General features: G+C 72.8%; 54 protein-coding genes, 1 tRNA gene and 1 pseudogene (2 of these 56 running past the window's edge). 23 read left to right on the top strand and 33 right to left on the bottom strand.

The window, feature by feature from the left end; genetic code table 11:
- The 7 genes from ER308_RS17010 to ER308_RS16980 all read right to left on the bottom strand — a co-directional run.
- Positions 1-123, bottom strand: the 5' end (the start) of a protein-coding gene (locus tag ER308_RS17010; RefSeq protein WP_131156097.1) for a TatD family hydrolase. Its footprint begins 660 nt before the window's first position; only the first 123 of its 783 coding nucleotides appear in the window; it begins with the start codon at positions 121-123; its stop codon lies beyond the left edge, outside the window.
- 262 nt (positions 124-385) lie between these two features.
- Positions 386-2,251: a hypothetical protein gene (locus ER308_RS17005; protein WP_131156096.1), complete on the bottom strand. Its 1,866-nt coding sequence runs from the start codon at positions 2,249-2,251 to the stop codon at positions 386-388.
- Positions 2,251-2,799 (bottom strand): SigE family RNA polymerase sigma factor, encoded by a 549-nt coding sequence (locus ER308_RS17000; RefSeq protein WP_165492196.1) that lies wholly within the window; start codon positions 2,797-2,799, stop codon positions 2,251-2,253. Before ER308_RS17000 ends, ER308_RS17005 begins: the two co-directional genes overlap by 1 nt.
- Before the next feature lie 136 nt (positions 2,800-2,935).
- Positions 2,936-4,489 carry a methionine--tRNA ligase gene (metG, locus tag ER308_RS16995; RefSeq protein WP_131156094.1) on the bottom strand — a complete coding sequence of 518 codons (1,554 nt, stop codon included), beginning with the start codon at positions 4,487-4,489 and terminating at the stop codon, positions 2,936-2,938.
- A 120-nt stretch (positions 4,490-4,609) separates the two neighbouring features.
- On the bottom strand, positions 4,610-5,329 hold the full coding sequence (locus tag ER308_RS16990; RefSeq protein ID WP_131156093.1) for a GOLPH3/VPS74 family protein: 720 nt from the start codon (positions 5,327-5,329) through the stop codon (positions 4,610-4,612).
- 128 nt (positions 5,330-5,457) lie between these two features.
- Entirely contained in the window at positions 5,458-6,306 is an 849-nt protein-coding gene (gene rsmI / locus ER308_RS16985) for a 16S rRNA (cytidine(1402)-2'-O)-methyltransferase (RefSeq protein ID WP_205745690.1), read from the bottom strand.
- A gap of 22 nt (positions 6,307-6,328) precedes the next feature.
- The gene (locus tag ER308_RS16980; RefSeq protein WP_131156092.1) at positions 6,329-7,276 is read right to left on the bottom strand and encodes a ribose-phosphate diphosphokinase; all 948 of its coding nucleotides are present in this window, start codon (positions 7,274-7,276) and stop codon (positions 6,329-6,331) included.
- A gap of 189 nt (positions 7,277-7,465) precedes the next feature.
- Here ER308_RS16980 and ER308_RS16975 point away from each other — a divergent pair, with 189 nt between their 5' ends.
- Positions 7,466-7,816, top strand: a complete 351-nt coding sequence (locus tag ER308_RS16975) for a PGPGW domain-containing protein (protein WP_131156091.1) — start codon at positions 7,466-7,468, stop codon at positions 7,814-7,816.
- 320 nt (positions 7,817-8,136) lie between these two features.
- Here the strand turns inward: ER308_RS16975 and ER308_RS16970 are convergent, their stop codons facing one another.
- Positions 8,137-8,514 (bottom strand): VOC family protein, encoded by a 378-nt coding sequence (locus ER308_RS16970; protein WP_131156090.1) that lies wholly within the window; start codon positions 8,512-8,514, stop codon positions 8,137-8,139.
- 124 nt (positions 8,515-8,638) lie between these two features.
- On the opposite strand from ER308_RS16970, the gene ER308_RS16965 reads away from it, so the two are divergent.
- The 3 genes from ER308_RS16965 to ER308_RS16955 all read left to right on the top strand — a co-directional run bounded on the left by ER308_RS16965 (position 8,639) and on the right by ER308_RS16955 (position 9,969).
- The gene (locus ER308_RS16965; protein WP_205745689.1) at positions 8,639-9,187 is read left to right on the top strand and encodes a TetR/AcrR family transcriptional regulator; all 549 of its coding nucleotides are present in this window, start codon (positions 8,639-8,641) and stop codon (positions 9,185-9,187) included.
- Positions 9,188-9,256: 69 nt separating this feature from the next.
- Positions 9,257-9,499, top strand: a complete 243-nt coding sequence (locus ER308_RS16960; protein ID WP_131156088.1) for a type II toxin-antitoxin system Phd/YefM family antitoxin — start codon at positions 9,257-9,259, stop codon at positions 9,497-9,499.
- Positions 9,442-9,969, top strand: coding sequence for a PIN domain-containing protein (locus ER308_RS16955; protein WP_205746041.1), 528 nt, complete (start codon positions 9,442-9,444; stop codon positions 9,967-9,969). The genes ER308_RS16960 and ER308_RS16955 overlap by 58 nt, the downstream gene beginning before the upstream one ends.
- 54 nt (positions 9,970-10,023) lie before the next feature.
- Here ER308_RS16955 and ER308_RS16950 read toward each other — a convergent pair.
- The 7 genes from ER308_RS16950 to galU form a co-directional block, all read right to left on the bottom strand.
- A tRNA-Ala gene (locus ER308_RS16950) sits at positions 10,024-10,096 on the bottom strand.
- Between the two features lie 88 nt (positions 10,097-10,184).
- Positions 10,185-10,892 (bottom strand): translin family protein, encoded by a 708-nt coding sequence (locus ER308_RS16945; protein ID WP_205745688.1) that lies wholly within the window; start codon positions 10,890-10,892, stop codon positions 10,185-10,187.
- Complete coding sequence (locus tag ER308_RS16940; RefSeq protein WP_131156086.1) at positions 10,889-11,680, bottom strand: hypothetical protein; 792 nt, start codon at positions 11,678-11,680, stop codon at positions 10,889-10,891. Before ER308_RS16940 ends, ER308_RS16945 begins: the two co-directional genes overlap by 4 nt.
- Positions 11,681-11,748: 68 nt before the next feature.
- Entirely contained in the window at positions 11,749-12,312 is a 564-nt protein-coding gene (locus ER308_RS16935; RefSeq protein WP_131156085.1) for a MogA/MoaB family molybdenum cofactor biosynthesis protein, read from the bottom strand.
- Positions 12,299-12,817: a cyclic pyranopterin monophosphate synthase MoaC gene (moaC, locus tag ER308_RS16930; RefSeq protein WP_131156084.1), complete on the bottom strand. Its 519-nt coding sequence runs from the start codon at positions 12,815-12,817 to the stop codon at positions 12,299-12,301. The genes ER308_RS16935 and moaC overlap by 14 nt, the downstream gene beginning before the upstream one ends.
- Before the next feature lie 12 nt (positions 12,818-12,829).
- Positions 12,830-14,062, bottom strand: coding sequence for a molybdopterin molybdotransferase MoeA (locus ER308_RS16925; protein ID WP_131156083.1), 1,233 nt, complete (start codon positions 14,060-14,062; stop codon positions 12,830-12,832).
- Positions 14,059-14,979 carry a UTP--glucose-1-phosphate uridylyltransferase GalU gene (galU, locus tag ER308_RS16920; protein WP_131156082.1) on the bottom strand — a complete coding sequence of 307 codons (921 nt, stop codon included), beginning with the start codon at positions 14,977-14,979 and terminating at the stop codon, positions 14,059-14,061. Before galU ends, ER308_RS16925 begins: the two co-directional genes overlap by 4 nt.
- A gap of 224 nt (positions 14,980-15,203) precedes the next feature.
- On the opposite strand from galU, the gene ER308_RS16915 reads away from it, so the two are divergent.
- From ER308_RS16915 to ER308_RS16905, 3 genes are all read left to right on the top strand, one after another.
- Positions 15,204-15,779 (top strand): 5-formyltetrahydrofolate cyclo-ligase, encoded by a 576-nt coding sequence (locus ER308_RS16915; RefSeq protein WP_165492195.1) that lies wholly within the window; start codon positions 15,204-15,206, stop codon positions 15,777-15,779.
- A gap of 120 nt (positions 15,780-15,899) precedes the next feature.
- Complete coding sequence (locus ER308_RS16910) at positions 15,900-16,301, top strand: FmdB family zinc ribbon protein (RefSeq protein WP_131156080.1); 402 nt, start codon at positions 15,900-15,902, stop codon at positions 16,299-16,301.
- Positions 16,302-16,417: 116 nt separating this feature from the next.
- A complete protein-coding gene (locus ER308_RS16905; RefSeq protein WP_131156079.1) occupies positions 16,418-17,089 on the top strand; it encodes a CpaB family protein in 672 nt (223 codons plus the stop codon).
- An 88-nt stretch (positions 17,090-17,177) separates the two neighbouring features.
- On the opposite strand, the gene ER308_RS16900 is transcribed toward ER308_RS16905, so the two are convergent.
- On the bottom strand, positions 17,178-17,396 hold the full coding sequence (locus ER308_RS16900) for a CDGSH iron-sulfur domain-containing protein (RefSeq protein WP_131156078.1): 219 nt from the start codon (positions 17,394-17,396) through the stop codon (positions 17,178-17,180).
- Positions 17,397-17,580: 184 nt separating this feature from the next.
- Here ER308_RS16900 and ER308_RS16895 point away from each other — a divergent pair, with 184 nt between their 5' ends.
- Positions 17,581-18,828, top strand: coding sequence for a 5-(carboxyamino)imidazole ribonucleotide synthase (locus tag ER308_RS16895; RefSeq protein ID WP_131156077.1), 1,248 nt, complete (start codon positions 17,581-17,583; stop codon positions 18,826-18,828).
- 44 nt (positions 18,829-18,872) lie between these two features.
- A complete protein-coding gene (gene purE, locus ER308_RS16890) occupies positions 18,873-19,364 on the top strand; it encodes a 5-(carboxyamino)imidazole ribonucleotide mutase (protein ID WP_131157071.1) in 492 nt (163 codons plus the stop codon).
- A gap of 7 nt (positions 19,365-19,371) precedes the next feature.
- On the opposite strand, the gene ER308_RS16885 is transcribed toward purE, so the two are convergent.
- The 5 genes from ER308_RS16885 to ER308_RS16865 form a co-directional block, all read right to left on the bottom strand.
- Positions 19,372-20,154: a hypothetical protein gene (locus ER308_RS16885; RefSeq protein WP_131156076.1), complete on the bottom strand. Its 783-nt coding sequence runs from the start codon at positions 20,152-20,154 to the stop codon at positions 19,372-19,374.
- Positions 20,155-20,170: 16 nt separating this feature from the next.
- Complete coding sequence (locus tag ER308_RS16880; protein ID WP_131156075.1) at positions 20,171-21,319, bottom strand: zf-HC2 domain-containing protein; 1,149 nt, start codon at positions 21,317-21,319, stop codon at positions 20,171-20,173.
- On the bottom strand, positions 21,312-21,773 hold the full coding sequence (locus tag ER308_RS16875; protein WP_131156074.1) for an RNA polymerase sigma factor: 462 nt from the start codon (positions 21,771-21,773) through the stop codon (positions 21,312-21,314). The genes ER308_RS16880 and ER308_RS16875 overlap by 8 nt, the downstream gene beginning before the upstream one ends.
- A gap of 427 nt (positions 21,774-22,200) precedes the next feature.
- Positions 22,201-22,881, bottom strand: a complete 681-nt coding sequence (locus tag ER308_RS16870) for a response regulator (protein WP_276319853.1) — start codon at positions 22,879-22,881, stop codon at positions 22,201-22,203.
- A 2-nt stretch (positions 22,882-22,883) separates the two neighbouring features.
- On the bottom strand, positions 22,884-24,140 hold the full coding sequence (locus ER308_RS16865) for an ATP-binding protein (RefSeq protein WP_165492193.1): 1,257 nt from the start codon (positions 24,138-24,140) through the stop codon (positions 22,884-22,886).
- 261 nt (positions 24,141-24,401) lie between these two features.
- Between ER308_RS16865 and ER308_RS16860 the strand changes: the two genes are divergently transcribed.
- From ER308_RS16860 to ER308_RS16835, 6 genes are all read left to right on the top strand, one after another.
- Positions 24,402-26,081 (top strand): PspC domain-containing protein, encoded by a 1,680-nt coding sequence (locus tag ER308_RS16860; RefSeq protein WP_131156071.1) that lies wholly within the window; start codon positions 24,402-24,404, stop codon positions 26,079-26,081.
- Entirely contained in the window at positions 26,078-26,539 is a 462-nt protein-coding gene (locus ER308_RS16855) for a hypothetical protein (protein ID WP_131156070.1), read from the top strand. The genes ER308_RS16860 and ER308_RS16855 overlap by 4 nt, the downstream gene beginning before the upstream one ends.
- Positions 26,540-26,744: 205 nt before the next feature.
- A complete protein-coding gene (locus tag ER308_RS16850; RefSeq protein ID WP_205745687.1) occupies positions 26,745-27,884 on the top strand; it encodes an ATP-binding cassette domain-containing protein in 1,140 nt (379 codons plus the stop codon).
- Positions 27,881-28,615: a hypothetical protein gene (locus ER308_RS16845; protein ID WP_131156069.1), complete on the top strand. Its 735-nt coding sequence runs from the start codon at positions 27,881-27,883 to the stop codon at positions 28,613-28,615. Before ER308_RS16850 ends, ER308_RS16845 begins: the two co-directional genes overlap by 4 nt.
- 190 nt (positions 28,616-28,805) lie before the next feature.
- A complete protein-coding gene (locus tag ER308_RS16840; RefSeq protein ID WP_131156068.1) occupies positions 28,806-29,726 on the top strand; it encodes a formyltransferase family protein in 921 nt (306 codons plus the stop codon).
- Positions 29,727-29,907: 181 nt separating this feature from the next.
- Complete coding sequence (locus ER308_RS16835; RefSeq protein ID WP_131156067.1) at positions 29,908-31,611, top strand: cell wall-binding repeat-containing protein; 1,704 nt, start codon at positions 29,908-29,910, stop codon at positions 31,609-31,611.
- Between the two features lie 61 nt (positions 31,612-31,672).
- On the opposite strand, the gene ER308_RS16830 is transcribed toward ER308_RS16835, so the two are convergent.
- From ER308_RS16830 to ER308_RS16810, 6 genes and pseudogenes are all read right to left on the bottom strand, one after another.
- Positions 31,673-32,626: a L,D-transpeptidase family protein gene (locus ER308_RS16830; RefSeq protein ID WP_338029798.1), complete on the bottom strand. Its 954-nt coding sequence runs from the start codon at positions 32,624-32,626 to the stop codon at positions 31,673-31,675.
- 9 nt (positions 32,627-32,635) lie between these two features.
- Positions 32,636-33,025, bottom strand: a pseudogene (locus ER308_RS22950) (cell wall-binding repeat-containing protein); the annotation flags it as partial.
- Positions 32,947-33,714 carry a cell wall-binding repeat-containing protein gene (locus ER308_RS22590; RefSeq protein ID WP_338029797.1) on the bottom strand — a complete coding sequence of 256 codons (768 nt, stop codon included), beginning with the start codon at positions 33,712-33,714 and terminating at the stop codon, positions 32,947-32,949. The pseudogene ER308_RS22950 and the gene ER308_RS22590, both read right to left, overlap by 79 nt.
- A gap of 312 nt (positions 33,715-34,026) precedes the next feature.
- A complete protein-coding gene (locus ER308_RS16820; RefSeq protein ID WP_165492191.1) occupies positions 34,027-35,439 on the bottom strand; it encodes an acyltransferase family protein in 1,413 nt (470 codons plus the stop codon).
- 198 nt (positions 35,440-35,637) lie between these two features.
- Complete coding sequence (locus tag ER308_RS16815; protein ID WP_131156063.1) at positions 35,638-37,167, bottom strand: multicopper oxidase domain-containing protein; 1,530 nt, start codon at positions 37,165-37,167, stop codon at positions 35,638-35,640.
- 141 nt (positions 37,168-37,308) lie between these two features.
- Positions 37,309-39,525, bottom strand: coding sequence for a putative bifunctional diguanylate cyclase/phosphodiesterase (locus ER308_RS16810; RefSeq protein ID WP_131156062.1), 2,217 nt, complete (start codon positions 39,523-39,525; stop codon positions 37,309-37,311).
- A gap of 155 nt (positions 39,526-39,680) precedes the next feature.
- Here ER308_RS16810 and ER308_RS16805 point away from each other — a divergent pair, with 155 nt between their 5' ends.
- The 3 genes from ER308_RS16805 to ER308_RS16795 all read left to right on the top strand — a co-directional run bounded on the left by ER308_RS16805 (position 39,681) and on the right by ER308_RS16795 (position 43,898).
- Positions 39,681-40,460: a GntR family transcriptional regulator gene (locus ER308_RS16805; RefSeq protein WP_205745686.1), complete on the top strand. Its 780-nt coding sequence runs from the start codon at positions 39,681-39,683 to the stop codon at positions 40,458-40,460.
- Between the two features lie 180 nt (positions 40,461-40,640).
- Positions 40,641-42,626, top strand: coding sequence for a cell wall-binding repeat-containing protein (locus ER308_RS16800; RefSeq protein ID WP_165492190.1), 1,986 nt, complete (start codon positions 40,641-40,643; stop codon positions 42,624-42,626).
- A 21-nt stretch (positions 42,627-42,647) separates the two neighbouring features.
- Positions 42,648-43,898, top strand: coding sequence for an alpha/beta fold hydrolase (locus ER308_RS16795; protein ID WP_131156060.1), 1,251 nt, complete (start codon positions 42,648-42,650; stop codon positions 43,896-43,898).
- 126 nt (positions 43,899-44,024) lie between these two features.
- Here the strand turns inward: ER308_RS16795 and ER308_RS16790 are convergent, their stop codons facing one another.
- The 3 genes from ER308_RS16790 to ER308_RS16780 all read right to left on the bottom strand — a co-directional run bounded on the left by ER308_RS16790 (position 44,025) and on the right by ER308_RS16780 (position 47,373).
- Positions 44,025-45,479 carry a catalase gene (locus tag ER308_RS16790; RefSeq protein WP_131156059.1) on the bottom strand — a complete coding sequence of 485 codons (1,455 nt, stop codon included), beginning with the start codon at positions 45,477-45,479 and terminating at the stop codon, positions 44,025-44,027.
- 71 nt (positions 45,480-45,550) lie between these two features.
- On the bottom strand, positions 45,551-46,012 hold the full coding sequence (locus tag ER308_RS16785; protein WP_205745685.1) for a Fur family transcriptional regulator: 462 nt from the start codon (positions 46,010-46,012) through the stop codon (positions 45,551-45,553).
- A gap of 113 nt (positions 46,013-46,125) precedes the next feature.
- Entirely contained in the window at positions 46,126-47,373 is a 1,248-nt protein-coding gene (locus ER308_RS16780) for an MFS transporter (RefSeq protein WP_131156058.1), read from the bottom strand.
- A 227-nt stretch (positions 47,374-47,600) separates the two neighbouring features.
- On the opposite strand from ER308_RS16780, the gene metE reads away from it, so the two are divergent.
- Together metE and ER308_RS16770 are read left to right on the top strand one after the other, a co-directional pair.
- Entirely contained in the window at positions 47,601-49,877 is a 2,277-nt protein-coding gene (metE, locus tag ER308_RS16775) for a 5-methyltetrahydropteroyltriglutamate--homocysteine S-methyltransferase (protein ID WP_131156057.1), read from the top strand.
- Positions 49,878-49,938: 61 nt separating this feature from the next.
- Complete coding sequence (locus ER308_RS16770) at positions 49,939-50,901, top strand: prolyl oligopeptidase family serine peptidase (RefSeq protein WP_131156056.1); 963 nt, start codon at positions 49,939-49,941, stop codon at positions 50,899-50,901.
- 155 nt (positions 50,902-51,056) lie between these two features.
- Here the strand turns inward: ER308_RS16770 and ER308_RS16765 are convergent, their stop codons facing one another.
- Positions 51,057-51,770: a copper resistance CopC family protein gene (locus ER308_RS16765; protein ID WP_165492189.1), complete on the bottom strand. Its 714-nt coding sequence runs from the start codon at positions 51,768-51,770 to the stop codon at positions 51,057-51,059.
- 129 nt (positions 51,771-51,899) lie between these two features.
- Positions 51,900-53,027, bottom strand: coding sequence for a CopD family protein (locus ER308_RS16760; protein WP_131156054.1), 1,128 nt, complete (start codon positions 53,025-53,027; stop codon positions 51,900-51,902).
- Between the two features lie 194 nt (positions 53,028-53,221).
- On the opposite strand from ER308_RS16760, the gene ER308_RS16755 reads away from it, so the two are divergent.
- The 3 genes from ER308_RS16755 to ER308_RS16745 are packed head-to-tail and all read left to right on the top strand — an operon-like array spanning position 53,222 to position 56,165.
- Positions 53,222-53,449, top strand: a complete 228-nt coding sequence (locus ER308_RS16755) for a heavy-metal-associated domain-containing protein (protein ID WP_131156053.1) — start codon at positions 53,222-53,224, stop codon at positions 53,447-53,449.
- 2 nt (positions 53,450-53,451) lie between these two features.
- A complete protein-coding gene (locus ER308_RS16750) occupies positions 53,452-55,419 on the top strand; it encodes a heavy metal translocating P-type ATPase (protein ID WP_205745684.1) in 1,968 nt (655 codons plus the stop codon).
- Entirely contained in the window at positions 55,416-56,165 is a 750-nt protein-coding gene (locus ER308_RS16745) for a Crp/Fnr family transcriptional regulator (protein WP_131156052.1), read from the top strand. The genes ER308_RS16750 and ER308_RS16745 overlap by 4 nt, the downstream gene beginning before the upstream one ends.
- Positions 56,166-56,185: 20 nt before the next feature.
- Here the strand turns inward: ER308_RS16745 and ER308_RS16740 are convergent, their stop codons facing one another.
- Positions 56,186-57,237 carry the 3' portion of a cell wall-binding repeat-containing protein gene (locus ER308_RS16740; protein ID WP_165492188.1) on the bottom strand. It continues 511 nt past the right edge of the window, so the window shows 1,052 of its 1,563 coding nt (coding positions 512-1,563); its start codon lies beyond the right edge, outside the window; the stop codon is at positions 56,186-56,188.

Below are 57,237 nucleotides of genomic sequence, written 5' to 3'. Positions count from 1 at the left end.
CGACGAGGCGAGATCGATGCCGACCGTGACGAGGGTGTCGACCCCGTCGGCGCGCGCTCGATCAACCGCCTCACCGGGCGGGATGTCGAGCATCTCCAGGTGGCAGTGGGTATCGGTGTACACGGGTGTCCTTCCCCCGGGCACGGTGGCGCTGACCGCAGCCCGTGCTCCGGCAGCGGGTCAGCGTACCCGCCGGGTCGGGTATCCGCCCAGGGTCGTAGGGCGCCGATTCCGGGCCGACCCATCCCCGGACGGGACGCGGGTCCCCGGCAGGGTGCTCGGCGCCCGGGCCGGGAATGGGGGGTGCTGGGCCGCTCGGTGTCGGCGCGCGGCGGGAAACGCGCCGATACCCGGGCCCGAGGAGCAGGTCTGTTGGCCCACGGCTTCAGTCGATGACCGCGCCGGGCTCGAGAGCGGCATCCGGGTCCGCGTCATCGGCCGCGTCGGCCTCGCCGACCAGTGTGGCGTCCCAGGACCCGTCGGCCATGACCCGTACCTGGCTACCCGTCCATCGACCCTCCTCGTCGACGCGGTCGCCGGGCAGGTGCTCGAGCTCGGCGGGCGGCAGCATGGCCCCGTCCTCGCCCTCTCGCGCCTGGAACGAAGCCGGGAACGACCAGCCCATCAAGCCGTCGCCCATCGCCTCGACCTGCTCGGGAACGGCGAGGATCGCGAGCACCTCGTCGGGATCGACCGCCGCGAGTGCCTCGGGCTCGTCGGTCGCATCCACCAACCCGCCGTCGATCTCGACCTCGAGCCGTTCGGGACCGCGCGCGGGCAGCTCCTCCAGGCGGCCGTCCGTCGCGAGCCGACCGAGCATCCGCCACGTGGACGCCGCCTCGTCGGAGACGTCCGCCGGCAGCAGCTCCTCGTCGAGGTCGCCCGCACCCTCGCGGCCGGGACCCTCGGCCCCGTCGGCGACGAAGCCGGCCCCGCGCCACTCCGCCTCGAGCTCGGTCACCTCGGCCGTCTCGTCGGTGGTCCGGGGCAGCTCCACGTGCCAGACCTCCCCGAGGCCGTCGCCGAGCAGCACATCCCGGCGGTGACGCGTGAGCCAGGCTTGCGCGTCCTCGGCCCGCAATGGCGCCGCCAGCTCGTCGGGCAGCGGGATCTCTCGTGCGTTCTCGGCCCCGAGGAACCCACTGCGGATCACCGGCGTGCCGTTGTCGAGCCCGAGAACGTCGACCTCCTCGACGCGCGGCTGTCCGGTGTCGTGCGGCGCTACCGCCAGTGGCGCCACGCCGTCCAGGTCCACCCGCGTGTCGGATCCGAGCGCGTCCTCGGGCAGGTCGACCGTCCCGTCGGCCTCCCGGTCGACCAGCAGGGCGTGCAGGTGCCCGGAGCTGCCGGCCCCCTCACGCAGGAGGAGCTTCCAGCCGTCGACCCCGCTGACCCAAGCGGCGACGTCGAGGGCAGCCTCGGCGTCGAGCTCCCACTCGCCGAGGTGGTCGGGATCGCCATTGTCCCCGAGCAACCCGTCCACCGGGGCGATGGTGACGACGCTCTGCTCCTCGACCCACGCGAGCTGATCGCCGCCCGGCGAGATCGCGGGCGTACCCGCGCACTGCGCCGGTTCGACGCGCACGCTGCGGTAGTCCTCCGGGCTCGCTGCGCCCTGCACGAGCCGCAGCGTGGCGCAGCCCTCGGGGAGATCGTCGGCCTCCGCTGCGAAGGCACCACCGGGGCTCATCGCGTCGGCGGTCGGCGAGACCGCCATCGGACCGGCGGCGGGCTGCTCCTCCTCGTGCGCGTCGTGCCAGACCTGTCCGGTCCACGTGCTCGCGGTCCAGGCGGCGTCCTCCTCGAGGCCGATCACCGCGGGGGTGCGCTCGACGAGCTCGTCGACGGCGTCGAACGGCGCCAGGGGGTCCGGCTCGGGTTCCTCATCGGGCGGGGGCTGCTCGTCCAGCTCGGGCTCGGGCTCGGGCTCCGGCTCGGGCTGCGGCTCGGGAACCGCCTCGGTCTCGGGCTCCTCGGCGACCTCGGGCGGCTCCTCGTCGGGTTCGTCCGTCCCGTCGTCGGCCGGGGAGTCGGACTCCAGCTCGACCTCCTCAGAGTGCGGCAGGAGCGCCGGCACAGCCATCGCGGCGAACGCGAGCATCGCGACCGCCGCGGTCGCGGGGGCGGTCCACGCCACGACGCGCCGACGACGGATCCGCGCCTCGACCCGGTCCAGTCCCGTGGGGTCCGGCCGCACGACCCGGGCCTCGGAGGCGAGGCTGGCCCGCAGACGCTCCTCGAAGTCCCGCATCAGGCCACCTCCTCCCCCACCATGGAACGGAGGCGTTCGAGGCCCCGCGACACCGCGGACTTCACCGTGCCGACGCTGCAGCCCATCAGGTCGGCGGCCTCGCGTTCGGGGAGGTCCTCGTAGTAGCGCAGCACGATCGCGGTGCGCTGCCGCGAGGGCAGCTGCTGCAACGCCTCGAAGATCTCGTCACGATCGACGACCTGCGTGTCCGGGTCGCGCGGCCCCCGGTCGTCGCCGACACGTCGCTCCGCCTCCCGCCGCTCCAGCGCGAGCCGACGGAACCGCGAGTTCACCTGGTTCACGACAGCGCGTCGAAGGTACGCCCGCGGGTTGTCGATCCTGCCCCGCTGCCAGGCCCGCCAGACCTTGACCATCGCGTCGGCGACCGCGTCCTCGGCGCGATCCTGATCCCCGCAAATCAGGTAGGCGAGCCGGACCGCCTCGTCGTGGTGGGCGGCGAAGATCGCGGTGAAGTCCTCGGTGTCGTCGAGCACCGGTACGGTCGTCGATGTCGTCGTTGGTCGTGGCAGCAGGGTCGTCGCATCCATGGTGGGACCTCCGTCCCCCACGACGCGCAGGTTGCACCGAAGGTTGCCTGTCCGATCGGCACCCGGACGCGGCACGCACCCTACTCCCCCGGACCGCATCGTGGGCCCGAGCGCCGCGCACCGACGCGTCGGGTGCCTACGTCCCGGCCTCCTCGGGCAGCTTGGGAAAGAGCAGCTCGCCGCGCTCGACGGTCGCACCGACCGCCGTGCGCCCGCCGTGCCCGGCGTCGGGGAGGCGCTGGGTCTCCAACGGCTCGTCGGGGCCGAGCTTGTGCCACAGCTTGCCGGCGGCGTCGGGCATCACCGGCGAGACGAGCACCGCGATCACCCGGAGCGCGTCGACGCCCTCGTAGAGCACCCGCGCGAGCCGCGCGGTCTCACCTCGCTTGTTCAGCTGCCACGGCTCGGTCGCCTCGACGTACCGGTTGACCCCGCGCACGAGCACCCACAGATGCTCGAGGCCCTTCTTGAAGGCGAGCTGGTCGAACTCGGCCATCCCTTCGACCGCCGCCTGGCGATCCGCGGCCAGGCGCTCCTCCTCGGGTCCCGGCTCACCGCCGGCCACCGAGGGATCGGGCACCTTGGCGTCGGCGTAGCGGGTCACCATGTTCAGCACGCGGTTGGCGAGGTTGCCGAGCTCGTTGGCGAGGTCGGTCTCGTAGCGGGCCTCCATCGACTCCCAGCTGAACGTCCCGTCCTGGCCGAACGAGATCTCGCGCAGGAAGTAGTAGCGATAGCAGTCCCGGCCGAAGTGGTCGACGAGCTCCGAGGGCTGGATCCCCGTCGCGTTCGACTTGCCCATCTTTTCGCCGCCGACGAGCAGGAACCCGTGCGCGTACACCTGGCGGGGCACCTCGACGCCCGCGGCGATGAGCATCGCCGGCCAGTACACGGCGTGGAAGCGCAGGATGTCCTTGCCGATGAGGTGCACGTCGGCTGGCCAGCGGCGCGCGAACGCGTCGTCGTCCGCGCCGTAGCCGATCGCGGTGATGTAGTTGAGCAGCGCGTCGAACCACACGTAGAAGATGTGGCCCTCGTCCCAGGGGCACGGCACCCCCCAGCTGAACTCCGTGCGGGTGGCCGAGATGTCCTCGAGCCCCGACTCGACGAACGCGCGGACCTCGTTGCGGCGGACGTCGGGCTGGACGAACTCGGGGCGCGAGTCGTACAGCTCGAGCAGCGCCGGGCCGTACTTCGACAGGCGGAAGAACCAGTTCTCCTGCTCGAGACGCTCGACCGGCTGGCGGTGGATCGGGCACTGGTCGCCGTCGACCAGCTCGCTCTCGGAGTAGTACGCCTCGCAGCGGACGCAGTACGGCCCGGAGTAGACCGACTTGTAGAGGTCGCCCTGGTCGTAGAGGCGCTGCATGAACTCCTGCACCCGCGCGGTGTGACGGTCCTCGGTGGTGCGGATGAAGTCGTCGTTGGAGATGCCGAGCAGCTCCAGCATCTCCTTCCACCGGGGGAGGATGTCGTCGCAGTGGGCCTGCGGGTCCAGGCCACGCTCCTCGGCGGCCCGCGCGACCTTTTGCCCGTGCTCGTCGGTGCCCGTGAGCAGGTGCACACGGTCCCCGTTGAGCCGACGCCAACGGGCGAGCACATCGGCGGCCACCGTCGTGTAGGCGTGGCCGATGTGCGGCACGTCGTTGACGTAGTAGATGGGCGTCGTGAGGTAGTAGGTGTCCTTCATCGGCCGTTCTCGCCCTGGTCGGGGTTGCGGCGCGCACACGCCATCGGTCGACGGCGCAGCCACTCGCCGTGAGGTCCGATCCTAGCCCTCGCCCCGGCGCATCGAAGCGGCCGCCAACGGTCAGTTCGAGCCACCACTCGACCCGGCGCTCGCCGCCGACACGGCCGCGGCCGCGGTGATCGCCGCCATCGCCGCCGCGTTGGCCTCGCCGATGGCGTCGGCCACCTCCGAGCTCATCCCCTCCCCCTTGGCGAGCTCCTTGGCTCGCCGCGCCGCGGCACGCCGCTGGCCTCGTGGGACCAGCCGCGCCCGGAGCGTGCCTCCGGCGGGTTCGAGCAGGCCGCCGAGCGCCGCGTCGCGGGGGTCGTCGAGCGGCTCGGACGAGGTGAGCAGCGCACCGGCCCGACGTCGCAGTTCCTCCACCCGCACGCGCTGGGTGACCGGGTGTCGCGTGAGGCGGATCAGCCCGAGGATCTTGCGCTCCTCGCGGCGCACGATGCCCTGGGCGAGGAGATGGTCGAGCACCTCGTCGCGCAGGTCGTTGCGTTGGCCGTACCACCCGACCCAACCCTTGACGTCACGCGACTTGCGGTCGGTGCGGATCCGCTCGAGCACGCCGTCGAGGACGGGATGCCCGGTGTCGCCCTCGCGGGCCTCGACGTGCTTGCCGGTCGCGTCGATCGCCCCCCGCAGGGCGAGGTCGAGGAACGCGGCACCGCCGAGGAGGGCGAGCAGGTTCGCGGTGCCCGTGTTCTTGCCCCGCTCGTCGTCCCAGCCGAGCAGGAGCAGCTCCTCCGGCAGGGAGAGGCGTGTGCCGTCCGTCGGGGAATCGTCCACCATCGCCTCCTTGCCCCCACCCCGCGCGGGACAGCGACAGGGTCCACCGGCACTCTACCGGCGCCCGCGCCGAGAACGAGGAAGGCCGGTCCCGACCGCCGGGCATCAGCCGCGATCGGGACCGCCGGGCGTCAGCCGCGGTCGAGCACGGCCTGGTACACCCGGCGCTTGGGAACCGAGGCGGCGCGGGCGACCTCGGCGATCGCGTCCTTCTTCGTCGTCCCGGTCGCGACGAGCTCGCGGACGCGCGCCACGAGGTCATCGTCGCTCACGTCCTCTCCACCCGGTTCCGGCGCGCCGGCGACGACCACCGTCACCTCCCCCTTCAATCCGGCCTCGGCGCGTTCGGCGAGCTCGGACAACGAGCCGCGCCACACCTCCTCGTGCAGCTTGGTGAGCTCGCGGGCCAGCGCGGCGGACCGCTCCGACCCGAACGCCTCGGCCATCGCAGCCAGGTCGGCGGCCGCGCGGTGCGGGGCCACGTAGAAGACCAGCGTGCGGCGATCGTCCGCGAGCTCGGCGAGCCGGCGGCCCCGCTCGCCGGCCTTCCGCGGCAGGAACCCTTCGACCGCGAACCGGTCGGTCGCCAGGCCCGACAGCACGAGGGCGTGCACCGCCGCGACCGGTCCCGGCACGGCCTCCACCCGCAGACCGCGGTCGACGGCCTCGCGGACCGCGCGCTGGCCCGGATCGCTCACGCCGGGCGTGCCGGCATCGGTGACGAGCGCGACGGTCTCCCCCGCGGCGACACGGTCGAGCAGATGCACCGCGCGACGCGCCTCGTTGTGCTCGTGGTAGCTGAGCAGCGGACGGTCCAGGCCGGCGTGCGCCAGGAGGCGTCCCGTCCGGCGGGTGTCCTCGGCGGCCACGACGTCGGCACTGGCGAGCGCCGCGACCGCTCGGGGCGACAGGTCGTCGAGGTTGCCGATCGGCGTCGCGACGACGACGAGTTGGCCCACGCCGCCTTCGTTCACAGCCACGATCCTCGCCCCTCGTCGCCTGTCACATCGGGAAGAGCACGCTGATGCTCTCCCGATTGTGGATGCGTCGGATGGCCTCGCCGAACAGGGGCGCGACCGAGACGACGTGCACCTTGTCGCTGAACACCACCGGCTGGTTCTCCACCGAGTCGGTGGTGACGACGCGGGTGAGCGGGCTCGCGTCGATGCGCTCCATGGCGGGTTCGGCGAAGACGCCGTGCGCGAGGGCTGCGACCACTTCCTTGGCCCCGCGCCGGTCCAGTTCGGTCGCCATCCCCACCATGGTCTGCGCGGAGATGGAGAAATCGTCCACGATGACCGCCGACCGCCCCTCCACGTCGCCGATGAGGTCGATGATCTCCGCGTGGTCGTCGTGGGCGGCCCGTTCCTTGTCGCCGATGGCCAGCGGCACGCCCAGGTATCGCGCGTAGCGGCGGGCGGTCTTCGCGTAGCCCGCATCGGGGGCGACGATCACCATGTCGTCGAGTTCCAGGCGCTCGATCTCGCCGGCGAGGCTCGGCAGGGCGTGCAGGTCGTCGACGGGCACGGTGAAGAACCCCTGGATCTGCGGCGCGTGCAGGTCGAGGGTGACCATGCGGTCCGCGCCCGCGGCCTCGATCGCGTCCGCGCACACCCGCGCGCGGATCGACACGCGGGGCTCGTCCTTCTTGTCGCCCTGGGCGTAGCTGAAGTAGGGCACGACGGCGGTCACCGACTGGGCGCTGGCCCGGGTGAAGGCGTCGAGCCAGAACAGCAACTCCATGAAGTGGTCGTTGGCGGGGAACACCGTCGACTGGACGATGTAGACCTCCCGGCCCCGCACGTTATCCAGGATCCGGGGGAAGAGGTTGCCTTCCTTGAAGCGCAGCACCTCGCCGGCGCCCTGTGCGATCTGCAGGTAGTCGCAGATCGCCGCCGTCAGCCGAGGGCTCCCCGAGCCACCGAACACGAGCACGTCGTCGGTCGTCACTGACTCTCCCCCGTGGGCGGGCGTCGGACCTGCCGTGAGCCACTTGGACCTGCCGTAACCCAGGGGAGGCGAACGGGTCGAGGTGGCCGGCAACCGGGGGCATCGTACCGGAGGCCCTCCGCGGTCCGTTGCCGCGTACACGCCGTGCAAGCGGGGAACGCTGGACGCTTCCTCGAGCAGAGAGCGAGCATGGACCGCGAGAGCACACGCTGGGTCGACCGCAAGATCGGCCGAGCCCGGGGACTCGTCGACAGCCACGGCAAGGTCTTCCGCGTGATGTGGGTGGCGGTCGGGGTGATCGTCGTCGCCGCGGGCCTCGCGATGACCGTGTTCCCCGGTCCCGTCACGGTGGTGGTCCCGCTCGGGCTCGCGATGCTCGCCGCGGTGTTCGGGTGGGCACGCTGGCTGCTGCTGCGCACCGTCGAGCACGGCACCGAGGCCAAGGAGCGGTTCGACCGCGCGAGCCTCTGGGTGAAGGCGCTGACGGTCGCGGCGTCGGCGGCGATCGCGGCAGCAGTGCTCGCCCTCATGCTGCTCTGAGCCGCCCGATCGGCCTGCATCGACATCAACCGGACTTCTGAGCACAGGTGGGTGGACGCGGCGCCGTGACGCGGGTCACGGGGTCAGTGGAACTCCTGATCGACGAGGCGCTCCAAGACGCCCTGGCACATCGCCGGGCTGAGGAGGGCCACGACGCGAGTCACGTCCGGGTTCTCGGTCTCCATCGGGCTCCACCGACGACGAGGTCATGGCCCTGACAGAGCAGCCGAATCGGTCGCCTCATTGTCACCTGTGTCTGCATCGCATCTCCCTCTCGACGCCCGTAGTCATCGTGATGGCCGCCATCGGGTGCCCGCGATTCAGCGTTCGGCGGGCTCGAACAGCTCGACCACGTTCCCGGCCGGGTCTGCGACGAGCGCCTGCCGGCCGCCCGATCCGGCGACGATCGCGGACCGGAACTGCGCGCCGGCATCACGCAACTGCTCCACGGTCACGTCGAGATCGGTCTCGGTGAGCTGGAAGCGGTTCCAGCCTCCCGGCTCGAGCGTGGTGCCGTCACTCGCGCGGCCGGCACCACCGGCACCGGGGGCGTTCAGCAACAGGCGAAGATCGCCGCGCTGGAGCATCGCGAAGCCCGGCGCCGGGTGCGTTACCACCTCGAACCCGAGGTGATGGCGGTAGAAGGCCACGGCGCGATCGACGTCGTCGACGATGTAGCGAACGCTCACGGGACTCACGATCCGCTCCTCTATCGACTACACTTCGAAACGTGTCCGTTTCACGATAGAACATCAACGTATCAAAGGAAACCCCAGAGGCGAAGGGCAACCCTTGGCGCTACACGACGCGGTGGACCCCCGTGTGACCCGAACCCGGCAGATCGTGCTAGCCGCCGTCCTCGAAGAGCTCGCCGAAGTCGGCCACGGCCAGCTCACGATCGAATCGGTCGCAGCCCGGTGCGGTGTTGGCAAGAGCACCATCTACCGGCACTGGACGGCCGGCAAGCCCCAGCTGATCATCGACGCGATGCACACGCTGAACACCCAGCCGGCACCCGAGCCCGACGGAACCCCTCGCGAACGCATCCAGCAACTGCTGCACCATCTCGGCCACGCCCTCACCGAGAGCAGCCTCGCCCCCGCGATCCCAGCACTGATCGAAGCTGCAGAACACGACCCGGAGCTCCGGGTGCTCCTCGACGGCTACACCAACGACCGCCGGCGCGCGCTCGTGGACGCGATCGCTCTCGGCATCGACGCCGGAGGGATCGATGAGACCATCGATCCCGAACTCGCCGCGCACGCACTGTCTGGCGCCATCCTCTACGCCCGCCTCATGACCTCCACACCCCTGACCGGGAAGTCCATCGACCAGCTCATCACCACCGTGCTCGACCCCTCACCCGAGTGACCCAACACGACCGAGAACGCCTGCAGCGCCACCAAGGAGCGGAGCATGGCGATCTGATAATATGATCCCATGCCTGATGTAAGCGCCACCGAGGCCGCACGGCAGTTCGCCAGCTTACTCGACGCTGTCGAGCAGCAAGGGGAGCACTACACCATCGTCCGCCGCGGCAAGGCGGTCGCCCACCTCGAGCCCGTCGGTCGAGGCCGTGGTGATCAGGTCAAGGCCGCGCTGGTCCGCCACGACCCAGACCCAAGCTGGGCCCAAGACCTGGACGACATCCGCGCGCTGCTGTCGGTGGAGGAACGGCGCTGAGCCTCCTCCTTCTGGACACCACCTTCCTCATCGACGCCGAGCGCCACGCCGCTGACCTCGAGGAGCGCATTAGTGATGACGACGACGTCGCCATAGCTGCGGTCACCGTCGCCGAATTGCTCGTAGGGGTGGCGCTGGCAACCTCCGACCACCACGCTGCCCGCCAAGCGTTCGTGGACGACCTCCTCGACGTACTGCCCGTGCTGCCCTACGACCTGCGCGTCGCGGAGGTCCACTCGAACTTGCTCGCGGCCACCCGTCGGGCGGGGCGCCCCCGCGGAGCGCACGACCTCATCATCGCCGCAACGGCGGCAGCGTCCTCGCGGACGATCGTCACCGCCGACCCCAGCGGATTCGAAGGCCTCCCGGGCATTCCGGTGGCTACCCATAAGCGGCTTGACAGCGCGACCAGCGGCCGGGAAGTCTACCCGATCAATGACTCCGAAAGGCGTTTCCGGTGGAACACCTGAGCGGCGGAGTGAGGGTCAGCCCCAGTGTGACGTTGTCGATTGGACAACAATAAGTGGAGCTGAGGGGACTCGAACCCCTGACCTCCTCGTTGCGAACGAGGCGCTCTGCCACCTGAGCTACAGCCCCGGATGCGCGCCGAATTCGACGCGCCCGTGGAGGCTAGCACCTGACCACCCCGCCGGCACACGAGCCACCACCCTCGGGAGTGCCCGCGTCACGCGTCGGTCGACGGCCCATCGGCACCGTCGGCGGCGCCGTGCCGCGCCAGCGCGTCCCGCAGGCGCTGTTGGAGGGACGCCGTCGTGACATCCCCGCGGGTGCGCTCGACGAGCCCTCGGGCGACGTCGGTGCTCCGGCGCAGTCCGTCGGTGACGGCCTCCGGGAAGTCCACGGTGACGAGCACCTCGTAGATCTCGTCCATCGCCGCGAGGCAGCGGGCCGCCTCGTCCGGCTGGTCCGCGCGGAGCCGGTCAAGCGCGCGACGCCGGAGCTCGCCGACCGTCTCGGCCAGGCCGTTCGACCAGGAGGCGGCACCGATCCGCAGCTCGTCAGGACCCGGCAGCGGGGCATTCGCGATCGCGGCGGCCGTGAGCCGGGCCTCCGCGTACTCCTTCTCGGCGTCGGTGACGAACCCGGCGGTGCGGACCTCGGGATGGTCGCGGGCGGCGTCGCGGGCGGCTGCGAGCTCCTCGGCGCACCGATCGAGCAGCTCGGTGACCCGGTCGTACTCGTCACGGTGCGCCGCGCGGATCGCATCGGCCGCCAGCCTCGTCGCGTCGCGGCTGCGGTCGAGCGCCTCCTCGCGAGCGCGATGCTTGGCGCGCAAGCTCTCGCGGACGTGCTCGGCATGCCCGTCGAGCCCCTCGAGCACCGCCTCCTCACCAGCCCCGCCAGCGTCGCGCGGCTCGCGCGGATCGCTCACCGGGACCCACCCGCGGCGGCGGCCCGCAGCGGCCCGGTGGCGCTCTCCGCGTCCGAGAGCGAGCCGCGTGGCGTCGCCTTGGCGTCGCGCGGATCGTGCGGACCACGCGCCGCGGTTCCGTTGAGATGGGGGGATGGGTCGGGCCCCGGGAGCACGGGCTCGCTCGACGAGTGCTCGCCACTCGGGTAGCCGGCCCCGCCTCGTGCATCCCCCGGCTCCCCCATTCGGGACCGGACGACACGACGACTGCGCTCACGGGCGGTGACGCGGCGCAGCAGCGCGCAGTAGGCGACGAGCGCGAGCCCGACCGCCGCGGTGCCTCCCCAGGCCGGGCCGCCGAGCCACAGACCCGAGACGAGCGTGAGCGCCAGGGCCGTGAGCAGGCCCATCAACGTAACGCGGCGCCGCTCGGTGACCGTGAGCGCACCGAGGCCGCGTCGGTGGTGCGCGGTGGAGGCCCCGCGCCGCCGGCGGCGGAACGCGGCCATGGCTCGCACCCGCCCGGCCGGATTCGCGTGCCGCTCGCCCGCATCCGGGTCGCGCCGGGCCGCGCGCAGCCAGGACACCCGACCCGCGGTCGAGGGCGCCGGCCGAGCGGACGGGGAAGGAGCCCGCCCGACCGACGCGGCCTCGCCCGCAGCCTTGCCGGTGCGTTCCAGCCGGTCGAGGTCGCGGTGGAACCGGGACACCGAACTCGCGGGCGACCCGGCGCGGCGAGCGCGGACGAGCCCGGGCAGTAGGACGACCGCCCATAGCGCGAGCAGCAGGATGATCACCACGACGTTCATCGTGGCGGGCACGATACCAGCTGAATTACAAGGTTCGCGGGAACCGACCACGCGACGTGACCGAGGCCCTACCCGCTGCCCCCGCGACCGTCGTCGTCGGCGTGCTGGTGGCCCCCGCGGTGGTGGTCGCCGCCGGCGAGCTGGTAGAGGGCGTGCGGCAGCACGACCTCGACGGCGGCCAGGTTCTCGACCGCACCGCGCGGCGAGCCCGGCAGGTTCAGCACCAAAGTCCCACGGCAGATGCCGGCCACGCCCCGCGAAAGCATCCCCATCGGGGTGGCCTCGAGCGCCGCAGCCCGCATCGCCTCGGCGAGGCCGGGCACGAGCCGCTCGACGACGTCGAGGGTGCCTTCCGGGGTGTGGTCGTTCGGGTGCAGCCCGGTCCCCCCCGTCGTCACCACGACGTCCGCTCGTCGGCAGGCTTGCAGGATCGCGTCGGCGACGCGTCCGCGCCCGTCGGGGATCACCGTCGGAGCGTCGACCGTGAAGCCGCCGGTGCGCAGCCGTTCGACGAGCGCGGGTCCGGCCTCGTCCGGATAGATCCCGGAGGCCGCGCGCGTCGAAACGGTGATGACCGCGGCCCGGCCGTGTGGCTCCGACGGGCTGTCGTTCCCGGCCTCACCCGGCGTCATCGTCGACCCCCTCGGCGCGCCAGTCGCCACGCGTGCCACCGGTCTTCTCGACCAGGGCGACCTCGCCGATCACGACGCCCCGCTCGACCGCCTTGAGCAGGTCGTAGAGGGCGAGTGCCGCGACGGAGGCAGCGGTGAGCGCTTCCATCTCCACACCGGTCCGGTCCGCGGCCCGCACGTCGACGCTGACCGTCGCCCGTCCCTCGTCGGCATCGACGTCCACCTCGACATCGACGCCCGCGAGCGCGACGTGGTGGCACAGCGGGATCAGGTCAGCGGTCCGCTTGGCCGCCTGGATGCCCGCGATGCGCGCGATCGCGAGGGCATCGCCCTTGGGGAGGGTGCCCTCGGCCAGCCGGGCCGCCGTGTCGGGCCGCATGCGCAGCTCGGCGCGCGCCCGGGCGGTGCGAGCGCTCGCGGGCTTGTCGCCGACGTCGACCATGCGAGCGTGGCCGCGCGCGTCGAGGTGGGTCAGCTCGCCCTCGGGGGTGCGATCCTCGCCCATGGCTACCCGCCGCTAGCGCACGTCGTCGTCGAGGACGTGGACCGTCACCCGGCTGCCGGCAGCGACCTCGGTCACGTCAGCGGGGATCTCGGCCAGGCCATCGGCCAGCACCGCGGACTGCAGGATGCCGCTGCCCTGCTCCCCCGTCGGCAGCGCTCGCCAGCCGGCCTCCTCGTCGGCGGCCAGCCGCACCCGCACGAACTCGACCTTCTCCCCCGGGCTGCCGTGCGTTCCGTCGAAGACCGCGGTGACCCGCGGTCGGTTGAGGTCCTGCCGTCCCTGCATCCGCAGCAGCGTGGGTCGGACGAACACCTCGAACGACACGAACGCGCTCACCGGGTTGCCGGGGAGCGCGAAGCACGGGACGCGGTCGACGAAGCCGAACGCCTGCGGCATCCCCGGCTTCATGCCGATCTTGCGGAACCGGACATCGCCGAGCTGCGCGAGCACGCCCTTGACGTGATCGTGCAGGCCAGCGCTCACGCCACCGCTGGTGACCAGGACATCAGCATGACTGAACGCGCCCTCGAAGGCCTCGCGCAGCGCCCGGGGGTCATCCCGGACGAACAGTTGGCGATAGGCGACCGCCCCGGCCTCGCGCGCCATCGCGGTCAGCATGTAGGAGTTGGAGTCGCGGATCTGCCCGGGGGCCAGCGGCCGACCCGGCTCGACGAGCTCGTCGCCGGTGGAGACGACCACGACGCGAGGCCGGGGGTGCACGCGCACCGATCGGTTCCCGACCGCCGCGAGCATCCCGAGATCCGGCGCCCCGAGCGACCGACCCCGGTCGAGCAGCGTGTCCCCGGCACGGGCGGACTCGCCGGCCGAGCGGATGTGCGCACCCGGGCGGGCCGCCTCCTCGAGCAGGACGGACCCGTCTCGCTCGCGGGCGAGCTCGACGGGCACGATCGCGTCCGTGCCCTCGGGTACCGGCGCCCCGGTCATGATGCGCACCGCCTGTCCGGGCCCGAGCGGTTCCTCGGCCTGGGCCCCCGCCGCCACCGTGCCCACCAGCTCGAACTCCTCTCCGGCCTCGAGCACCGATCCGCGAACGGCGTACCCGTCCATCGCGGTGTTGTCGAAGGGCGGAACGTCCCCCGCCGCCGTGACGTCGGCGGCCAGCACACAGCCGTGGGCCTCGAGCAGCGCCAGGTCGATCGGGTCGAGCGGCGTGATCGACTCCAACACCTCCCGGCGGTACTCGACCAGCGGGACCAGCTCACCGGCGGCGGCGCGTGCGGTCACCTCGCCCCCCCACCATCGGGGTCGTCGGACGGGCCCGAGTCCGGCAGGTTCTTCACGAAGTCCGTGAGGAACTCGCGGAACTCCGGTCCCAGATCGCTGCGTTGCGCCGCAAGCTCCACAGTGGCCCTGAGGTAGTCCATCTTGTTGCCGATGTCATAACGCAAACCGTCGAACCGGACCGCGCGGATCGGCTCCTCCTGTGCCTGCACCTTCATCGCATCGGTCAGCTGGATCTCGCCTCCCCGACCGGGCTTCGTTCGATCAATGTGCCCGAAGATGTCGGGGGTGAGGACGTAACGGCCGATGATCCCGAGGTTGCTGGGGGCGTTGGCCTTGCCTGGCTTCTCGACCATGTCGTGCACGTGCACGACATCGGGTTCGTCCGGATCGGATTCGCCCGCCACGACGCCGTACTTGCCGAGGTCCTCGTCGGGGAACTCCATCACGGCCAGGACGCTGCGCTCGGAAGCCTCACAGAGGTCGACCATGCGCTGCAGCAGGCCCTCCTCCTCGCCGATGAGGTCGTCACCGAGCAACACCGCGAACGCCTCGTCACCCACGTGACGCGCCGCGCACCCGACCGCGTGGCCGAGGCCGAGCGGCTGGCCCTGCCGCACGTAGTGCAGGTGACAGAGCCGGTTCACGGCCTGCACCGCGGCCAGCAGATCCTCCTGGCCGGCGGCCGCGAGCTGACGTTCGAGCTCGATCGCGTGGTCGAAGTGGTCCTCGAGGGCTCGCTTGCCGCGACCGGTGATCAGGAGCACGTCGTCGAGGCCGGCACCGGCGGCCTCCTCGATCACGTACTGGATCGCCGGCTTGTCGAGCAGCGGCAGCATTTCCTTCGGCTGCGCCTTCGTCGCGGGGAGGAACCTGGTGCCGAGCCCCGCGGCGGGCACCACTGCCTTGCGTGCGCGCACACGCGATCCTTTCGTGTCCGGGTCCGATCCGTGTCATGGTCAGGCGGTGGCCCCGCCCGCGGACCCCTGTGGGTGCCTCGACCCGGCAGTGTAGGAGTCGGCGGTCGATCGGCGCTCCTGGTTGCGCCGACCGGGCGCCGGCTGACGCCGCGACCGCGACCGCGACCGCGAACCGCGAACCGCGAACCGCGACCGACAGTGCCAGCGACGGGGAGGAACCTCACGTGGACGAACAGGCGACCAAGCGCGCGGCCCGCCGTTCGGCGCGCGAAGCTCGCGACGCCCTCGACGACGAGACCAGGGCGAGCGCAGCGGCACGGATCCGGGCCCGCCTCGCGGCGCTGGAGGAGGTCCGCGGGGCCGCCACGATCGTGGCCTACGCCGCCACGGGCTCGGAGGTCGACCTCGACCCCCTGCTCGAGGTACTGCTCGGGCGCGACGTCGCCGTCTACCTCCCGGTCGTGGACGGGCCGGAGCTCACCCTCGCCCGCGTGCACGACCTCACGAGCGACCTCGCCGCGGGCTATCGGGGCGTCCGCGAACCGAGCCCGGACCTGCCGCGCGAATCCGCCCCGGCCGTCGACGTCGTCCTCGTGCCCGGCGTCGGCTTCGCACCCGACGGCACCCGCATCGGCTACGGCGGCGGACACTTCGACCGACTCCTCACCCGTCTCGAGGCGCCGACGCGAATCGGGGTCGCGTACGCGGCGCAGGTCCTTCCGCACCTGCCGACCGAGAACCACGACCAGCGACTCGACGCCGTCGTGACCGAGACCGGCGTGCTGCGACCGAGCGACTGAGCGACGGGCGGGCAGCCGTGCGGCGCGTGCGAACGGCGGCCGACCGCACGGGGGGTGCTGTTGGCAACGCGGTGCGCTCCTCGCCATACTTAGGGGGGTCGTTCGCCCGCGGGAGGTCCAATGCCGACGTACGAGTACCTGTGCCGAGACTGCGAGGACCGCTTCGAGGTCTGGCAGTCCTTCCACGATGACCCGCTCCGCGAGTGCGCTCGGTGCGGCGGGTCGCTGCGCAAGGTGTTCAACGCCGCCGGGATCGTGTTCAAGGGCTCGGGCTTCTACGTCACCGACTCGCGCGCCGAGGCGTCGGACAACGGCAAGAAGACCGGCACGAAGACCTCGGAGCCCGCGGCCAGCAGCGATGGCGGGACCTCTGACGGGACCGGGGACGGCTCGGGTGGGTCCGACGGCGGGAGCAACGGATCCTCCGAGGGAGCCGGCAGCGACGGGGGGTCCAGCGACGCGAAGAGCGCGGCGTCCAGCACCGACGGCACGAAGTCCGGTGGGACGTCGAGCGGCGACTGACCCCGCCCACCACGGCCTCCCGCCACGGCCTCACGCGAACGGCCTCCACGCGACGCTCCACAAGCCTCCGTGTGCCGACTCCGCGATAGCGCGGGAGGCGGGCGCATGCTGCGGGCATGGACGGCTCGACGTCACCCGGCCCGCTCCGTGGGCTCCTGCGCGGCCCGCTGCCGGCGCTCCCACGCCCGATCGACGCGGCCAGCGAGTGGTGGGCGGGCCTGCCGCCGCGCGCCCGGCCGACGATCGTGGTGCTCCTGGTGCTCGCACTCGTGCTCGCTGCCGAGACCCGGGTGCAACTCGCCCAGCTCCGCTGGGGCGGTGAACCGGTGCGCGTCGCCGTCGCCGAACACGACCACGCTCCGGGGGATCACGCCACGGTGACGACCGAACGCCGGCCCGCGGCGCTCGCGCCCCCCGACGCCGTCTCGCGAGTGGAGCCCGACGCACGGCTCGCGCTCGCCCTTCCCGAGGGCGCGGTCGTGACGTCCACGCACCTTCACGCCGCGGGCCCCGCCGGAGCGCTGCCCGGGAGCCTGCGCGCGGTTCCGGTGCCGGTCGAGGAGGACTGGGGGGTCACGGCGGGCGGCTGGGTCGACGTGTGGGTGCTGGGTCGTCGCGAGGAAGCCGCGACGCTGGTGGCCCAACAGCGCCCGGTGGTGGGCCTCGATGTCGACGAGGAACGGGGAGAGCCGACGGCGCTCGTCGCCCTCGCGGGCGACGAGGTCGCGGCGGTCACCTCGGGGCTGGCCGCCGGCGAGGTACTGCTCGCCCACGCCCCCGAGCCGTGACCTCCATCCGCGGGCCCCGACGGCGACCGCGTTCCGGCGGCCGCGTCGCGCGTGACAGTGACCGGTCGCTATTCGACTGTGGTTCGGGTCAGCTGTTGCCGACGGCGGCCTCGGCGGCGTCGAACCCGATCTTGGAGTGGGTACCGTCGCAGAACGGCTTGGTGGTCGACGCGCCGCAGCGGCAGAGTGCGGCGGCCTCGTCCTCCGGCACGGACAACTCGTTGCCCTGCGGATCCACGATCGTGAGCGGCCCGGCGATCAGGTAGGGCCCGTTCTGCGATGCCTGGATGCGCTTGCCGTTCGCCATGCCGTGATCCTCCGATCGCGTGTCGCTCGCGAGTCTCGTCGTCGTGCCTGCTTCGTGTGAGTCCACGGCCGGTCGGTTCGTACGGTGGCCCGCACCGACCGTTCCCCGAGGGGCCCGGCCACGAATCACCGGATGCGGATCCGTTGCCTCCCGTGGGCCGCCCTCGGCGTGCGAGGATGCGCGCATGAGCACCCCGCCGGGAACCGAACGAGCCGTCGCGTGGCCACGGGTCGGGGTCGTGGGCGCGGGGCAGCTCGCTCGCATGCTGGCGGCGGCGGCGGTCCCGCTCGGCGTACGGCTCGAGCTGCTCGCCGAGGCCGAGGACGCGAGCGCGGCACAGGTCGTGCCCGCGACCCGGATCGGGGTTCCCGACAAGGACGCCCTGGCCGACCTCGTCGAGCGCTGCGACGTCGTGACCTTCGATCACGAGCTCGTCGACCCGGCCGTGCTCGATCCGCTCGCGGCGCAGGGAGCACCGTTCGCGCCCAGCCCCGCGGCCCTGCGCATGGCTCAGGACAAGGCCCATCAGCGGGCCATCCTCGAGGCGGCGGGGGCGCCCGTTCCGGCGCATCGCCTGGCCGACGACGTGGATGCGGCCCTCGCCGCGGCAGAGCACGTCGGCTGGCCCGTCGTCGTGAAGGCCCCGCGAGGCGGCTACGACGGCCGAGGGGTAGCCACCGCCGACGATCCCGAGGGCCTGCCCGACGCGTGGGCGTCCATCGGCGGCGGCCCGGCATTGATCGAGCAGCGGGTACCGCTGGCCGCCGAGCTCGCCGTGCTCGTCGCACGTCGCCGACACCATGGCGAGACCGTGGTCTATCCCCCGACGGAGACGGTCCAGCAGAACGGCATCTGCACCGAGGTGATCGCCCCGGCGCGCGTGCCCGACGAGGTCGCCGCGCATGCCGGGAAGGTGGCGGCGCTCGTCGCCGAGTTGGTCGCCGCCGACGGGATCTGCGCGGTGGAGCTGTTCTGGACCGGCGAGCAGGTGTTGATCAACGAGGTGGCCACCCGCCCGCACAACTCCGGGCACTGGACCATCGAAGGCGCCACCACGAGCCAGTTCGCCAACCACCTGCGGGGAGTCCTCGGCTGGCCATTGGGGGATCCGAACGTTCGCGCGCCCGCGTCGGTGACCGTGAACGTGCTCGGCCCGGGCGACGGCAGCGACCCCGCGGCGCACCGGTCGGACGCGCTGACGATCGGCGACGCCGCCGTGCACCTGTACGGCAAGACCGCTCGGGCGGGCCGCAAGGTCGGCCACGTCACCGTCTGCGGCCCGGACGCCGAGACCGCCCGCGAACGTGCGCACCGGGCTGCGGCACGGCTGGTCGGCGCACGCGAGCCGAGGCTCGCCCGAGGAGGGGGCGACCCCGCGACGAACGACCCGCAGCGACCGGCCCTCGACCGCTCCGGAGGTGAGCAGCCGTGACCCACGAGGACCCCGCCGAGGCGCAACCCCGCGTGGGCATCGTGATGGGCAGCGACACCGACCTGGAAGTGATGCGTGGCGCGATCGACATCCTCGACGAGCTCGGTGTCGCCCGCGAGGTCCGCGTGCTGTCGGCGCACCGCCGACCGTTCGACATGCTCGGCTATGCCCGTGACGCCGCGTGGCGTGGGCTCGAGACGATCGTCGCCGGCGCGGGAGGCGCCGCGCACCTGCCCGGGATGCTCGCCTCCGCGACGCGGCTGCCGGTGATCGGGGTGCCCGTTCCGCTCCGCCACCTCGACGGTCTCGACAGCCTCCTGTCGATCGTGCAGATGCCCCGTGGGGTGCCGGTGGCGACGGTGGCGGTCGGCAACGCACGCAACGCGGGGCTGCTCGCGGCGCGGATCCTCGCGATCACCGACCCGGAGCTCGCCGAGCGGCTCGAGGCGCTGCACGACGACATGGTGGCGCGCTCGGCGGGCGCGGACGAGCGCATCGCGACCGCGTACCCGGCCCCGGAGATCGACGAAGGGTGACGCGACCTCACCCCTCGTCGGCGGACGCCGACGCGGGACGCGAGGTCCCCGGGGCGTCGTCCGCGGCACCGGGCCGCACCGCCGCGAGCCGGTACGCGACCCCGACCGCGGCGAGCGCGAGGCCGCCCGCGACCGCGGCCTGCAGCGGGCCGGCGCGGTGGCTGACGCAGGAGTCCCCCACCCGGACCACGTCGTCCGGGGTGTCCCCACCGGCCGGACGGGACTCGGTCGATCCCGCCGAGGTCAGCGTCGACCACGAGAGCCCCGGTTCCGCGAGGTCGTAGGTCGGCCCCTCCACGAGTTCGGGAGCCAGCTCGTACGTGCGGTCGCCGTCCTCGTCCTCGGCGAACGTCCAGCACATCGGGCGTTGGTAGACCGCGGGAACCAGCGCGGCCGCGGCCACCAGCCCGACGACGGGGATCACCAGGGCGGTCGGGCGCACGGGCCGCGCGAGGTCGGCGCGATGGGGCATGCCCCGGAGCGCGCCCAGCCACGCGAGCGTCGCGAGCAGGCTCGCCCCGAACGTCAGCACGATCGCCGGCAACAGCAGGACCGCGGCGACCCCGAGGAGGACGCGGTCACGGCGTCGCCAGGCCACGATCGCGAGGGCGGGGGCGACGAGCGCGAGCGGCACACCGACCGCCAATCCGTGGACGAGCGCCGCCTGCCACGGCTCGGCCACCGGTGCCCCCGCGAGGCCGATCAGCCTGCCCACCAGCGCGATTCCGTGCAGGACGAGCCCCGCGCCGACAAGCCTGCCCGGCGTCGCGAACGGTCGTGTCGAGGTCATGGCACGCTCCTTGGCGCTACCCGCAGGGCTCGGCCGGTCCGGTGTCGAGGTCGGCGTCGATGAGTCTGGCCGTCTCGGGCCCCTCGCGGTCGACGAGCGCAGCGACGTCGTCGAGCGCGCCGGTCAGCACGACCTCCCGCACTCCGGGATCGTCGGCGAGCCGGTCCACGAGGCTCCCGGGCTCGTCGGGCAACGTCCGGCGGGGCGGGCGGAGGTCGGCACGCGCGTCGACGAGGCCTTCCGTCGCCCGGCGGGCCTCCTCGAGCGCGCGGGTCGCACCACCGCCGGCCTCCCTCGGGAACTCGCGCACCACCGGCGACATCCCGAAGCTCCCGAGGCCCGACGCCTCCACCTCCTCGGCGCGGTGACACGCCCCGTACCCGAGCGGAGCAGGGGGGACCTCCCCGTCGGCGGCACCGGCCTCGAACCCGACCCATTCCAGCGCGACGTCGCCGGCGCCCACGGCCATCTCGTCCACCCGTGAGCGCCCCAGCGGGTCGTCCCAGCGCGCGTGCACCGAGACGGACGTACCGGTGGGGAGCCGGTCGGGCTCGAACTCCTGCCGACCATCGACCGGGAGCGTCTGACCGAACGGTGCGAGGTCCATCTCGTGCAACCTCGTTGCCCCGAAGGGTCCGAGGTGCACCCCGTAGGTCACCAACGACTCGTCCGCGCCGCCGAGCCGATGCTGCACGTCCGCCTCGACGGATCGGCGCAGAAGCCCGGGATGCGAGCGCACCTGTGACACCTCCGCGCCGGGCACCGTGAGCATCGGCAGGTCCGCGGCCGCCTGGACCGTGTCCGCGACCCGCCCGCCGCGATCGACCACGAGGGGATGCCACACGAACCACGACAGGAGGGTGGCGGCGACCACGGCCGCGAGCCCCAGCAGCAGCACGTCCACCGCCGTGCGCAGCAGCGTGCGTCGCACGATCCGGCGGAACCGCCGCTCGTCCCATCCCGTGGGATCGTCGGGTCCGGGGAGGCCGACCGGTGGCTCCTCGACCTCCAGCGCCGCCCCGCAGGCCTCGCAGTCGGCGAGGTGCGCCTCCACGACCCTGACGTCCGAGGCCTCCAGCCGATCGTCGAGGTAGCGACGGATCGTCCGACGATCGGGATGAGGGGTCCGCTCGTCCCCCGACCACGCCGCGTCGCGTTCAGGCATGGCCGCCCTCCTCCTCGTAGGCGCGCCGGAAGGAGGCGCGAGCACGGTGGATGAGCACCTTGACCGCTCCCTCGCTGCGGCCCAACACTTGCCCGATCTCGGCGTAGGGCACCTCGAGCTGGTCCCCGAGGACCAGCGCGGCGCGCTGCGCCTCCGGCAGGCGCGCCAGCGCGCGGCGGACGGTCTCGGCCTCCGCGACGTCGGGATCGCGCGACGACGTGACCGGGGGCTCCTCCACCGGCTCGGGCGTGTCCCGGCGCGTGGCGTCGAGGAACGTGGTGCGTGCAATCGCGAACAACCACGCCCGCGGGCTGCCCCCGCGGTAGCCGCCCATCGCCCTCGTGGCGCGTACGAAGGTCTCCTGCATCAGGTCCTCCGCGGTGTCGCGGTTCCGGCACAGTCCGTGCAGGAAGGCGTGCACGGCCCTGGCATGGGCCCGGTAGAAGTCCTCCAGCGCACTACTCCCGCGCCGTCCTTGCGCCTTCCAGCACCGGTCGTCACACGGAAGACGGTGCCGCGGCCCGGCAGGTTACGGACCCGGCGTGTCGATCCCGGGGTCCCCCCGGACTCGCACCGCAGACTCGCGCCGCAGAGCGAGTGTCCGCGCGGGCTCAGCGTGTGACCCCCGCGCAGGGCGGAACCCACCCCTGCCCGCCGCGCAGTCGCGGAACGGTTACCCGCGCCCCTGCATCCGCGGAACGGTTACCCGCGCCCGCGCGGGTCACCGTTCGACCCGAACCCCGCGAACCTACAGGGGCGCCGAGGCGTGGTGCAGTTACCCGCGCCGGTGCGGGCAACCGCACCACGCCTCGGCGCACTCCTGCACAGCATGCGGTCAGCGCACCAAGTGGTCGAGGCCGCGCCGGCGGCCCGGACGCGGCTCAGACGATGCGGCGGTCGGTCGCCCAACGCGTCAGCTCGTGACGGCTGGACAACTGCAGCTTGCGCAGCACCGCCGAGACGTGGTGCTCGACGGTCTTGATCGAGATCTCGAGGCGACGGGCGACCTGCTTGTACGCGTAGCCGCGGGCGATGAGGCGGAGCACCTCGCGCTCGCGCTGGGTGAGCTGGTCCAGCTCGGGGTCCACCGGCTCGGCGACCTGGCCGGCGAACGCATCGAGGACGAAGCCCGCCAACCGCGGGCTGAAGACCGCGTCGCCCTCGTTGACCCGGCGGATCGCGTCGGCCAACTCGTGGGGTTCGATCGTCTTCGTCACGTAGCCACGGGCGCCTGCCCGGATGGTGCCGATGACGTCCTCGGCCGCATCGGACACGCTGATCGCGAGGAACGTCACCTCGGGGTGGCGTTCACGGACGTGCTCGATGACCGCGCGGCCACCCCCGCCCGGCATGTGCACATCGCACAGCACGACGTCGGGCTGCTCGCGGGCGATGACCTGCACGGCCTCGTCGACGTCGCTGGCCTCCCCCACGATCGCGACGTGGTTGCCGAGCTCGGCGCGCACTCCGGACAGGAAGAGACGGTGATCGTCGACGATCACGACGCGCACCGCGTCGGGTGGAGGTCCCTGGCGCTGCTCGGGTGGTGGGATCGGGGTCACGGTCACCTCACTCGCAGCGGGTCGGTCTGGCGCGGCAAGCAGAGCTCCACCTCGGTGCCCTCGCCCGGCTCGGACCAGATGGTGGCCCATCCGCCGTGGCGGCGCATGCGTCCGCGGATCGACTCGGCGAGCCCGTGGCGGTCGGCCGGCACCACGTCCGGATCGAAGCCGCAGCCCTCGTCGCGCACGAACGCGTTCACGTGCTCCGGCTCGACCTCGACGTAGACGCTGACAGTCTCCACTCCAGCATGCCGGGCGGCGTTCGTCGCCGCCTCGCCCGCCGCGTCGATCAGCGCGCGGAGGCGGTCGTCGAGGGCGCTGTCACCGACGACGACCGCCTCCACCTTCACGTCGTGGTGGCGCTCGATGCGTCCTGCCATCTCGTCCACGAGGTCGGAGAGGCCCAGCGCGTCGCCCTGGCGGCGCCCCCCGTAGAGCCACCCGCGCAGCTCGCGCTCCTGCGAGCGGGCGAGCCGGACGGCCTCCGACGGATCGTCGGTGCGCTGGATCAGCGCGAGCGTGTGCAGCACCGAGTCGTGCAGGTGCGCGGCCATCTCGGCGCGTTCCTCGCTGCGGATCCGGTCCCGCCGTTCCTCGGCGCTCTGCCGCGCCAGGCGCAGCGCCCACGGGCCGGCGACCAGGACGAGCCCGAAGAGCGTCAGCACCGCGGCCCCGAGGGCTCCGGTGCCGGCGAGGAGCGGCTCGTTCGCCGCGGCCAACGCCGCCAACCCGGCGAACACGAGGATGAGGCCGGCCCCCAGGCGCAGGGCACCCCCGAACCCTTGGCTCAACCGGCCCGCCCGGGCCATGCGATCGCTACGGCGCTCGAGGCGGGTCCAGATCAGCGCGCTGCCGGCGATCGCGAGCGCGAGCGGCCACACGAGGTCGTCGCCGATCCACAGGCCGATCTCGCGCAACAGGACGAGAACCCCCAGGGCCATGAGCCCCAGGCCGATGTACTGCTGCGGCGCCAGCTGGGTGCGGTCGGCGCGTGCGGGATCCTCGGTCGGATCCTCGGGGGGCGCCTCGGACAGGACCCAGGCGACGGCGTAGGAGATCAGGCCGAAGGGACCGGTCGTGGCGAGCAGCACGAACGCGATGCGCAATAGGAGCGCCCGTACCCCGAGCCGCGCCGCGAGCCCGCCGGCCACGCCGACCAGTACACGGTCGGTACCGCTGCGCTGGAAGAGCGCGCCCCTCGACCTCGGCTCCGCGGAGCCGTGATCGGCGGATGGTGGTGGCTGCGTCGCGGTACTCACCGTCGATAGGCCTGGTCGTCCTCGGGGTACAGCCGGGAAGGCTCGGGATGCGCCAGGTGCGGCGGGCATCGTCGGCCGCTGACGACTGTCGCACACCGGGGGGCGTGAGGCCACGCGGTCCTCCCCGAAGGCCGTGGGGGGTCTCCCCCAGTTCGCCGACCCACCGGGGTAGCTGGGGCCCCGTCCCCGGGGGGACCCCCGAGCAGTCCCCGGGGTGGCCCCCGGTGGTGCGCAGCCCGGCTGACACCGATCATCGCCGACATGAACGAACCACAGGACCACCACACGGGCGAACCGGGCGGTACGGAGCCGCCACCCGAGCACGCCGCCGGCGACTCCCCGTCGTCGCCGCCACCCGACGATCCCGCCGCAGCACCGCCACCCGACGATCCCGCCGCGGCACCGCCACCCGACGATCCCGCCGCAGCACCGCCACCACCCGGCGAGCCCGGATCCGACCGACCTCGGGGACGGCTGGAACGGCGTGCGGAGAATCGCGTCCTGGCGGGCGTTGCGAGTGGCCTGGCCGACTGGCTTCGGGTCGATCCCATGGGCGTGCGCGTGCTCTTCGGCGTGCTCGTCCTGTTCCAGGGGCTCGGGCTGTTCCTCTACCTGCTCGCATGGGTGGTCCTGCCCGAGCGCGGCCAGACGCACTCCCCTGGGGAGCGCGCCCTGCGGTGGGTCGATTCGGCCCCCAAGGCGCTGCTCGTCGCCGCGATCGCCCTCGTCGTCGTCGCCGCGCTTCAGCCCGCGACCTGGTTCGCCCCTCCGGCGGTGATCGGCTGGCCGCTCGACCCGAGCGGGATGCTCCTCGCGCTCGTGCTCATCGGGCTGGGCGTGCTGCTCTACCGGCTCGGCAGCCAGGCGAACGGCAACGGCCGCCCAGCTGCCCCAGCCCCGGGCGCGACCTCCGCTCCCGGCCCCGCCGCACCGCCCGGCCACCCACCGGCGTCACCCGCGGGATCCCCGGCACCGCCCCCCGACCCCTTGGCCACCACCGGGGGGAGCCGCCCCGCACCCGAGGAGGCTGCAACCATGACGACCGCATCGACGGCGCCCGGCACGAGTGGACCGCCATCCGAACCACCCGGCGCGGCACCGGGACCGACCCACCCTCCGTCGGCACCGGAGCCGGCACCGAGCCCCTCCCCCCGACCGCGCTCGCCGCTCGGGCGCTACACGATCGCGGCCGCACTGCTCACCGTCGGCGTCGCGGCGCTCGTCGACCAGGCCGGGCTCGTGTCCTTGGGCGTCACGCAGCTGCTCGGCCTCGCCCTCGCCGTGCTCGGCATCGGCCTCCTCGTCGGCAGCGTCTGGGGTCGCGCGCGTTGGCTCGCGCTCCCGGCGGTCGGGATTGGCCTGACCGCTCTCGTGATCGGGACACTGGGCCAGTTCGTGCCGTTCGGTCCCGCGAACGTGGAGACCGCGACGGCTGGGGACCGGCTGCACCAGCCGACCAGCGTCGACGACCTCGAGTCGAGCTACGCGCACGGATTCGGGATCCTGGAACTCGACCTCTCGGAGCTCGAGCTCGACCCCGACGAGACGGTGTCGGTCGACGCGGGCGTCACCGCCGGGGAGCTTCTCGTGATCCCGCCGTCCGATGCGGCGGTCGAGGCGCGTGGCCGCGCCCGCTTCGGGGAGGTGGACCTGCCACCCCGAGAGGCCGCCGGGATCGGTGTGGACACGACCACGGAGATTCCCGGGGATCAGGGCACGCTCGTGCTCGACCTCGAGGTCCGCTTCGGCCGCGTTGCTGTGACACCCCCGCTCGGCGAGTCGTTCGACGACGCCACCCCGCCCGGGATCAACACGCCGGGGGCCCGCATCGAGCGCCACCCGGTGAGCGACTCCATCGGCCATCGGTCGCTGCTCGCGATCGGCACTCCGTCCCCGAACCTCCAGGGGTTCAACGTCCTCACGGAAGGAGGCCCGCGGTGACCCGTCACCCGATCGACCCCGTTTCGCTCGTCCTCGGGATTCTCGCCACCATCGCGGGGATCGCCCTGCTCACCGATCTCGGACCGCCGACGTTCGGAGCCCTGTTCCGCGGCGTCGTCGACTGGTGGCCCATCCTGCTCGTGGTCGTCGGCATCTGGCTGATCGCCGCCAGCCAACGTCGTCGCAGCGGCGCGCCGGCCGCGGTCTCGGCCGAGACAGCGGTGACGGGAGCAGAGGAGGCCGCGGCACCAGGCAAGGCCACGGAACCAGAGGAGCTCGCGGGACCACACCAGGCGGCGTCCGTGCCTGCCGGGATCGACACCGCGACCCGGCCCGACGAACCCCACGGGGCCCGACCCGACCAACCCGACGAACCCGACGAGGCCCGAACCGACCCTCCCGACGAGGCGCGACCCGGCGAACCGGAGGGGTCGGGCGAGCCACGACGCGACGACTGACGCCTCCCCATCCCGCGGAGCGGACGTCCGAGCGGGCGGATTCGCCCTTCCGCGAACCCGATGGGCCACCCCCGCCCCGAGGCACATCAGCCGTCGGGTCGGGGGTGGACGCGTGTGGTCGAAGCCGTCCCGGGCACAGTGACGTGGATGAAGACCCACGCGAGGTGCCCCGGCGCCTCGCGGAGCAGGACGGAGGACACGGCCGATGACCCATGCCATCGAGTTCGACGAGGTCACCCAGCGCTTCCGCAGGATCACTGCGCTGGACGGCCTCACGCTGAGAATGGCGGGCGGGCGCATCCACGGGCTGCTCGGCCGCAACGGTTCGGGCAAGAGCACCCTCCTGGCGATCGCCGCGGGCTTCCGACGGCCGAGCCGCGGGGAGGCGCGCATCGGGGGCCAACCGGTGTTCGAGAACGGGTGGGCGATGACACAGGTGGCCTGCATCCGCGGCCCCGGCGACACGATCGAGCACGACTGGCCCGACGACCGCGTCCGCCACGCCCTCGACTTCGCGTCGGGGACCCGCCCGCACTGGGATGGCGACTACGCCGACGAGCTCCTCGAGCGTTTCGGGGTCGATCGGCGCAAGCGTCTGGGGAGTCTGTCCCGGGGACAGCGTGCGGCGGTCGGTCTGGTGCTGGGGCTCGCCGCCCGCGCACCCGTGACCCTGTTCGACGAGACGCACCTCGGCATGGACGCAGTGGGGCGGCAGACGTTCTACGAGACCTTGGTCGCCGACGTCGCCCGACATCCGCGGACCGTGGTGCTGTCCACCCACCTCGTCGACGAGGCCGCTCCCCTGTGCGACGAGGTAACGATCCTCGACGAGGGCCGCGTGCTCGTGAACGATCGCGCCGACGCCCTGCGCGCCCGGGGCGCGGTGGTCACCGGGACGGCCGAACGCGTGGACCGCTTCTGCGTGGGCCACCGAGTCCTCGCCGAGCGCACGCTGGGCCGTACGAAGGCGACGTCGATCCTCGGGGGGATCCGCGACGAGGAGCGCGCCAGGGCGTACGCCCACGGCCTCGACCTCGAGCCGATCGGGCTCCAGGATCTGTTCGTCCATCTGTCGGGGTCCGGCGCGGCCTCTGCAACCGGGGAGACCACGACCGCCGGACAGGACCGTGCGACCGGGCAATACTCGGCAACCGGGGAGACCACGACCGCCGCGGAAACCGCGGACACCGCGGACACCGAGGACACGGCGGAGACCGCGGACACCGAGGACACGGCGGAGACCGCGGACACTGCGGACACGGCGGAGACCGCGGACCCCGAGGAGACGGCGGAGGTCGAGGTGCGGCGCACCGCTCCCGCCGATCGCGTGGCGGACCCCCGATGACGGCCCCGGCTCAACCGAGCCGATCCCGCCTGGTCGCTCGGCACCTCCTGGTCAAGGATCTCGGCTCGCTCACGCTGCTCTGGCTCGCCTACCTCGCGACCATCGCGACCATCGCGGGGGTGATCGCGGTGAGCGCCCAGCCGGCCAGCGACGTGTGGGGCCAGTCGTTGGGCGTGGTGCGCGCGTTCATGCTCGCCTTCGGCGTCTACCTCACCGCGATGTACGTGCCGGCCTACATCGCGCACGGACTCACCCGCCGGGAGGTCGCGGCCGGCACCTTCGCGGCCGGCGTCGGCCTCGTTGCCTTCATGGCAGCCCTGATCGTCGCCGGGCACGCGGTCGAGACCGCTGCGCTGTGGCTGTTGGGCCGGACCGATCTCATCGCGGACCCGCATCCACTCGGCACGGTCGCACGCGCCACCGACACGTTCGTCGTCGAGGGATCGGTCCTGTTGCTGTTCCTCGCGGTCGGCGGGCTCGCGGGGGCCGCGTTCTACCGCCACCGCCTGCTGGGCGTGCTCTCCGTGCCGGTCGGCATCGGGCTGCTCAGCGCGACGTCGCTGGCTCGGACCGGGATGCCGGCGCTTCTGCCCTCGTCCTGGGCCGAAGGATTGGCCGCGACCCCTTCCCACGTGTTCTCGGCCGCGGTGAGTGCCGTCGCGGCCGGAGTCGCCGCCCTCCTGTGCTGGTGGATTCTTCGGGACATGCCGCTGCGCAACCGGAGGTCGTGAACACCGCACGGCTCTGGACGCCGGGACCGGTCGTCGCGCTGGGGCGGGGGTCGGGATCCCCGATTCCCGAGTGCGAGCCGACCACATCGGCCTATATTGAGAAGGTTTCCCACTCGCATCAACGCCGTCTTCGAGGGGTCCCTGTGTTCCTGACCGACGTCCGCGGGGATGCGGCGGCCGAGGAGTAGGCATGCCGAGCCCCGCGCCCACGCGCCTGCACTGGCTGTTCGCCGGGGAAGGCGTCATGGGCGCCAGCGCGCTCGACGCGCTGGCCCGCACGCACCCCCCGGCCGCGGTGTTCACCCCCGAACCGCTCGATGCGCCCGTCGCCGCCGTCGCGCACGCGCACGGGCTGCCGACCCGGCGGACGGCCGCCCTCGGACGGGATCCCGCCCGGCAGTGGCCGGCGCTCCTCGACGGTGCCGATCTGGGAGTGTGCGCCTGCTGGCCGGAGCGTCTGCACGCGGGCGCCCTCGACGCTCCCCGGGACGGCTGGGTGAATCTGCACCCCTCCGCGCTCCCGGCGTGGCGTGGGCACGACCCGGTCGGCTGGCAGCTGCTCACCGCGCCCCGAGCGATCGGCGGCACGGTGCACCGCATGACCCGCGGCCAGGACGCCGGGCCGATCCTCGCCCGCACGTCCGTCCCCGTTGGCGACGAGGACGACCGGGAGTCCGTGCTCCGTCACGCGGGCGAGAGGCTCGGCCGGCTCGCCACCGAGCTCCTGGAGGCCGCGACCGGCCGGGCGCTGCCCGCGGGCTCCCCCCAGGACGAGGAGGCCGCCACTTGGTGCCCCCCGGCCGGGACCGTGCCGACCGTCGAACCGCGCGCCATGACGGCCGCGCAGGTCGTGCGCGTCGCGCGCGCCTTCAGTCCGCGGCCGGGGATCACGGCCACGACCCTGCCCATGACCCAGCGCCTCGCCCGACCCACCCCCGGGGAACTGCTGGGGCCGCGGGACGCGCCCGGGCTGGTGGCCGCCGAGGGCGCCACCACGGTGGCGCTCGCGTGCCGGGACCGGTGGTGTCGGTTCGAGCGCCGGGAACTCGGCGGCGGGGGTCCCGACCGCACCTACCTGGGGGCACCCGAGCCCTACCCGCCGGCGGGCTGAACGTCGCACGCGCCGTCCCGGGACTCTTCTCGCCCGGAACGCCGCACGCGCCGTCCCGGGGCTCTCCCGCCCGCTGGGGATCCGACCGTTCCCGCGGCGGCGGCGACCTGCGATCCTGCGTGTCGACGGCTCGATTCACCGTCCATGGGGACCCTCGGTCCGGACCGACCAGGAGGCCGCCGTGACTCGAACGACCTTCGTCCCAGCGTTTCTGGCCACGCTCGGCACCGGCACGTTGGCCGTCCTCGTCGCCGTGACGGTCGGCGGGAGTGCCCGCGCGGACGATCACGAGCGCGATCTCGCGGCCCAGCGCCTGGCGGGCGAGAACCGCTTCGACACCGCGGCCGCGGTTGCCGAGGCCGCGTTCGATCCCACCGACGTCGACGAGGTGTTCGTCGCGAGCGGCCGGGAGTTCGCCGACGCCCTCGTCGGCGGACCCGCGGCGGCGGCCATCGGCGCGCCGGTCCTGCTCACCGAGTCCGCGTGGCTGCCGGGCGGTACGCGCGACGCCCTCGAGGCGCTCCGACCCGATCGGGTGACCGTGCTGGGAGGCACGTCGGCGGTCGCGGACGCGGTCGAGACCGAGCTCGAGGACCTCGCGGAGGAGGTCCGGCGCTGGCGCGGCGCCGATCGTTTCGAAACCGCCGCGACGATCGCCACCGAGGCGTTCGCTCCGTCCGATGTCGACCGGGTCTACCTCGCGACGGGCTCGGGGTTCGCGGACGGGCTGACCGGGGGACCGGCCGCCGCCGCCGACGGCGCGCCCATCCTGCTCGCCGGCGACGATCTGCCCTCCGCCACGGCCGAGCAGCTCGACGCCCTGACCCCCGAGGAGGTCGTCGTTCTGGGCGGCCGTGCGGTCCTGTCGGACGCGGTCGCGAGCGAGGCCGCCGCGGCAGCGGGTGTCGAGACCGTCGAGCGCTTGTGGGGTCCCGATCGGTTCGCGACCGCGACGGAGATCGCGATGCAGCGCTTCGATCCCGAGGCCACCGAGCGGGCGTTCGTGGCCACCGGTCACGAGTTCGCTGACGCGCTCACGACGGCCCCCGCCGCCGCGAGCGCGGGCGCTCCGCTCCTGCTGGTCGGCGCCTCCGGGGAGGAACCGTTGAGCGCCCTCGGCGGCCTGGCCGTGGCCGAGGTCACGGTCCTCGGCGGGGTGAGGGCCGTGAGCCACTTCGCCTTCGGGCAGATGGACGGCACGGCGCTGCCGGCGTCGGCACGTGAGCCGGCGCACCTCGAGCTCAACACGCCCGCACGGGTCGCGGCTGGCGAACCGTTCACGATCGATGCGGTCGTCACGGATGCGCACGGTCGTTCCGTCCCCAGCGCAGGAGTGAAGCTGCGGGCGGTCGAGGCCGCCTTCCCGACCCCGCTGCGGACCGCGTTGGACGGGGTCGTCCGCCACGAGGCCGTCGAGGACCTCGACTTCAACGACGGCTACGAGGCGACGCTGGGGGACCTGGAGGCGTCCGCACGCTACGACGTGTTGCCGCGCGAGGACGTCTCCACCCACCACGCGGGCGAGGACGCCGAGGCCGCTGCCGACTGCGAGGCCCTCCGCGAGGACGGCGACGGCGCGGCCCTCGTCTTCCCCGGCCGTGACGGGCCGGGCTGGGACCAGGCCGGTGCCGCGCCGGTGGAGGTCGACTTCCTGGGCTGCGGCTCGGGCTTCGAGGGCCACCTCGACTACGAGCTGTGGCACGAGGACGATCTGCGGGCGCGGGTCGGTGACGGGACGTTCGCTGGTGCCCTCGGCGAGTGGCGTCGGTTCTCGTTCCGCGAGCTGCTGCACCGCTCGGGTGATTGGCGGGTCGAGGTTTTCCAACTGGACGCGGCCACCGGCGAGCGCCTCGACTACGACGAGCAGACGTTCACGGTCGACTAGTCTCGACCGCCGCCGAGCGCGCCGCACGACGGGACGGCGCGCCCGGGCGGGAGGTCGGTCGTCAGTAGTAGCTCTCGGGGTACACCCACACCGCCGTGCCGATGTCCGCATAGCCCCGCGACCAGATCATGTCCATGGCCGCGTTCGAGAGCCGGATGCAGCCAGCGCTCTGATGCGTGGACGGCACCGACGGGTAGCCGTGGAACGCGATGCCCCTCGAATCGTCGTAGTACTTCGGTCGGTACAGCTGTCCCCGCTCGGCTTCCCGAATCCCGTTGATCCCTCGGGTGATCCGGTGGCGTCCGGTCGTTGTGTTCGCCCGGTACTGCGAGCCGTCGAATGTGTAGACCTGCCCGTGCCCGGCCGAAACGTGCACCGTCTGCACCGTGCGGCCGTTCTCGGCGATCATCAGCACCCCGCGCGCGAGATCGACCTCCAGGGTGAGCTCGCCGCTGCTGCGCGGCCTTGGCCGCTCGAGACCCGCCTCGATGACGTCCCACGTCGCCCGATCGACCGCCCCGGTGACCGGGAGGCCCTCCACCTTCTGGAGCGCCATCACCGCATGCCGCGTCGTGTAGCCGAAGGTCCCGTCGACCCCCGCATGCCAGTAGCCGGCGTCCAGCAGTTCGCGCTGCAGGTGCTCGACGTCGGCTCCGGTCTCGCCGCCCCCGAGCTCCGGCGGTGGGGGCTGATACGTGAACGTCCACTCGTGATGGCGATAGCCGCCCTCAACGGCGACGCCGGCGGTCACCTCGACCTCGGCCTCCTCCCCCGTGGAGACGTCGGGGAGGGTGGCGATGTCGCGGATGAGGGTACGGTCCTCGGCGCGGCGACCACCGCGGACCTCCTGCCCGTCGACGTGCACCGTCAGCGACGAGGCGTCCCGGTCCACGGAGCCGTCGACGGTGATGTCGACGCGTTCCAGGCTGTCCACGGTCGACCCCGCCCGTGGGCTCGTGGACGTGACGCGCGGCGCATTCCCGGACGCCTCCGCCAGTTCGAGGCCACGCTGCAACGAGTCGGGCAGGACGGCGGCACCCCCGTAGGCGAGCACCGACGACGTCAGGAGATGACCCCCGCGCGGCAGGGTGTCATCCCGCGCGAGCAGCAGACGCCGCTCGGTCCTCGCCGCATGCGGAGCCCCGGCGAGCGCGTCCGCGAACCCGGTGCCGTCGGCGACCGCGACGCCCGAGGGCTCGTCGGGGCCGAGCTCGGCGGCGATGGCCGCCGCGGTGCCGTAGCGGTCGGCATCGGCGAGGCGGGTCACCGACCCTGCGTGCGAGCCGGCCGCCTCGAGGACTTCGTCGCTCAACACGACGGATCCGCCCACCGCGGTCACATGATCGACATGGCCGAGTGCCTCCTCGGTGGCCGAGGTGAGCTCGCCCTGCTCGGCGAGCAACACGGGCATCCCCCGGGCAGCCGCCGGCGCAGCCGCCGCGAGCGCATCGGCCGGGCTCCGCGCAGAAGCGAGCACCGCCTCCTCGAAGGCCGCGCCGTCCCCTCCGCGTCGCTCTCGCCCGCGTCGTCCTCCTCCGTGTCGTCCTCCTCCGCCGCGTCGTCCTCCCCCGCCGCGTCGTCCTCCCCCGCCGCGTCGTCCTCCCCCGCCGCGTCGTCCTCCCCCGCCGTGTCGTCGGACGGCCGCTCGCCGCGCAGCGCCTCGGCGATCAGCCGCGCGGTGTCGTGGCGGGTCGCACCGGCCAGCCGTATCGGCTCGAAGCCCGCGTCGGCGACGGCGTCGGCCACTGCGGCGTCGAGCGCCACCTCCCCACCGAGCAGCCACACCTCGCCGCCCGGCTGGACGGCACGGTCGAGCTCGTCGACGGTCGCCTCCGGCAGCCGATCGGCCTCCGCCAGCAGCAGCGGGCCGCCCGCGTCGACCGCCAACGGCGCCCCCGCGAGCGCGTCGGCGAAGTCGTCGCCACGCGCGAGCACCGCGGCGGGCGCCTCGTCGTCATCGAAGGAGTCCTGGCTGATCGCGGCCGCCGTCGCGTAGCGGTCGCGTCCGGCCAATCGATCGAGGGAGACGTCGCTCGCACCCACCCGCCAGGTCCGGCTCGCGGTGTCGGCCTCGACGTCGATGAGGTTCGAGCCCGCCGGCATGTCGACCGTGGCGCGGACCTCGTCGCCGTCCACGGTCGCGTCGACCGGGTCGCGGCCCCGCACGGCGACCGTCGCTTCCGACGGCTCCGGACCGTCGACCACCGCGCTGACCTCGACCTCCCCAGCGGACACGACCCCACCCGGCGCGGGCCGCAGCTCACGCAGGACCCCGTCGTCGGCTCGGGCATCCGGCTGTGGCCCGAGGCCCACCACGAGCGCCATGACTGTGAGACCCGCCAGCCCGCGTCGCATGCACATCTCCTACCAGGACGGTTCGTGGGACCCGTCGGCCCGACCGGCTCGGGATATTACCTACCTCTCAAGGAACTGACGATCGCGACCGCCTGCCGAAACCGCCGGCGCGAGGCGTGCCCGCCAGGACTGCCCCACCACGCCCATGCCGAAGAGGCCGGCGAGCAGCGCGGCGAGCGGGCCGGCGGGCAGGCCCAACGGGCCATCGGGATCGGTGAGCCCGCCCACGATCAGCACCCCCAGGCCGATGGAGGTGAGCAGGAGCGCAGCGACGGTCTTGACCGCCGCCACACGCCCGGGCAACACGCTGTCGCTCGCGGGGCCCGCCGTCTCCCAGCGACCGACGACCGCGACGAGCAAGGCGAGAACGATCGCGCAGGCGGCGATCCACGCCGGGCGGGAGAGCCACCACTCGGCATCGATCCGCTCGCCGGCGCTCCAGAGGCCGGTCGGGTACGCGACCGCGGCGACCACGAGCATCGCCGTCTGGTGCCAGAGGAACACGGCCATGAGACGCGAACCGGCCAGGACGACCACGGCCCAGACGCGCGGGCGGGCGAGCCACCGCTCCAGCCCCGGCCGGGCCGCCGCCGCGGCCGCCAGTTGTGCGATCCCCAGGACGAGCAGCGCGACCGTCGGCGGCGCGCTGTTGGAGAGCTCCGCCCCGGGCACGGACACCATCGAGCGCGGGTAGCCACCGAAGCCGACGAGCAGGGCGAGGAACGCGATCGCGCCGGCGGCGAGGAGCACCTGCCGGGAGCGTCGCGTCGGTACACGCCCGTCGGCCCACCAGAAGCCGAGTTGGTGCACCGCGAGCCAGACGAACAGGTAGTTGAGCGCCGCGAACAGCGGTTCGCCCTCCACGGTGGGCAGGCCCGTCGCCCAGTCGGGTCCGGCGAAGCGCAGGCCGTCGATCAGCACCGCGGCCGCCGCCAGGCCGGCCAGCACGCGCGAACCGCCATCGGCCTCGTGGCGCCGTGCGAGCACGGGCGTGAGCGCGGTGACGAGGAGGTACGCGGCGAGGAACCAGGCCGGGATGATCGCGGTCTCGGCGCCGAACACGAGCGCGTCCTGCCCACGCCACGACTCGAGGACCGCCGCGACCGTGACCCAGACGACGAGCAGCGGGACGAGTGGGCGCAGCAGTCGCCGCGCCCGCGACCGGATCCACGCGACCAGACGCTCGCCACGCGCCCGGGCGGAACGCCACGACCGCAGGTTCGACCACCCGCCGACGATGAAGAACAGGGGCATGACCTGCACCCACCAGGTCGCCCACTGCGTTGCCGGCACCGCGGCCAGCAGGTAGTCGGACTCGAGCCTGCCGTCCTCGACGGTCACGACCCGCACGAGCCAGTGGCCGAGCACCACCGCCGCGATCGCGGCGACCCGCAGGAAGTCGAGGTAGCGGTCCCGCCCCTCGGGGGTCCGGCGCTCGATCGAGTCGGCGAGTGCATCCAGTCGCGCGATCATGTTCGTGCTCCCTCCTCGGTGTCGCGGCATGTCCGCGATTGCCGAGGAGGACGATCGCGTCCACCGGCGGGGGGGCGACTCCGGCACGATCCCGGAAGTTCCCCCTCCGAGGCCCGGAGCACGGCTCCGGGATCACCTCCCGGACGCAAGCGACGCCCCGGCGAAGGTCGCCGGGGCGTCACAGACGTACGGTGAAGCTCAGTGGCTGACGTCGCCGTCCAGTTCGACGTCGCCGGCGGCGAACAGGCCGAGCGCGCCACGACCGACGTGGTTGAACGCGTGGGTCACGATCGGGTACAACCCGTCCTCGGCGAGGCTGAACTCCACGTAGCCGCCCTGGCTCGGGGCGAGGTCGATCGCCTGACTGCCCCACTGTCCAGCGTTGTCACGCTCGAGAGTCACCCCCTCCTCGACGACCTTGTCGAAGATCGTCCCGACGACGTGGAACGAGCTGTCCGCCGACGGGCCCACGTTGTTGATCCACACCCGGATCTCGTCGTCCACGCCGATCTCGATCGGCTCCTCGAGGTACTGGTCGGCGACGCCGTTGAAGACGACGAGGTCGGGGTTCGCCGCGCCCTCGCTCATCCGCGTGAGGTCGCCGACCTCGCCCTGCTCGCCCAAGTAGAACTCCGACTGCACGAACATGAACTCGTGATCCACGTCGTCCAGGCCGTCGGCGGGCTCGACGATCACGGTCCCGTACATCCCGGCGCCGATGTGGTGCAGTGTCGGGTCGGTGCCGCAGTGGTACATGAACACGCCCGCGTGGGTCGCTTCGAACGAGTAGGTGAGCTCCTCACCGGGCTCGACGTCGACCATCTGGTGGTCCCACGCGGTCTGGCTCGCGTGGAAGTCGATCGAGTGCGGGACCTGCGCGTCCTCGGGGTTGCGGATCGTCACGTCGATGGTGTCGCCCACCTTCGCGCGCAGCGTCGGGCCCGGCACCTGGCCGTCGAACGTCCAGACCTCCTGGTAGACGTCGGGTGCGATCTGCGCGACCTCCTCGGTCATGTCCCAGACGACCTCATGGTGGTCGCCGTCGGGCGACGGGGGGGCCTCTGGGTCGCGGCGCTCCAGCGGCGGCTTGTCACCGTCGTAGTCGTCGACGTTGTCCGGGGAGGCGGCCTGCGGCGCCGCGGCCCCGTCGGCGGCGACGGTCTCCGCCTCGACCTCCTCGGCGTGCTCGGCGTCGCCCTCGTCCCCGGCGATCGGAATCTCGAGCGCCATGCCGCCCTCGGCGTGGCCGGGAACGGTGCAGATGAGCTCGATGACACCGCTGCCGTCGGCCTCGTAGACGAATGTGTCGGTCTCGCCGGGCTCCAGCATGGCCGTGCCGTCGCCATCGATGACCGCATCGTGCGCGGCCGCGCCCACGTTCTCGGCCGTGAAGGTGACCTCCGCCCACGCGGGCACCTCGTCCACGTCGGCCTCGATGTACAGCTCGCCGAGCTCGAGGTGCACCTCGACCTGCGGCCGCTCCTCGGGCGCCGTGCCGCCACCAGCGGCCGGGGCCGCCGCGTCATCAGGTTCGGTCAGCTCGGCAGCCTCGCCCTCGCTCTCCTCCGCGGCCCCCAGCAGCCGTTCGGTGTCGTCGCGCACCTCCGAGGCGGTCATGATCGTGCCCACCAGCGTCGCGGTCGCGAGCAACAGCAGGCCGATCGCCAATGGCAGACCGATCCCCACCCCTCGCAGCCACATCCGGTCCTTGCTGCTCACCTCGCGCATCGTGCACCCCTCCCCGGCGGAGCCCTCCGCCACCCGAACATTTAGCGTGTAACTAAATGATCGGCCGGGGAGGCGGGAACCCGGCATGCCGTTCGACCCCCAACGGGACGCTGAACGTCCCGATTTCGGTTCCGGGGGCAGCTACCCCTCCGTGGCGAGGCCTGGCAGCTCCACGCCGCTGCCGTAGCGGCCGTCGGGGGTGAGGCCGATGGCGGCGTCGTGAGCGTCCAAGGGCGCCGAGATGACCCACCCCTGCGCGATGTCACACTCCATCGACCGCAGCGCCACGAGCTGTTCGGGGGTCTCGACGCCCTTGGCGAGAGTGCGGATCCCCAGGGAGTGCGCCATGAGGATCACGGCGCGGACGAGCCGCTCGTGGGACGGGTCGTCGCCCAGCCGGGCGATGATGTCCCGGTCGATCTTCACGAGCTCCCACGGGACCTCGGCCCAGTGGGTCATCGAGGACCGTCCGGTGCCGAAGTCGTCGATGGCGAGGTGCACGCCGAGGTCGTGCAGGTCCGCCAGCGTGCCGAGTGCGTGTCGGTCCGCGACCGCGCCCTCCGTGACCTCGAGCCACAGCGTGTCCGGTGACGTGCCCGTCCGCGTCAGCGCCACCGCCACCGCGGAGACCAGCCCGGGATCGGCCAACTCGCGGGCCGAGAGGTTGACGCTGACGGGGGGATGGAAGCCGAGGTGCGTGGCCCACCGGTGCTGAGCATCGAGGCTCCGCTGGAGCACGTACGTGAACAACTCGCCCCGCAGCCCGGTGCTCCCGGTGACCGAGAGGAACCGCTCCGGCGGGAGCAGGCCGCGGGTGGGATGCTGCCACCGCACCAGCGACTCGAACGCGAAGAGATGGCCCGAGGCCAGGTCCACCGCGGGCTGGAACCGGACGAACAACTCGTCGCGGGCGAGGCCGTCGCGCAACTCCTGCGGCAGGGCGAGCCCCTCGCGGGCGGCGCGCATGCGATCGTCGAAGCGCTCCGCGGCACCCCGCCCTCGCTCCTTCGCGCGGTACATCGCCGCATCCGCCTCGCGCAGCAGGGTCTGCGCGTCATGGCCGGGCGTCGTGCGCGCGATCCCGATGGACATCCCGACCGTGACCTGCTCACCGGCGTCGATCGTGATGGGGTCACGCATCCGGGCCAGCAGGCGATCGGTGAGCGCGTCCACGACCTGCTCGTCCGCGCCCTCGAGGACGATCACGAACTCGTCACCGCTCAGGCGGACGAGCACGTCACCAGGGCGGATGCACGACCGCAACCGCTCGGCGACCGCGACGAGGGCCTCATCGCCGGCATGGTGGCCCAGCCTGTCGTTGATCTCCTTGAAGTCATCGAGATCGCAGAGCAGGAGCCTGACGTCCGGGACGGGGCCGCCCGAGCCGTCCAAGACCTGCTCGAGGTGGCTGGCGAGGGCCGCGCGGTTGGGCAGTCCGGTGAGGACGTCGTGGTGCGCTTGGTGCTTCAGCACGCGCTCCACCTCGTCCCGGCTGCTCAGCTCGTCGAGGAGGGCCGCGAAGCCCAGCGTGGCCAGCGTCACGGTCGCCAGGAACAGCTGCACCTGCCAGCGAGCGTCGTCGCCGTCCTGCGCGAAGGACGCGATGGCGCCGTAACCCGCGGCGTGCAGGAAGTTCAGGATCTGGGCCGCGAGGAAGGTCGCGATGGCGGCGCCCGGCATGCCCAGGCGCAGCGCGGCGACCACCAGGGGCAGCAGGGCCAGGTACAGCATCGGACCCGTGTCGGTGCCGAACACCACCCCCGCGACGACCGCGACCGCGACGAGGATGGCGAGCGCCTCCACACGGAACAGCCGCCGGCGAGCCCGCGCGTCGGCCAGGACGAGCAGGGCCGGGGTCATGGTCAGGATCCCGACCGAGTCCCCCGCGATCCATTGCGCCACCAGCAGCCAGTAGGAGAACGGCGTCCCCGCGGAGAGGATTCCGACCGCGCCCACCACCCCGCCGAGGACCGTCGCGGCGACCACGGCGACCACGAACCGCATGATCGCCGTGATGTCGACCAGGCGATCCGCGCGCCAGCGCTGCAGCAGCCAGGCCGCCGTCACCGCCACGAGCAGGTTGCCCGCGGTGGTCCAGATCGCCGCCTCGACGCCTCCGCTGAGCGCGCTGCCGAACTGCACCGCGGCCACTGTTGCGAGCAGCGCCGGCCAATGGCTCCGCCGCGTCAGCAGCAGGGCGGTGACGACGATCCCTGCGCCGGGCCAGAACGACGCGCCGAGGTGATCGGGGTCCCGCAGAAACACCGCGTACCGGTACGCGACGTAGTAGAGCACACCGACGACCAGCGCCCGCCAGCATGCGCTCCACCAAGAACTCCCGCGTTCCCGCCACCGCATGTTGCTCACTGTAGCGCCGCGGTTACCACCCCGAGTGCCCGGGCGGGTGTGCCTCCGTGCCACGGGTGCCGTGCCCGCCGGCAGCAACACTGCCCCGGGGCGGCATCCGGACGCCGTGTTTGACCGGACCTCCGCCCGCGCTGCAGGCTTGCGGCATGGCGACCACGTCACCCATGCCGATCGACCGCGACAGCGTGACACCCCTGTGGGTGCAAGTGGAGGCCGACCTGCGCCGGCGCCTCGCGAACGGGGAGTTCAGCGAGCGCTTCCCCACCGACCGCGAACTGGTCCAGCAGTACGACGTCAGCCGACACACGGCGCGGGAGGCCGTCCGCAGGCTGCGGGCCGACGGGGTCTTGACCCGCGCTCGCGGTCGGGGCTCCTTCGTGAATCCCGACGCGCTGGAGCAGCCGCTCGGGGCGCTGTACAGCCTCTTCCGGAGTGTGGAGGCGCAAGGTCTGTCCCAGCGCAGCATCGTGCGCGCGCTGGAGCTCGTGACCGACGCGGAGGCCGCTGCCCGGCTGGGGGAACCGGCCCAGAGTGACCTCGTGTTCTTGTCGCGCCTGCGGTTGGCCGGCGAGGAGCCGCTGGCCGTCGATCGGGTGTGGCTACCGGCATCGATCGCGACCCCCCTCCTGGAGGCCGATTTCTCCCGGACGGCGCTGTACGACGAGCTGCGCGAGCGCTGCGGGACGGTGCCGACCGGGGGCAGCGAGCGCATCGAGCCGACCCTGCCCTCGGCGACCGATGCGGCCGAGCTGGGCGTGCGGGGGACGACGCCCGCCATGTCGGTGACCCGGATCGGCCGCACCCCCGAGCGTGTGATCGAGTACCGCCGGACGATCATCCGCGGGGACCGTTACGCCTTCGTGGCCGATTGGGGGGATGCCGGCAACCAGGCCCTGCGCGCCACCACGTCCACCTCCGAGACCTGAGCACCCCGCCAAGCCGATCGTCCACCGACTACGACCGTCGGACAGGCGCAGGACCGACCGCCGGTGCCCGCGAGCACCTAGGCTGTCGCTTCCTTGCGCCTCCCATCGCAACGACCAATCACCGGGCTCCCCCACCGCCCCCGATCGCCGCGAGCCCGTCGAGGGGTCGCGGCCTCCTGGGTGCACGGGGCGGCCACGGTCACCACGCTCGCGCTCACGGTTGCCCTGCTCGCCGTCATCCTGCCACCCGACGCCTCGGCCGAGCCACCGGCTCCCCCTGCGCCGGCGAGCTCCGTGGCCTCGACCGAGCCCGAGGAACCGGGGGAGGTGGGACCACGATGGGCGCACGACCCACGCGTGGAGCGGCTCGCCGGTCCCGACCGGGTGCACACCGCTGTGGCGGTCTCGGGGGCCACGTTCACCGACGGCGCCGACCACGCGGTGCTGGCCACCGGCACGCAGTACCCGGACGCCCTGGCCGGCTCGGCGCTGGCGGGCGCTGCCGGCGGGCCCGTGCTGCTGACCCGGGGCGATGACCTCGAACCAACGGTGAGCGAGGAGCTCGACCGCCTCTCCCCCGATCGGGTCACCGTGCTCGGCGGCGAGCAGGCCGTACCCGCCGCTGTCGAAACGACACTGGACGATCGCGGCATCGACGTGGATCGGGTCCGAGGCGCGGACCGGTTCGACACCGCCGCGCAGGTCGCCGAGCGTGTTGCGAACGCCGTCGGGGGGTCGCCGGGACGCGCGTACGTGGTGGAAGGCCAACACGCCGATCCGCAGCGCGGCTGGCCGGACGCGACCGCCACCGCGGGACTCGCGGCGAGCGAGCGGGAGCCCGTCCTGCTGACCCGTCACGACCGGCTTCCGTCGGTCACCGTCGACGCGCTGTCGGCCATGGACGTCGACGAGCTCGTCATCATCGGCGGGTCCAGCGCGGTCAGTGGGAGCGTCGCCGACGAGCTCGAGCGGATCGTGGGCGCCGTGACCCGCGTCGCCGGCACCGACCGGTGGGAGACCTCGGCTGCGATCGCCGAGCGCAGCGTCGATGCCGGTCTGGACGGCGGACACCCCTGGGTGGTGTCCGGTCGCGATTGGCCGGACGCGCTCGCGGCTGGCCCGGCCGCCGCGCAGCGCGGTGGACCGCTGCTCCTGACCGACGGGCGTGACTGGGACCTCGCGGCCCCCTCCGCGCGCTGGCTGACCGACGCCGGCGTGAGCTCGGCCACCGTGGTCGGCGGCACGGGGGCCGTCGGCGAGGTCGCTGCCCGCGACGTCGAGGCGCTCGCTCGCGCTGGCGAAGGCGACGTGATCCGCACGACGGCCGCCGGCGACATCGCCTGCGACCCCGAGTGGGACTGGGATCCGGTGGAGGAGTGCCGACACGCCGACACCGCCGAGCTCGCCGCGGGCGCCGACTGGGTGTTCGCGCTGGGCGACCTGCAGTACAACGACGCGACCATCGAGAACTTGCAGGCGTCCTACGACCCGACGTGGGGCGAGTTCCGGGAACGGACGCTGCCGGTGCCGGGCAACCACGAGTACTACCGGGACAGCGAGGGCCAATCGAGCGGCGCGCGAGGCTACTTCGAGTACTTCGAAGGCCACGACATCGGGGAACCGTTCGCGGGCTACTACGAGCGCGAACTCGGTTACTGGCAGGTGCTGGCGATCGATTCGAACTGCCGCTCGGGCGTGGACTGCGAACCGGACGGGGAGCAGGCCCGGTGGCTGCGCGAGCGATTGGAGGCCAGCGACCAGCCGTGCACGCTCGCGTTCATGCACCACACCGCCTTCAGCTCAAGCCCTCGTCACGGCGATGATCCGTACGTGCGCCCACTCCTCGAAGAGATGGAGGACGCGGGGGTCGACGTGCTCCTCACCGCCCACGCCCACAAGTACGAGCGGATGCGGCGCGCCGATGCGAGCGGCGGCGTCGATGTCGACGACGGGATGCGCGTGTTCGTCGTCGGCACGGGCGGAGTCAACCTCCATCCCTTCGCCGAGCAGCGTCATCACCTGCAGGTGACCGGAACCGACGCGCACTTCGGCGTGCTCGAGCTCGACCTGCACGACGTGGGCTACCAGTGGGAGTTCGCGGCCGTTGACGACCCACAGCTCGAGGCGGGCGAGTTCACGGACGCCGGATTCGGCAGCTGCGGCTGAGCCGGGCCGCCAGGAGGCGCGATGCGGACCGATGCTGTCGAACGCCTGAGCGCCAAGCTCGACGTCCGCTCCGTCGCCCGGTCGCTGGCGCCAGGCAGGGGGGAGACCTTCGACCTGGCCTACGTTCGAGACGGCCCCGAGAGTGACGTGCCGATCCTGCTGGTCCCCGGTGGCCCGGGGCTGGCCTCGGTCCTCCCGTACCACCGCCTTCGCCGAGAAGCAGCGAAGCGCGGACTCGACGTGATCATGGTCGAGCACCGCGGCGTGGGGTTCTCGCGGCACGACGTACAGGGGGCCGACCTGCCCTCTGAGGCGCTCACGATCACGCAGGCCGCCGACGACCTCGCCGCGGTGCTCGACGCGTGCGGCGTCCAGCGTGCGGTCGTGTACGGCACCTCCTACGGCAGCTACCTGGCGCAGGTGTTCGGGGTGCGCCATGCGGACCGCGTGGCGGGGACGGTGCTGGATTCACCGAAGGTGTCAACCAGCGACCACGCGGTCACGCGGGCGCACTTGCGACGCCTCTTGTGGGAGGGCGAGCACCCGGACACGGCCGAGGTGGCGGCGCTGCTGCGAGCCGCGGTCGATACGGGCGCGGTCGATCGGTCCTCGGCCACCGACGTGGTGCAGCCGGTCTACGAGTTCGCCGGTGCGAACAACCTGACCCGGCTGCTCCGGCTGCGTCTCGCGGGGCGCGGACAGCGCATCTGGGAGCGTCTGGCCGCACTCGGCAGCCGCGAGGTGAGCGAGGTGCACCGCTACGTGATGGAGTTCGACCTGGTCGGCACCATCGCCTTCCGCGAGCTCGCGTACGCCCCATCGCCCGACGGCGGCGTGCTCGACCTGAACCTGGCGTTCGGCGCGGTCGCCGACCGCTATCCACCGTTCGCCGGCGAGCCCTTCGACCTCGCCCACCACCTCCCCGAGGCCCGGTGGCCCATGGCCGTGGTCTCGGGTGACCGGGATCTACGCACGCCACGACCGATCGCGGAGAGCATCGTCGAGCGCGCGCCCGACGCCGCCCTGGTCCCGTTGGCCCGGACCGGTCACAGCGCGCTGGACACCCACCAGCTCGCGGCCCTGTACGTCGCCCGCGCGGTCCAAGTCGGCAACCACGGCAAACTCCCGGGCGTCGCCGACCGGCTCGCCGCACTCCCCCGTCGGGGTGCGTCCCGGTGGCTGGGGCACGCCATCGCCGGGGCCGTGCGGGCCGCGTCCCTCGTGCCCGCGCCACGGCGGCGCCGACCGCTCGCCGGCGGCGGGCAGCGCTGACGGACTAGCTCACGTGCCGCGCCGAAGCGCGAGGACACGCAGCCCCGAGCGCGAGACCGCGGCGCCGCGCACCGGCTCAGGACGACCGAGGCGACCGCATCGGGTCGCCCCGGTCGCTGTTCGGCCTCAGCCCCCGTTCACGCCCCGGGCGATCCGATCTCCGACATCCTTGTCGACGTTGCGCCAGTACTCGATCGCGCGCTGGAGCACCGGATCGCTCACTCCGTCGGAGAGGTGGCCGACCACGTTGCTGACCAGCCGGTCCCGCTGAGCGTCGTCCATGACCTCGCGCACCAGCGTGCCGGCCTGCACGAAGTCGTCGTCGTCGCGGCGCGGCGTGTACGCGTGGTGCACCATCTCGCCCTGCGTGTGCCACGACGCGTCGTCGGGGTAGCCGACCCCGTCGGCCTGTGGGCCGCCCTTGCTGTTGGGCGCGTAGACCGGATCCGAGACCTTCTCGACCCGCATCGCCCCGTCCTTGCTGTAGCTGTGCACGGGACTCTGCGCCGAGTTCACCGGGATCTGCTTGTAGTTGACCCCGATGCGCGCCCGATGCGCGTCGGCGTAGGAGAAGATCCGCGCCAGGAGCATCTTGTCCGGGCTCGGGCCGATGCCGGGCACGAGGTTGTTCGGCTCGAACGCGGCCTGCTCGATCTCGGTGTGGAAGTCGGTCGGGTTGCGGTCGAGGGTCAGACGACCCACCTCGATCAACGGGTAGTCGCCGTGCGGCCACACCTTGGTCAGGTCGAAGGGGTTGAACCGGTAGGTCGCGGCCTCATCGAAGGGCATCACCTGCACGTAGAGGGTCCAGCTGGGGTAGTCGCCGCCGTCGATGGCGTCGAACAGGTCACGCGTGTGGTAGTCCCCGTCCTCTCCGGCGAGCCGGTCGGCCTCCTCCTGGGTGAGCGTCTTGAGGCCCTGGTCGGTCTTGAAGTGGTACTTCACCCAGAACTTCTGCCCCTCGGCGTTGACCCACATGTAGGTGTGGCTCGAGTAGCCGTTCATGTGCCGCCAGGTGGCAGGGATGCCGCGGTCGCCCATCAGCCAGGTGACCTGGTGTGCCGACTCCGGGGAGAGCGTCCAGAAGTCCCACTGCATGTCGTGGTCGCGCAGGTTGCTGTCCGCTCGACGCTTCTGCGAGCGGATGAAGTGCTGGAACTTCATCGGATCGCGGATGAAGAAGATCGGCGTGTTGTTGCCGACCATGTCGTAGTTGCCTTCGCTGGTGTAGAACTTCAACGCGAAGCCGCGCGGGTCGCGCCACGTGTCGGGGCTGCCGCGCTCGCCGGCGACCGAGGAGAAGCGCAGCAGCGTCTCGGTGCTGGTCCCCGGCTGGAAGACGGCGGCCTTGGTGTACTCGCTCACGTCGCCGGTGACCTCGAAGCGGCCGAACGCGCCGGCGCCCTTGGCGTGGGGCTGGCGTTCCGCGATGCGCTCGCGGTTGAAGTTGGCCATCTGCTCGATGAGGTAGTGGTCGTGGAGCACGATCGGGCCGTCCGGCCCGACGGTGAGCGAGTGCTCGTCGCTGGCGACCGGAATGCCGGCGTCGGTGGTGGTGGGCTGGCGATGCTCGCTGGCCAAGATGAGGCCTTTCTATCGGGTGCGTGGCGTGGCGGTGCCCGGGTGCCACCCGGCCGGTCCGTGCGGCGTGGTCAGCCAGCGGGCGGCGGGGACGGAGCGCTCCGGGCACCGGAACGGCAGTGAGCGCAGAGCCCCCAGAGCACCACTTCGGCCTCGTCGACCTCGTAGCCCCGGTGGTCCTCGGGGGTCACGCACGGCGCCTCGCCGGTGACGCAGTCGACATCGTCGACGGTGCCGCAGCTGCGGCACACGAGGTGGTGGTGATTGTCACCGGTGCGCCGCTCGAACCGGGCAGGATGCCCGGCCGGGCGGATCTGCCGGACCAGGCCGGCGTCGGCGCAAGCGGCGAGAACGTCGTAGACGCCCTGCTTCGAGATGGCTCCCAGGCGCTGACGCGCGCCCTCTGCCACCTGCTCAGCGGTCGCATGCGGGTGCTCGGCCAGCCACTCCAGGACCGCCCTGCGAGGGGCGGTCGCCCGGAGCCCCACCTCGCGCAGGTGCCCGGTCACATCCGGGCCGTCAGAGTCGCTCACGGCGTAGAAGGCTCACACCCAAACTGGAACCAGTCAAGAGAGTAGGTCCCGCCCCCAAGCCTGCGGTCCTCCGCCGGTCCGCGCCGCCGCCTCGGGACGCCCCTTGGCTGTCTTCAGCGACCCCGTCGCTCCAAACGTGGGAGCATGAGCGCCATGACGGTGGCCAGGGCATTGACCGCGGCGACGTACCAGAAGAGCACGGCGAAGCCGATCCCCTGGACGAGGACGCCGAGCACGAGCGGCGACAGGCCGGCGAACAGCGCGTTCACGCCCCACAGGAGCCCGATCATGGAGCCTTCGAGGTCGTGGCCGTCGGCGACGTCGAGTGCCCCGGCCTGGATGAGCGAGTTGGCGCCGAACATGACCGTGCCCATGAGCGCCACGAGCAGGCTCAGCAGCACGCCGCTGCCGGCGAGCGCCATGCCGACCGCGATCAGGGACTTCGCCGCGAGCACCCCGGCGATCACCGGCTTGCGGCCCACGCGGTCGGAGAGCATGCCGGTGAGTGGGCCGGCTACGATCCCGAACCCGGTCAGCAACGCGGTATGCACACCGATGCCGACGCTGCCCATGCCCTGGGTCTCGCTCAGGTAGATCCCGAGCCAGACGAGCAGGCCGCCCTGTCCGAGACCGTTGAAGGCGCCCACCAGCAGCAACCGCCGCAGACTCCGCCCGCGGAGCATCGCCCCGAGCGCCTTGGACTGTTCGCGGAAGGAGCGCCGCTCGCCCGTCGGTGCCTGCGTCGTGGCCTGCCACTGAGGTGCTTTGCGGAGCACGACCCACAGCAGGAGCGCGAAGACGAGGGCCAGGGGCAGCGCCCCGTACAACACCCCCTGCCACACGAGCACCGTGAGCAGGGCGCCGACCAGCAGCGGACCCGTAACGTCGCCCACGCTGCCGGCCGCACGGTGCAGCGCGAGCCAGAAACCTCGCCGGTGCGGGTAGCGCTGCGACAGCAGGCTGAGCGCGGCCGGGTGCCAGATCGAGCCAGCCGCGTTGGCCAATGCGACCGCGACCAGGATCACGACGTACGTGGGCGCGACCCCGACCAGCAGGTACCCGAGCCCCATCGTGAGCAGGCTCAAGTACAGCACGAGGATGCGCTTGTCCTGGAAGCGATCGAGCACGAACCCGCCGCCCATGCTCGCGACGCCGCCGGCCACGCGACGCGCCGTCTCGATGGCGCCCCCCGCGATCGGGGTCAGCGACAAGGCCGCGTACACCTCGGGCAGGATGACGTAGAACCCGTGCTGGTAGAGGTGCTGCAGGGTGTGCGCGCCCACGACGGCCCCGGCGGCAACCCGGTCACGGGGCCCGGCGGCCTCCTGCGCAGCCTCCTGCTCGTCACCCGTCCGCGCCATCGCCCCTCGATGCGGATTCCCGAGGCGCCACCGCGCGCCCGGGGCGTCCTCCGATCACCCGACCGTTCCGGCCTCGCCACTCTCCCATAAACTTCGGACCCCTGTCCAATACGTCACCCTCGCCTGGATCCAGTGGCGCGCCACCATGGTCGGGCGCGACCCCGCGACCGACCGTGTCGCGGTCGGTCCGCGACGACGAGAACGCACGAGCGGAAGGTGAGCATCGCATGAGTGACGAGGACACCAGCAGGATCGGGCCGCCAGCCGTGGGAGCGACCATCCTCGGCTACCCGAGGATCGGCCCGAACCGCGAGCTCAAGGCCGCGCTCGAGGGCTACTGGCGTGGCGACCTCGCCGTCGAGGACCTCGCGGCAGCGACCCGGGAGTTGCGCTCGGCCACCTGGAGCCGCCTCGACGACGCCGGCCTCGACTCGGTGCCGAGCAACACGCACTCGCTCTACGACCACGTGCTCGACACGACCGACATGCTCGGAGCCGTGCCCCCGCGGTTCGCCGCGCTCGACCTCAGCGACCTCGACACCTACTTCGCCATGGCCCGCGGGCACGGGGACGCCCCGCCGCTCGAGCTCACGAAGTGGTTCGACACCAACTACCACTACCTCGTGCCCGAGATCGGCCCCGACACGCCGATCTCCTTGGCGGGCGACAAGCCCGTCGCCGAGTATCGGGAGGCACGCGACCTCGGCCTCGACACACGTCCGGTCGTGTTGGGCCCGGTGACCTATCTGCTGCTCGCGGCACGGGCACCCGAGGCCCCCGAGGGATTCCACCCCGTGGACCGACTCGACGACGTCCTCACCGCCTACGTCGACCTCCTCGAGCGCTTGGCCGTCGAGGGAGCGGCGTGGGTGCAGCTCGACGAGCCCGCGTTCGTCGCCGACCGCAGCGACGGTGAGCTCGCCGCGCTGGAGCACGCCTATCGCGTCCTCGCCCAGCCCGCGCGACGCCCGGCGCTGCTGGTCGCCGGCTACTACGGCGATCTCGGCCCAGCCCTCGGCACGCTGGCGGCCAGCCCGGTCGAGGCGATCGCCCTCGACCTGGTCGAGGGCGCGGTGCCGGGCGACCGCAGCGACCACGGCACCGTGGGCGGCCTGGCGGACAAGACCGTGGTCACCGGCGTTGTCGACGGCCGCAACGTCTGGCGCACCGACCCCGAGCGCGCACTCGGGCAGCTCGAGCGCGTCGGCGCCCTCGCGGGTGCGACTGCCGTGGGCACCGCCTCCCCCCTGTTGCACGTTCCCCACGACGTCACCCGCGAGGCGCACCTGCCCCATGAGCTGCGCCAGCGCCTGGCGTTCGCCGATCAGAAGCTCGCCGAAGTGGTCGAGCTGGCCGACGCCCACCGCCAGGGTCGGCGTGGCGAGACCTCCGCTGCCGACCCCGCTCCGCGCGGCGACGAGGACGTGCGCCGGCGCGTCGCCGCCCTCACCCCTGAGGACGCGCGGCGGGCTCCCTACGAGACCCGCGCCGTGGCGCAGCGACGCCGCCTCGCCTTGCCCGCGCTGCCGACCACCACGATCGGCTCGTTCCCGCAGACCCGGGAGATCCGCCAGGCGCGAGCCGCTCACCGGGCGGGGCGCCAGAGCGAGGAGGAGTACGCGCAGGCCATGCGCGACGAGGTCGCCCGCGTCGTGGAGCTACAGGAGTCCTTGGAGCTCGACGTCCTGGTGCACGGGGAGCCCGAGCGCAACGACATGGTGCAGTACTTCGCCGAGCAACTGTCGGGCTACGCCGCCACCGAGCACGGCTGGGTGCAGTCGTTCGGGACCAGCTGCGTGCGGCCCCCGATCCTGCACGACGACGTCGTCCGAGACGCGCCGATGACCGTCGGCTGGGCGACCTACGCCCAGAGCCTCACCGACCGCCCGATGAAGGGGATGCTCACCGGGCCGGTCACGATGCTGGCCTGGTCGTTCGTGCGCGACGACCAGCCGCTGGCGGACACGGCGCGACAGGTCGCGCTCGCGGTCCGCGACGAGGCACGCGATCTGGAGGCTGCCGGGATCGGGGTCATCCAGGTGGACGAGCCGGCGTTGCGGGAGTTGCTCCCGCTGCGCGCGGCCGAGCGGCCCGCGTACCTCGAGTGGGCCGTGGAGGCCTTCCGGCTGGCCACCAGCGGCGTCGGCGACGCGACCCAGATCCACACCCACATGTGCTACGCCGAGTTCGGCGACGTCCTCGACGCGATCGACGCGCTCGATGCCGACGTCACCAGCGTGGAGGCGGCCCGCTCGCGCATGGCGGTGGTCGACGAGCTCGACGAGATCGCGTTCGAGCGCGAGATCGGCCCCGGCGTCTACGACATCCACTCCCCTCGCGTCCCCACGGCCGAGGAGATGGAGGAACTGCTGCGCCTCGGCCTGCAGCGCATCCCCGCCGAGCGTCTGTGGGTCAACCCCGACTGCGGTCTCAAGACCCGCGACTACGACGAGGTCGAGCCGGCGCTCGCGCGCATGGTCGACGCCGCCCGACGGCTCCGGTAGCCGCGGGATGCCCTCGTTCAGCTCGACGTGATCGTCGAGCTCGAGCGCGAAAGGATGAGCGGTGTCAGCGTCCGAGCAACGCCTCGACTCCCCGGCCGAGATCCGGGACTTCCTCGGTGTCGACACCCCGTCGAGCCCGCCCGCCTACGAGACCGAGTGGGTCGAGCCGCAGTCGGACTACACGTTGGCGCGCATCGTGTACGAGGTGTCCGACGGCGACCGTGTCCCCGCGTACCTCCTGCGACCCGGGGCCGGCGTGGGTGAGCCCGAGGCCACGGCCTCGCCGGGCATCGTGGTCTTCCATCAGCACGCCAGCCAATGGCATCTCGGCAAGAGCGAGGTCGCCGGCCTCGCCGGCGAGCCGCTGCAGGCCCTCGGGCCCCCGCTGGCCCGCGCCGGGATCACCGTGCTCGCCCCGGACTCGGTGTGCTTCGAGGACCGGCGGCGACAGACCGACGGCCTCGAGCGACACCACGACGACCTACACCAGCACGACAACGAGCTCGCCTACCGGCTCGTCGCCGGGGACACGCTGGCGCGCAAGGTGCTGCAGGACGCCGTCGAGGCGGTGTCGGTCCTGAGCGCCGTCCCCGGCGTCGACCCCACCAGGCTCGGGGCGGTCGGCCACTCCTATGGTGGTCACAACACCCTCCTGCTGAGCGCCATCGATGAGCGGATCCGCTTCGCCTGCGCCAGCGGGGCGGCCGCGACCTATCGCGCGAAGATCGCAGCCGAGGTGAGCCTCGAGCGCGCCCTCGTCGTGCCGGGTATCGCCCATCGGCTGGACATGGACACCGTGGTCGCCTGCATCGCGCCCCGGCCGGCCCTGCTGGTCGCCGGCACCGACGACCGGCATGCCATCGACGCCAGCGAGGTCGCGGCCTCGGCTGCCGCTGCCTACGCCGCGACGGGAGCGGCCGACGCCCTCGAGTGCCGCGTCATGGACGGAGGGCACGAGCTCACCGGCGAGCGTCACGAGCTCATCGTCGGCTGGGCCCGCGCCCGAGCCATGAGCGGCGAATGATGACCAGCCGGCCCTGCGCTCGTGTCGGCATGAGCAGTCACTCCCCTGCCCCGCGGGCCACGCCAGGTGAGACGCCGCCGCACCGGCGGCCGCAAGTATCCGGCTCAGGTGCCGTCGTCCCGTAGTGGAGCGAGCGAGGCAGAGGCGCATCGCTCCTAGCGGTCGGCGCCTCGACGGCGGCCGAGCACCAGGCCGCCCGCGAGCGCAGCGAGTCCCAGCACGATCACGAGCCCCACGACCCACGCGGTGGTCGTCCCACCCTCCGCTGCGGTCTCGTCGGCGTCGTCGAGCGCGGCGAGGTCGTCATCGGTGCTCTCGTCCTCGGCGTCCTCGTCCTCGGCACCCTCGTCGTGGGCGTGCTCGTCCTCGTCGGCATCGTCGTCGGACAGGTCCTCATCAGTGGCGGCATCCTCGGCACCCTCGTCGTCCGTGGCGGCGACCTCGCTGTCCGACTCCTCGTCATCCTCATCGTCAGCGGCCTCGTCATCGGCCACGTTGACGGCCTCGAAGCTGAACTCGCCCTCGACCGAATGGTCGTCGACGGAGACGACGCGCCACGCGACCTCGTACGTGCCGTCCTCCGCGAGGACGTCGACGAGGTCGAGACGCGCCTCGGCACCGTCGATCTCGGCATCGGGGTCGGTGACCTCCTCCCCCGCCGGATCGGTGACCTCGATGATGGCCGGCTCGTCGATGTCCTCGTTGAACACGAGCACGAGCACGTCGGGGCCGCCCTCGATCTCCTCCCCCTCATCCGGTTGCGACTCCAAGAGTGCAGCGTGGGCACCCGCCGGGCCCGCCCACCACGCCAGCAAAACGAGAGTCGCCAACAGGGCGAGCGGCACGGTCACGAGGGTTGCCGCAGTCACGACCCGGTGCATGGCGATGCCTTCCTAGCCCTCCTGCGAGCGGCTATCCGTTGCGAACGAGTCGTCAGTCTGACCGTGGTGGCCAGGGCGCGCACGTCCGATCGGACGTCTCGCCGGTGAGGGTCCCTCTCACCTCATCCCCGGCTGCGATCCTTGGGGTGATCCGGCTCTCGTCTCGACGAAGCGCTCAACGGTCGTGTCGACCGCAATGCCGGGGCCCTCGGTCGCCTGGTCGATCTCCGCATCGACGCGCGCCGGCGTGACGTTCACCAGCACCGCGGTGAGCGCGAGCGCCACCACGAGCAGGGCGGCCTCGAGGCGCACGATGACGCGCAGGCGGTCCCACCCTTCCGGCTCGGTCCCCGGCGAGGTGAGTTGCGGCACGAGGCGGCGGTTGTTGTACGTGCCGAGCGCGGCCACGAACGCGACCACGCCAACCTTGCCACCGAGCACGAGGCCGTAGGGGGTGGCCATCGCCTCCACGGCGCGGACCTCGACCCACGTCAGTGCCCCACCGGCGACAGCCACCGCCACGATCGCCCACGTCGCTGCGGTCGAGAACCCCGCGAGCAGGCGCGCGGCCCCGGCGAGATCGTCCGCGCGGCGACGCTCCCGCAGCGCGACAGGCAGCAGCACGAGGCCACCGAGCCAGACGGCCGCCGCGGCGGTGTGGACGAGGTTGGCCCCGAGGACGAGCAGTCGCGGCTCGCTGGTGGCGGTGTGGCCGGTGAGCAGGAACGCGCCGAGCGCGACGAGCACCGCAGGAGCACCGAGTGCGCCCGAGAGCGGCGCTGGGGCGCTCCGGGCGGCGAAGAGCAGCGCCACCGCGCCCACGACCCCCAGTGCCGCGCTCTGACCGAACCCGCTGCCGAGCACCCCGGCGATCGCGGACGGGTCGACGACGGCGCTGGGACGAGCTGCGAGGTAGGCGGCCTGCGAGGGGACGCCGAGCGCCGCGACGACCCCGCTGACCCCAGCAACGACCATGGTGATCCGGCGTGCTGCCGGCGCCACCGGGAGCGCCGGCGGCCGCACGATGGTGAGGAAGATCACGCCGCCGACGGCCAGCGTAGTGGTGAGGTACCGGGCGAACCGCACCAGGGCAGCGGCGAGCCCGATCCCTTCCCCGTCGCCGTGGACGAGCTGCAGCGCGCCCGCAGCAACTACCCCCACGGAGACCGCGATCGCCATCGCCACCCCGAGCCCCCGGCGCGCGGAGGGGCGCTGACCGAGCGGGGCCTCCATGTCCTCTCGCATGCGCCGAATAGTGCCATCGCCTTGCCCCTCCGAGGAGCGCGTCGGCGCTGCGCGCGCGGCTCCAGCTCAGGCGTGGGGCGAGGAATCACCGCGGTTACGTGATCTGGGTCACGCAGCCCCCTGGGCGACCTGGCGATGCTGTGAGCAAGGCCGGTGAGAGCCGGCCCGCCAAACCAAAGAACCAGGAGGCTGTGATGCAGACACTGCGAACGACGAACCTGTACAGCAACGAGCTCTCGTGCCCCTCGTGCATCGGCAAGATCGAGGGGCGGCTGCACGCACTGGCCGGCGTCGAGCAGGCCAGCGTGCACACCACGACCGGGCGGATCGAGGTCCGCCACGACCCCGAGGCGGTCTCGGTCGCCGATCTGGTGGCCGCGGTCGGCGAAGCCGGCTACACCGCAGCGCCGCGGGGGTTCTAGCCATGGCCGGATCGATGGAGTCCACGAGGATGCAGCGGCGGTGGGTCCAGGTCGCCGTCGCCGCGATCCTGATCGCGGCCGGCTTCGCGCTGCGAGCCTGGTCGGAGCCGGTGTACGCCGGCTTGCTGATCACCGCAGCGGCCGTCGCCGGCACCCCGATCGCGGTGCGCGCGGTCCGCGACCTGCGGATCCGTCGGGTGGGCATCGAGGCGCTGGTGACCATCGCCGCGATCGGCGCGGTGGTGATCGGCGAGGTGTGGGAGGCCGCGGCGGTCACGGGGCTGTTCGCCCTCGGCGGCGCGCTGGAGGCCATGACCATGGGCCGGACCCGGCGCGCCCTGGCACTGCTGCTGGAGCTGGTGCCCGAGACCGCGACCGTCCGCCGCGACGGCGCCGAGGTGGCCGTCGCCCCCGCCGAGGTGGGTGAGGGCGAGACCGTGATCGTGCGGCCCGGCCACCGCATCCCGGTCGACGGCCAGGTGCTGCTCGGCCGCGCCGCGGTCGACGAGCAGACCGTCACCGGCGAGTCCATGCCGGTGGAGAAGCAGCCGGGCAGCGAGGTGTACGCCGGCACGACCGCCGCCGGCGGCGTGCTGGAGGTCCGCGCCGATCGCGTGGGCGCCGACACCGCCCTGGGCCGCATCATTCACCGCGTCGAGGAGGCCCAGGAGCACAAGGTCCCCGCCCAGCGGTTCCTCGAGCGCTTCGCCCGCTGGTACACCCCGGGCGTGGTGGTCCTGGCCGTCGTCGCGGGACTGCTGACCGGCGACGTGCGGCTCGCGCTCACGCTGCTGGTCATCGCCTGCCCCGGTGCCCTGGTGATCTCCATCCCCATCTCGGTCGTCGCCGGCGTGGGTCGGGGCGCCCGTCGAGGCATCCTCGTCAAGGGCGGCGAGCACCTCGAGCAGGCCGCGAAGGTCACCGCGGTCGCGTTCGACAAGACCGGCACGCTCACCGAAGGCCGGCCCGAGGTCGCCGCCGTCGAACCGCTCGACGACGGGATCGAGGCCGACGAGCTCCTGCGGTGGGCCGCGACCGTCGAGCTGGGCTCCGAGCACCCCTTGGCCACCCCCATCATCGAGCGCGCCCGGGCCGCCGGTCTCGGGCTGCCCGAGCGCCCGGACGCGTTCGTCGCCCACGAGGGCGGCGGCGTGCAGGCCACCGTCGACGGCAGCGAGGTGCTGGTCGGGACGCCCATGCTGCTGTCGTCGGCGGGGATCGACGTGGGTCCCGAGGCCAGTGCCGCCCTGGAGCGGCACCGCTCCGCGGGGCGCACGACCGTGCTCCTCGCCCGCGGCGCCCGGGTCGTGGGGGTGATCGCGCTGGCCGACCGGGTTCGCGACGACGCCGCCCGCGCCGTGGCCGACCTGGCCCGGGCCGGTGTGCGCCGTCGGGTGATGCTCACCGGCGACGCCGCCGCCGTGGGCCACGCCGTTGCCGAGCAGGTCGGCATCGACGAGGTCCACGCTGAGCTCTCGCCCGAGGACAAGCTCGCGGTGATCCGGGCGCTGCAAGCCGAGGGCGAGCGGGTGGCGATGTTCGGCGACGGCGTCAACGACGCGCCGGCACTGGCCACCGCCGATGTCGGCATCGCCGTGGGCGCCACCGCCACGCCCGTGGCCATGGAGACCGCCGACGTCGCGCTGACCACCGGGCGCCTGGTCCGCGCGAGCGAAGCGATCCACCTCGCCCGCCGGACCGTGCGCATCATGCGCCAGAACGTCACGATCGCGCTGGCCACCGTCGCGGTCCTGCTGACGGGCGTGCTCGCCGGCGAGGTGCACATGGCCGGTGGCATGCTGGTCCACCAGGCCTCGGTGCTCGCCGTCATCCTCAACGCACTGCGGCTGCTGCGCTCGAGTCGCAACAGCCACGAGCGCAACAGCCACGAGAACGAGGAGCCCGAAAGCGCGACAGCTGGTGCCCGGCGCCGCGTCACCGACGACGAGGAGGCGATGCTGACCTCGTGAGCAGCCCACGACGGACCCCCTTGCAAATCGCCGATGCGGACCCGCGCACGTGCACCCACGACGTGCGGGTCCGCGCACTCGCGCGCGCTCCGCTGTTCGCCGACCTCGACGAGCGCTCGATCGCCGACGTTGACCACCGCTGCGGCATGCGCAGCGTTCAAGCCGGCGAGGCCATCTACCGCGCCGGACAGCCCGCCGAGCGTCTCTACGTGCTCGCGCAGGGCGCGGCCAAGATCACCCGACCCACATCCGAGGGCGAGGAACTCCTCTCCGACGTCCTCGCGCCCGGGGACTACCTCGGTGTCCTGCCCGCCCTCGGCGAGGACCGCTACCCCGACAGCGCCTGGGCGCTGGTGCCCGCCTGTCTGCTCAGCCTCACCGGTCCCGACCTCGACGTCGTGCTGCGCAACCACCCCAGCGTGGCACGCGCGGGACTGGCCGTGGTCGGGGGTCGGCTGCGCGACAGCCAGGCGACCGCGCATCGGCTCGCCGCCGCCACCGCGGAGCAGCGCCTCGCCGCCGCCTTGCTCCTGCTTGCCGACCGGCTCGGCGTCCGCCGCGATGGCGGCACGCTCATCAACGCGCCCATCGCCCGCGACGACCTCGCCGATCTCGCGGGCTGCGCCCCCGAGACCGCGAGCCGGACCCTCGCCCGCCTCCAACGCGACGAGGTCCTCGAAACCGGACGGCGCTGGATCAAGATCGCCGATCGCGAGGCCCTCGAGGCCCTCGCCCCCGCGTCGTAGGCCGCCCGCCGGCGATCGGGCTAGGCACAGCCCTCGGGGGCGGTAATCGCGTCACCCTCGCCACCGTGGATCATCTGGACCTCGCCGTCCCCGCCGATCTCGAAGCGCAGCCCGTGCTCGCCGTCGTCGGTGCGGTAGTCGAGGTACACCCCGTCGGGCTGATAGACGTGCTCGCGCTCGGTGAGGTTCTCGGCGCCGTAGGCGTCCCCCACGTCCGCCCGCGAGTCGCCGGGGCGCACGCCGGCCGACGTCGCCACGCTCGATCCGTCGATCGACGAGGTGGTCGCACGCCACACCACGCCGTCCCGGGGGTCTTGCGGCGGCGCGTCCCCGGAAGCCCCGACCATCAGGCTGAACCCTGAGACGCCCTCCGGCTGCGCGTAGTAGCAGTGCCCACCGAACGTCTCGAACTCGAGCACCTCCAGCGACGTGCCGGTGGTCGCCTCGACCTCGTGCAGGGTCATCCCGGCCTGCGCCAGGCCGACGCCGCGCGGGTGAAGGACGGACGTGTCGGTCAGCGAGGCGTCCGCAGGGTCCTCACCCGAGCAGCCGGCCCCCTCGACCGCGGTGTCCACGGCGGCCTCGATCCGTTCGCTGATCGCGGCCGTGCCCCCGTAGACGGAGGTCTCGGCAACATCGCCGGCGCAGAGGTAGTCGGCCACCGGACCGGCGAGGCGGTTCGTGGGGGTCAGCAGCATCGGCCCACCACCCTCGCCGGGGTGGGCGGTCAGTGCGCCGATGTGCGCCCCACCGGTCAAGGCGTCGGGGAAGGCTCCGGACCGAGCGAGGCCCGCGGCCGGTGGATCGTCGAAGAAGCGCTCGGCGACCTCCACCGCGGTGTGCTCGCGAGTCGCGCCGACGATCGCGTCGGCCTCGGGGTGGGCCTGCGCGGCCGGCCCTCCGATCGCGACCCGCTCGGTGTCCGGGTTCGCGTCGAGCACGTCGTCGGTCGGGCCGGCAGAGTCCTCGTCGTCGGTGAGCAACACCGCGCCGTCGGCCGCTGCGGCCGCGGGGCCGGCGGCGAGCGCGTCGGGGAACGCTCTGCCGGTGGTCATCAGGTAGCGCTCGACCT

The organism is Egibacter rhizosphaerae (assembly GCF_004322855.1).
Classification (GTDB): domain Bacteria; phylum Actinomycetota; class Nitriliruptoria; order Euzebyales; family Egibacteraceae; genus Egibacter; species Egibacter rhizosphaerae.
Note: the sequence above shows the minus strand (reverse complement) of the source record. Positions and strands in the feature narration are given on the sequence as shown.

Bases quoted from the DNA above. Each gene is read 5' to 3' on its own strand.
- ER308_RS17005 (WP_131156096.1), bottom strand. From the start codon at position 2,251: ATGCGGGACTTCGAGGAGCGTCTGCGGGCCAGCCTCGCCTCCGAGGCC.
- ER308_RS17000 (WP_165492196.1), bottom strand. From the start codon at position 2,799: ATGGATGCGACGACCCTGCTGCCACGACCAACGACGACATCGACGACC.
- metG (WP_131156094.1), bottom strand. From the start codon at position 4,489: ATGAAGGACACCTACTACCTCACGACGCCCATCTACTACGTCAACGAC.
- ER308_RS16990 (WP_131156093.1), bottom strand. From the start codon at position 5,329: ATGGTGGACGATTCCCCGACGGACGGCACACGCCTCTCCCTGCCGGAG.
- ER308_RS16975 (WP_131156091.1), top strand. From the start codon at position 7,466: ATGGACCGCGAGAGCACACGCTGGGTCGACCGCAAGATCGGCCGAGCC.
- ER308_RS16960 (WP_131156088.1), top strand. From the start codon at position 9,257: ATGCCTGATGTAAGCGCCACCGAGGCCGCACGGCAGTTCGCCAGCTTA.
- ER308_RS16940 (WP_131156086.1), bottom strand. From the start codon at position 11,680: ATGAACGTCGTGGTGATCATCCTGCTGCTCGCGCTATGGGCGGTCGTC.
- ER308_RS16935 (WP_131156085.1), bottom strand. From the start codon at position 12,312: ATGACGCCGGGTGAGGCCGGGAACGACAGCCCGTCGGAGCCACACGGC.
- moaC (WP_131156084.1), bottom strand. From the start codon at position 12,817: ATGGGCGAGGATCGCACCCCCGAGGGCGAGCTGACCCACCTCGACGCG.
- ER308_RS16910 (WP_131156080.1), top strand. From the start codon at position 15,900: ATGCCGACGTACGAGTACCTGTGCCGAGACTGCGAGGACCGCTTCGAG.
- ER308_RS16905 (WP_131156079.1), top strand. From the start codon at position 16,418: ATGGACGGCTCGACGTCACCCGGCCCGCTCCGTGGGCTCCTGCGCGGC.
- ER308_RS16900 (WP_131156078.1), bottom strand. From the start codon at position 17,396: ATGGCGAACGGCAAGCGCATCCAGGCATCGCAGAACGGGCCCTACCTG.
- ER308_RS16895 (WP_131156077.1), top strand. From the start codon at position 17,581: ATGAGCACCCCGCCGGGAACCGAACGAGCCGTCGCGTGGCCACGGGTC.
- purE (WP_131157071.1), top strand. From the start codon at position 18,873: ATGGGCAGCGACACCGACCTGGAAGTGATGCGTGGCGCGATCGACATC.
- ER308_RS16885 (WP_131156076.1), bottom strand. From the start codon at position 20,154: ATGACCTCGACACGACCGTTCGCGACGCCGGGCAGGCTTGTCGGCGCG.
- ER308_RS16880 (WP_131156075.1), bottom strand. From the start codon at position 21,319: ATGCCTGAACGCGACGCGGCGTGGTCGGGGGACGAGCGGACCCCTCAT.
- ER308_RS16860 (WP_131156071.1), top strand. From the start codon at position 24,402: ATGAACGAACCACAGGACCACCACACGGGCGAACCGGGCGGTACGGAG.
- ER308_RS16850 (WP_205745687.1), top strand. From the start codon at position 26,745: ATGACCCATGCCATCGAGTTCGACGAGGTCACCCAGCGCTTCCGCAGG.
- ER308_RS16845 (WP_131156069.1), top strand. From the start codon at position 27,881: ATGACGGCCCCGGCTCAACCGAGCCGATCCCGCCTGGTCGCTCGGCAC.
- ER308_RS16840 (WP_131156068.1), top strand. From the start codon at position 28,806: ATGCCGAGCCCCGCGCCCACGCGCCTGCACTGGCTGTTCGCCGGGGAA.
- ER308_RS22590 (WP_338029797.1), bottom strand. From the start codon at position 33,714: ATGCCGGCGGGCTCGAACCTCATCGACGTCGAGGCCGACACCGCGAGC.
- ER308_RS16820 (WP_165492191.1), bottom strand. From the start codon at position 35,439: ATGATCGCGCGACTGGATGCACTCGCCGACTCGATCGAGCGCCGGACC.
- ER308_RS16815 (WP_131156063.1), bottom strand. From the start codon at position 37,167: ATGCGCGAGGTGAGCAGCAAGGACCGGATGTGGCTGCGAGGGGTGGGG.
- ER308_RS16810 (WP_131156062.1), bottom strand. From the start codon at position 39,525: ATGCGGTGGCGGGAACGCGGGAGTTCTTGGTGGAGCGCATGCTGGCGG.
- ER308_RS16805 (WP_205745686.1), top strand. From the start codon at position 39,681: ATGGCGACCACGTCACCCATGCCGATCGACCGCGACAGCGTGACACCC.
- ER308_RS16795 (WP_131156060.1), top strand. From the start codon at position 42,648: ATGCGGACCGATGCTGTCGAACGCCTGAGCGCCAAGCTCGACGTCCGC.
- ER308_RS16780 (WP_131156058.1), bottom strand. From the start codon at position 47,373: ATGGCGCGGACGGGTGACGAGCAGGAGGCTGCGCAGGAGGCCGCCGGG.
- metE (WP_131156057.1), top strand. From the start codon at position 47,601: ATGAGTGACGAGGACACCAGCAGGATCGGGCCGCCAGCCGTGGGAGCG.
- ER308_RS16760 (WP_131156054.1), bottom strand. From the start codon at position 53,027: ATGCGAGAGGACATGGAGGCCCCGCTCGGTCAGCGCCCCTCCGCGCGC.
- ER308_RS16755 (WP_131156053.1), top strand. From the start codon at position 53,222: ATGCAGACACTGCGAACGACGAACCTGTACAGCAACGAGCTCTCGTGC.
- ER308_RS16750 (WP_205745684.1), top strand. From the start codon at position 53,452: ATGGCCGGATCGATGGAGTCCACGAGGATGCAGCGGCGGTGGGTCCAG.